55 protein-coding genes and 2 pseudogenes are annotated in these 54749 nt (G+C 37.2%); 10 read left to right on the forward strand and 47 right to left on the reverse strand.

Annotated elements, in window-relative coordinates:
• Positions 1-43 precede the first annotated feature (43 nt).
• From CWS20_RS11555 to CWS20_RS11570, 4 genes are read right to left on the reverse strand one after another with little or no spacing between them, the layout of a single operon-like run.
• The gene (locus CWS20_RS11555; RefSeq protein ID WP_066193271.1) at positions 44-988 is read right to left on the reverse strand and encodes a LiaF transmembrane domain-containing protein; all 945 of its coding nucleotides are present in this window, start codon (positions 986-988) and stop codon (positions 44-46) included.
• Positions 989-1000: 12 nt separating this feature from the next.
• Positions 1001-2071, reverse strand: a complete 1071-nt coding sequence (locus CWS20_RS11560; RefSeq protein WP_066193269.1) for a hypothetical protein — start codon at positions 2069-2071, stop codon at positions 1001-1003.
• Positions 2068-2547, reverse strand: coding sequence for an anti-sigma factor (locus CWS20_RS11565; protein ID WP_066193266.1), 480 nt, complete (start codon positions 2545-2547; stop codon positions 2068-2070). The genes CWS20_RS11560 and CWS20_RS11565 overlap by 4 nt, the downstream gene beginning before the upstream one ends.
• On the reverse strand, positions 2544-3119 hold the full coding sequence (locus CWS20_RS11570; RefSeq protein WP_066193264.1) for an RNA polymerase sigma factor: 576 nt from the start codon (positions 3117-3119) through the stop codon (positions 2544-2546). Before CWS20_RS11570 ends, CWS20_RS11565 begins: the two co-directional genes overlap by 4 nt.
• Before the next feature lie 378 nt (positions 3120-3497).
• Here CWS20_RS11570 and plsY point away from each other — a divergent pair, with 378 nt between their 5' ends.
• A complete protein-coding gene (plsY, locus tag CWS20_RS11575; protein ID WP_066193262.1) occupies positions 3498-4121 on the forward strand; it encodes a glycerol-3-phosphate 1-O-acyltransferase PlsY in 624 nt (207 codons plus the stop codon).
• A 12-nt stretch (positions 4122-4133) separates the two neighbouring features.
• Entirely contained in the window at positions 4134-4952 is an 819-nt protein-coding gene (locus CWS20_RS11580) for a GNAT family N-acetyltransferase (protein WP_066193258.1), read from the forward strand.
• Here the strand turns inward: CWS20_RS11580 and CWS20_RS11585 are convergent.
• From CWS20_RS11585 to CWS20_RS11595, 3 genes are read right to left on the reverse strand one after another with little or no spacing between them, the layout of a single operon-like run.
• A complete protein-coding gene (locus tag CWS20_RS11585; protein ID WP_066193257.1) occupies positions 4932-6038 on the reverse strand; it encodes an alpha-hydroxy-acid oxidizing protein in 1107 nt (368 codons plus the stop codon). The genes CWS20_RS11580 and CWS20_RS11585 overlap by 21 nt on opposite strands.
• 4 nt (positions 6039-6042) lie before the next feature.
• Positions 6043-6798 carry a class I SAM-dependent DNA methyltransferase gene (locus CWS20_RS11590; RefSeq protein ID WP_066193256.1) on the reverse strand — a complete coding sequence of 252 codons (756 nt, stop codon included), beginning with the start codon at positions 6796-6798 and terminating at the stop codon, positions 6043-6045.
• A 12-nt stretch (positions 6799-6810) separates the two neighbouring features.
• Positions 6811-7560, reverse strand: coding sequence for a metallophosphoesterase family protein (locus CWS20_RS11595; protein ID WP_066193252.1), 750 nt, complete (start codon positions 7558-7560; stop codon positions 6811-6813).
• A gap of 147 nt (positions 7561-7707) precedes the next feature.
• On the opposite strand from CWS20_RS11595, the gene CWS20_RS11600 reads away from it, so the two are divergent.
• Positions 7708-8634: a manganese-dependent inorganic pyrophosphatase gene (locus CWS20_RS11600; protein WP_066193250.1), complete on the forward strand. Its 927-nt coding sequence runs from the start codon at positions 7708-7710 to the stop codon at positions 8632-8634.
• A gap of 84 nt (positions 8635-8718) precedes the next feature.
• On the opposite strand, the gene CWS20_RS11605 is transcribed toward CWS20_RS11600, so the two are convergent.
• Both CWS20_RS11605 and CWS20_RS11610 read right to left on the reverse strand, forming a co-directional pair.
• On the reverse strand, positions 8719-9783 hold the full coding sequence (locus CWS20_RS11605; RefSeq protein ID WP_066193249.1) for an NAD(P)H-dependent flavin oxidoreductase: 1065 nt from the start codon (positions 9781-9783) through the stop codon (positions 8719-8721).
• Positions 9784-9801: 18 nt separating this feature from the next.
• Positions 9802-10359, reverse strand: a complete 558-nt coding sequence (locus CWS20_RS11610; RefSeq protein WP_066193248.1) for a thioredoxin family protein — start codon at positions 10357-10359, stop codon at positions 9802-9804.
• 296 nt (positions 10360-10655) lie between these two features.
• Here CWS20_RS11610 and CWS20_RS11615 point away from each other — a divergent pair, with 296 nt between their 5' ends.
• Together CWS20_RS11615 and CWS20_RS11620 are read left to right on the forward strand one after the other, a co-directional pair.
• Positions 10656-11132, forward strand: a complete 477-nt coding sequence (locus CWS20_RS11615) for a GNAT family N-acetyltransferase (protein WP_066193246.1) — start codon at positions 10656-10658, stop codon at positions 11130-11132.
• Between the two features lie 540 nt (positions 11133-11672).
• Complete coding sequence (locus tag CWS20_RS11620) at positions 11673-11903, forward strand: hypothetical protein (protein WP_066193243.1); 231 nt, start codon at positions 11673-11675, stop codon at positions 11901-11903.
• Positions 11904-11924: 21 nt separating this feature from the next.
• On the opposite strand, the gene CWS20_RS11625 is transcribed toward CWS20_RS11620, so the two are convergent.
• Complete coding sequence (locus CWS20_RS11625; protein WP_066193240.1) at positions 11925-12167, reverse strand: hypothetical protein; 243 nt, start codon at positions 12165-12167, stop codon at positions 11925-11927.
• A 461-nt stretch (positions 12168-12628) separates the two neighbouring features.
• On the opposite strand from CWS20_RS11625, the gene CWS20_RS11630 reads away from it, so the two are divergent.
• Complete coding sequence (locus CWS20_RS11630) at positions 12629-12808, forward strand: hypothetical protein (RefSeq protein WP_066193238.1); 180 nt, start codon at positions 12629-12631, stop codon at positions 12806-12808.
• A 348-nt stretch (positions 12809-13156) separates the two neighbouring features.
• Here CWS20_RS11630 and CWS20_RS11635 read toward each other — a convergent pair whose 3' ends face one another.
• The 3 genes and pseudogenes from CWS20_RS11635 to CWS20_RS11640 form a co-directional block, all read right to left on the reverse strand.
• Positions 13157-14473 carry a metal-dependent hydrolase family protein gene (locus tag CWS20_RS11635; protein WP_066193234.1) on the reverse strand — a complete coding sequence of 439 codons (1317 nt, stop codon included), beginning with the start codon at positions 14471-14473 and terminating at the stop codon, positions 13157-13159.
• Between the two features lie 296 nt (positions 14474-14769).
• On the reverse strand, positions 14770-15009 hold the full coding sequence (locus CWS20_RS29300; RefSeq protein ID WP_350339528.1) for a YitT family protein: 240 nt from the start codon (positions 15007-15009) through the stop codon (positions 14770-14772).
• Positions 15010-15027: 18 nt separating this feature from the next.
• Positions 15028-15578 (reverse strand): annotated as a pseudogene (locus CWS20_RS11640) (YitT family protein); the annotation flags it as partial.
• 240 nt (positions 15579-15818) lie between these two features.
• On the opposite strand from CWS20_RS11640, the gene CWS20_RS11645 reads away from it, so the two are divergent.
• Positions 15819-16694 carry a LysR substrate-binding domain-containing protein gene (locus CWS20_RS11645; protein ID WP_066193228.1) on the forward strand — a complete coding sequence of 292 codons (876 nt, stop codon included), beginning with the start codon at positions 15819-15821 and terminating at the stop codon, positions 16692-16694.
• 171 nt (positions 16695-16865) lie between these two features.
• Here the strand turns inward: CWS20_RS11645 and CWS20_RS11650 are convergent, their stop codons facing one another.
• Both CWS20_RS11650 and CWS20_RS11655 read right to left on the reverse strand, forming a co-directional pair.
• Complete coding sequence (locus CWS20_RS11650; RefSeq protein ID WP_066193226.1) at positions 16866-17087, reverse strand: polysaccharide deacetylase family protein; 222 nt, start codon at positions 17085-17087, stop codon at positions 16866-16868.
• Positions 17088-17090: 3 nt separating this feature from the next.
• On the reverse strand, positions 17091-17480 hold the full coding sequence (locus tag CWS20_RS11655; RefSeq protein WP_083957248.1) for a polysaccharide deacetylase family protein: 390 nt from the start codon (positions 17478-17480) through the stop codon (positions 17091-17093).
• 766 nt (positions 17481-18246) lie between these two features.
• Between CWS20_RS11655 and CWS20_RS11660 the strand changes: the two genes are divergently transcribed.
• Positions 18247-18573, forward strand: a complete 327-nt coding sequence (locus tag CWS20_RS11660) for an HD domain-containing protein (RefSeq protein ID WP_276328306.1) — start codon at positions 18247-18249, stop codon at positions 18571-18573.
• A 720-nt stretch (positions 18574-19293) separates the two neighbouring features.
• On the opposite strand, the gene CWS20_RS11665 is transcribed toward CWS20_RS11660, so the two are convergent.
• From CWS20_RS11665 to CWS20_RS11700, 8 genes are all read right to left on the reverse strand, one after another.
• Positions 19294-20190: a DMT family transporter gene (locus CWS20_RS11665; protein WP_066193219.1), complete on the reverse strand. Its 897-nt coding sequence runs from the start codon at positions 20188-20190 to the stop codon at positions 19294-19296.
• Positions 20191-20252: 62 nt separating this feature from the next.
• Positions 20253-21065, reverse strand: coding sequence for a TrmB family transcriptional regulator (locus CWS20_RS11670; RefSeq protein ID WP_066193217.1), 813 nt, complete (start codon positions 21063-21065; stop codon positions 20253-20255).
• 632 nt (positions 21066-21697) lie between these two features.
• Positions 21698-21913 carry a hypothetical protein gene (locus tag CWS20_RS11675; protein WP_066193214.1) on the reverse strand — a complete coding sequence of 72 codons (216 nt, stop codon included), beginning with the start codon at positions 21911-21913 and terminating at the stop codon, positions 21698-21700.
• A 150-nt stretch (positions 21914-22063) separates the two neighbouring features.
• Positions 22064-22414 (reverse strand): VOC family protein, encoded by a 351-nt coding sequence (locus CWS20_RS11680; protein WP_066193213.1) that lies wholly within the window; start codon positions 22412-22414, stop codon positions 22064-22066.
• 116 nt (positions 22415-22530) lie between these two features.
• Positions 22531-22977 (reverse strand): GyrI-like domain-containing protein, encoded by a 447-nt coding sequence (locus tag CWS20_RS11685; protein WP_066193211.1) that lies wholly within the window; start codon positions 22975-22977, stop codon positions 22531-22533.
• Between the two features lie 276 nt (positions 22978-23253).
• Positions 23254-24129, reverse strand: coding sequence for a MerR family transcriptional regulator (locus CWS20_RS11690; RefSeq protein ID WP_066193210.1), 876 nt, complete (start codon positions 24127-24129; stop codon positions 23254-23256).
• Between the two features lie 125 nt (positions 24130-24254).
• Positions 24255-24983: an urease accessory protein UreH domain-containing protein gene (locus CWS20_RS11695; protein WP_066193209.1), complete on the reverse strand. Its 729-nt coding sequence runs from the start codon at positions 24981-24983 to the stop codon at positions 24255-24257.
• Between the two features lie 376 nt (positions 24984-25359).
• Positions 25360-25686: a four-helix bundle copper-binding protein gene (locus CWS20_RS11700; protein WP_066193207.1), complete on the reverse strand. Its 327-nt coding sequence runs from the start codon at positions 25684-25686 to the stop codon at positions 25360-25362.
• A 603-nt stretch (positions 25687-26289) separates the two neighbouring features.
• Between CWS20_RS11700 and CWS20_RS11705 the strand changes: the two genes are divergently transcribed.
• Positions 26290-26814: a CueP family metal-binding protein gene (locus CWS20_RS11705; protein WP_066193205.1), complete on the forward strand. Its 525-nt coding sequence runs from the start codon at positions 26290-26292 to the stop codon at positions 26812-26814.
• A 388-nt stretch (positions 26815-27202) separates the two neighbouring features.
• Here the strand turns inward: CWS20_RS11705 and CWS20_RS29415 are convergent.
• The 24 genes and pseudogenes from CWS20_RS29415 to aceA form a co-directional block, all read right to left on the reverse strand.
• Positions 27203-27564: pseudogene (locus tag CWS20_RS29415) on the reverse strand (hypothetical protein).
• 235 nt (positions 27565-27799) lie between these two features.
• Positions 27800-28231 carry a GNAT family N-acetyltransferase gene (locus CWS20_RS11715; protein ID WP_066193204.1) on the reverse strand — a complete coding sequence of 144 codons (432 nt, stop codon included), beginning with the start codon at positions 28229-28231 and terminating at the stop codon, positions 27800-27802.
• A gap of 416 nt (positions 28232-28647) precedes the next feature.
• Complete coding sequence (locus CWS20_RS11720) at positions 28648-28929, reverse strand: hypothetical protein (RefSeq protein WP_066193201.1); 282 nt, start codon at positions 28927-28929, stop codon at positions 28648-28650.
• Between the two features lie 130 nt (positions 28930-29059).
• The gene (locus CWS20_RS27995; RefSeq protein WP_158237003.1) at positions 29060-29230 is read right to left on the reverse strand and encodes a hypothetical protein; all 171 of its coding nucleotides are present in this window, start codon (positions 29228-29230) and stop codon (positions 29060-29062) included.
• Positions 29231-29602: 372 nt separating this feature from the next.
• On the reverse strand, positions 29603-31264 hold the full coding sequence (locus CWS20_RS11725; RefSeq protein WP_241504173.1) for a catalase: 1662 nt from the start codon (positions 31262-31264) through the stop codon (positions 29603-29605).
• Positions 31265-31475: 211 nt separating this feature from the next.
• Positions 31476-31931 (reverse strand): DinB family protein, encoded by a 456-nt coding sequence (locus CWS20_RS11730; RefSeq protein WP_066193200.1) that lies wholly within the window; start codon positions 31929-31931, stop codon positions 31476-31478.
• 10 nt (positions 31932-31941) lie between these two features.
• A complete protein-coding gene (locus CWS20_RS11735) occupies positions 31942-32670 on the reverse strand; it encodes an MOSC domain-containing protein (protein WP_066193198.1) in 729 nt (242 codons plus the stop codon).
• Positions 32671-32684: 14 nt separating this feature from the next.
• Positions 32685-33605 carry an aminoglycoside phosphotransferase family protein gene (locus tag CWS20_RS11740; protein ID WP_066193196.1) on the reverse strand — a complete coding sequence of 307 codons (921 nt, stop codon included), beginning with the start codon at positions 33603-33605 and terminating at the stop codon, positions 32685-32687.
• 54 nt (positions 33606-33659) lie between these two features.
• Entirely contained in the window at positions 33660-34583 is a 924-nt protein-coding gene (locus CWS20_RS11745) for a ketopantoate reductase family protein (protein WP_066193195.1), read from the reverse strand.
• Between the two features lie 279 nt (positions 34584-34862).
• A complete protein-coding gene (locus tag CWS20_RS11750; RefSeq protein WP_066193193.1) occupies positions 34863-35570 on the reverse strand; it encodes an ABC transporter permease in 708 nt (235 codons plus the stop codon).
• Positions 35567-36415 (reverse strand): ABC transporter ATP-binding protein, encoded by an 849-nt coding sequence (locus CWS20_RS11755; protein ID WP_066193192.1) that lies wholly within the window; start codon positions 36413-36415, stop codon positions 35567-35569. The genes CWS20_RS11750 and CWS20_RS11755 overlap by 4 nt, the downstream gene beginning before the upstream one ends.
• A gap of 134 nt (positions 36416-36549) precedes the next feature.
• Entirely contained in the window at positions 36550-37587 is a 1038-nt protein-coding gene (locus tag CWS20_RS11760; protein WP_066194269.1) for a LytTR family transcriptional regulator DNA-binding domain-containing protein, read from the reverse strand.
• A 381-nt stretch (positions 37588-37968) separates the two neighbouring features.
• A complete protein-coding gene (locus CWS20_RS11765; RefSeq protein WP_066193190.1) occupies positions 37969-38475 on the reverse strand; it encodes a VOC family protein in 507 nt (168 codons plus the stop codon).
• A gap of 184 nt (positions 38476-38659) precedes the next feature.
• Positions 38660-39085: a VOC family protein gene (locus CWS20_RS11770; protein ID WP_066194266.1), complete on the reverse strand. Its 426-nt coding sequence runs from the start codon at positions 39083-39085 to the stop codon at positions 38660-38662.
• 169 nt (positions 39086-39254) lie between these two features.
• Entirely contained in the window at positions 39255-39605 is a 351-nt protein-coding gene (locus tag CWS20_RS11775) for a VOC family protein (RefSeq protein ID WP_066193188.1), read from the reverse strand.
• Positions 39606-39836: 231 nt separating this feature from the next.
• The gene (locus CWS20_RS11780) at positions 39837-40481 is read right to left on the reverse strand and encodes a glycosyltransferase (RefSeq protein WP_066193186.1); all 645 of its coding nucleotides are present in this window, start codon (positions 40479-40481) and stop codon (positions 39837-39839) included.
• A 265-nt stretch (positions 40482-40746) separates the two neighbouring features.
• Positions 40747-42447 carry a methyl-accepting chemotaxis protein gene (locus CWS20_RS11785; RefSeq protein ID WP_066193185.1) on the reverse strand — a complete coding sequence of 567 codons (1701 nt, stop codon included), beginning with the start codon at positions 42445-42447 and terminating at the stop codon, positions 40747-40749.
• Between the two features lie 91 nt (positions 42448-42538).
• Positions 42539-43672 (reverse strand): N-methyl-L-tryptophan oxidase, encoded by a 1134-nt coding sequence (solA, locus tag CWS20_RS11790; protein WP_066193183.1) that lies wholly within the window; start codon positions 43670-43672, stop codon positions 42539-42541.
• Between the two features lie 551 nt (positions 43673-44223).
• Complete coding sequence (locus CWS20_RS11795) at positions 44224-47958, reverse strand: S8 family peptidase (protein WP_083957246.1); 3735 nt, start codon at positions 47956-47958, stop codon at positions 44224-44226.
• A 1025-nt stretch (positions 47959-48983) separates the two neighbouring features.
• Positions 48984-50411, reverse strand: coding sequence for an Asp-tRNA(Asn)/Glu-tRNA(Gln) amidotransferase subunit GatB (gene gatB / locus CWS20_RS11800; protein ID WP_066193180.1), 1428 nt, complete (start codon positions 50409-50411; stop codon positions 48984-48986).
• 12 nt (positions 50412-50423) lie between these two features.
• Positions 50424-51881 carry an Asp-tRNA(Asn)/Glu-tRNA(Gln) amidotransferase subunit GatA gene (gene gatA / locus CWS20_RS11805; protein ID WP_066193178.1) on the reverse strand — a complete coding sequence of 486 codons (1458 nt, stop codon included), beginning with the start codon at positions 51879-51881 and terminating at the stop codon, positions 50424-50426.
• Positions 51882-51896: 15 nt separating this feature from the next.
• Complete coding sequence (gene gatC / locus CWS20_RS11810; RefSeq protein WP_066193177.1) at positions 51897-52187, reverse strand: Asp-tRNA(Asn)/Glu-tRNA(Gln) amidotransferase subunit GatC; 291 nt, start codon at positions 52185-52187, stop codon at positions 51897-51899.
• A gap of 198 nt (positions 52188-52385) precedes the next feature.
• The gene (locus CWS20_RS11815) at positions 52386-52826 is read right to left on the reverse strand and encodes a YueI family protein (RefSeq protein WP_066193175.1); all 441 of its coding nucleotides are present in this window, start codon (positions 52824-52826) and stop codon (positions 52386-52388) included.
• Between the two features lie 212 nt (positions 52827-53038).
• Positions 53039-54334, reverse strand: coding sequence for an isocitrate lyase (gene aceA, locus CWS20_RS11820; protein ID WP_066193173.1), 1296 nt, complete (start codon positions 54332-54334; stop codon positions 53039-53041).
• 185 nt (positions 54335-54519) lie between these two features.
• Between aceA and CWS20_RS11825 the strand changes: the two genes are divergently transcribed.
• A complete protein-coding gene (locus CWS20_RS11825) occupies positions 54520-54747 on the forward strand; it encodes a hypothetical protein (protein WP_101226312.1) in 228 nt (75 codons plus the stop codon).
• Positions 54748-54749 lie beyond the last annotated feature (2 nt).

Consider the following 54749-nt stretch of genomic DNA (forward strand, 5'->3'; position numbering starts at 1 on the left):
AACAATTGGGGTGCAGTTCACAAATGGAATCAGCTTCTTCCTGTTAATGGACAATTTTCAATTGAACTTGTGACGTATCATTGATTTGTATTTCTTGGCTACCCTTTCCTAATTGGAAAGTCGCTTCTTCAATCAAGCCAGAATCATCGTAATCATATTCTTCGTCCGCTTCATTTATGCTCTCCTTTTTGATTTTCCAGCCCTTCAGTTCACCGACAATATCATTTATTTTTGAGGCAACGAGCTTAACATCGCTATTTTCTTCAAGCTGGATATCCAGGTGTGAGCTTTTGTCGATGGACCAGTCGCTCATCAATTTACGTGGCTTTATCGTAATTTCGTTATGATTGCCGACAACTTCAAGCTTGACGTTTTGCGGAACAAGAATGGTTGGTGACATCATGCCGTATTGATCGAACATGCCAACGGCTTCATTAGGAATATCCTTAATGGCTAAGTACAATGTATCCCCTTTTACAGTTGAACTCACATAGTCTTCTGATGTCTCAATCAGCTTTTCATTTTTTCCGCTGGACGCAGTATAGGTACCGAACATCGAAACATCCTTCGCATTCGATCCTTCAATTGTTACTGCATTGTTGCCTGTTTCTATTACGACACGTTTTACCTCTTTTGATACTGCCTGTTCATAAGCAGGAAGCTCATGCGTACGATGCTCCCGGTCCATGCTTGCACTCACCTTGTCAACAATTCCAGTGGAACTGATTAATGCAACACCTATTCCGACCGTTCCGAGGATGCCTACAAAAAAGATGCTTAAGATATCATATTTTAAATAAGGCTTTTCCTGTTTTGAAAAAAGCAGGTAAAGCAGAATTTCTATGCCTAGTACGACTAATATTACAGGCCACCATGAGATTAACATATTCGTTATATCCAATCCCATCAATTGGGATAATATTAAATATATACCGAGAAGGAGCAACGATGCTCCCATCGAAAATGTACCTACTCTCCAAGTCTTCATCTTTTCACTCTCCTATTCTGCTTTCTTTAATTTCTTTTCTTTATTTCCAGCCAATAGCTTCAAACCGCCGCCAATTAAGAGAATGGATACGATCGCCGTTTGGAAGTAGCGGTCAAACCAGAACCATAGATCGATGTTGAGCATTTGATTTAGCATTGGCGAAAGCGCTGGAAGCAGAATATTCGTTGTTAAATAATATAATCCGACTAAGACTAAGCCGATGCCAACCCACTTTTGATAATTGTTAAAGTACGAGATAATCGGAACATCTTCAAGCTCTTCATCACCGTATCTGGAGGCCTTTTGTAAACCGTCGAAAAAGCTGTAGAACCAAATAATCGGTATGAGGAAAAGAAAGATGCCGAGCCTTAATACATCCAAGATATAGATTGAGAACAGGAAACCAGCCATAAGCTGAATGCCGCGGCGCTGCATGCCAAGATACAAATGGCCGGCACCAGGGAACATGGATAAGAATGTGGCAATCGCTTTGCTCTTCTTTCCTTCTTCTCTCCTTGTTTCAAAATCCTCTAAAATTGTGCGGTCAACTAGCTCTTCACCACGCTGCTTCATGTTCAATTGCTGGATAGAATCAAAGAAGCTATACACCCAAATGACAGGGAATAAAAGAAGAAAAACTAGAAATTCACCCCGATTAGTCAGGAATGCGATAAAAGTGACCATAATTCCTAACCCGAGCGATGCCGCCAGAAAGGTAAGTCCGCGATTCATTAACCCAAGATGAAAATGGCCGACACCCGGGATAAACGAAAGCAGAATCGTGCGGAATCTTTCATAGTCAAGCTCTTCTGGTTTATTTTCTTCAGTTAAAGGCTGCTTCGCTTTTAAAAGCTTTGATGCCTGAATGCCTGTATCTACGAGGTTGACAATGTAGAGAAACACGCCTGTTAATACGATAAACATCACTTCTCCGCCGACACCTGAAGCCAATAGGAAAAAGGTTAAGGCAATTAGGAAAAACTCTCCCAGCATATAAGCTAAACCTCTAAAGCCTTTTCCTAAATACATTAATCCTCCGCCTGGAAAAAAGCCTAATAAAAATGCGATCAACGGATTTTTCATTCTTTGTTATCCTCCTTATTACTTCTCTCAAGTGAATCCATCCAGGCAAAGGTTTTATCCACAATGCCTTCGGTCATTGATGTATCCTTTTCCTTAAATCCTTGACTTTCAACACCACCTGCATATTGAGTCAGCGACTGGAACACACCAGTCGACATTAAAATCAATGTCATCGCGGCTGCAACGCCGTAATGGAAAATAGATTTCTGATAGAATGCCACTCTTTTCTTCGGATGCTTTGGTTCTTTTTCTTCTACTGCTGTCAGCTGCTTTTGATTGGTGATTTGCGCCATGACCAAATCAGTAAAGTCCGGTTCATTTTCGATGATTGGTAGATCGTCCTCTTCAACTGCGGTCAAGTAGAGCTCTAAGCATTGGTCACAGCTATATAGATGATCCTCATAAGCCTCGCGGACATCATCTTCCAATTCATTCTTCACGTATTTTAGCCATTCGTCATAAGCGTAATGTTTCATGAAAAATCGTCCTCCTTCCAATGCTTCCTCATCCATTGACGCGCCCTGTATAATTTTGTCTCAATCGTTTTCACCTGTACATTTTGCTCTTCAGCCATCTGCTGATAGCTTTTTTCTTTAATATAGAAATCATATATTACATTTCGATAATTGTCAGGCATTTCATGAAGACGCTGCCTGACGAGCTCTCTTGTTTCATTTCTAATAACTTTTACTTCAATGCTATTATTTTGCGGTGCGGCAGAATCATAGTCAACCACTTCCATCATTTCTTCACGCCTTCGTTCTCTCTTTCTCTTCATATCGATGGCGTGATTTACTGCTATTCTGGTCATCCATGTTTTAAAGCCTTGATTCTCATATTGGGGGAGAGAGGTATAGATCTTTAAAAACACTTCTTGTGCGGCATCTTCCGCTTCCTTTTGATCTCGCAAGACCGCAAAAATCGTTTTAAACAAATCATTGCGGTACTTCTCAACCAATAAGCGAAACGCATGATCATTGCCGCTTAATACTTTTTGGATAAGAACTTGGTCGCTAATCTCTCTCTCCCCCTTTCTACCAGCTTCCACCCTAATAGACGAAACTAGTTAGAACTATCCCTACAGGATTTTTGAAATTATTTTAATTTATTTTTTTGCACGACTTATAAAGTAACAACTTGCTCTTTTTGAGCGTTTTTGACGCACTATTTCCTATTTATATAGTCAGGGTTTCTCTTACAGTATGCATTTGTCGGGCTATTAAAATGCGGGAACTTATTTTGAAGAGATGGCGTCACTTTATTTGCGTTTTATAATGGCGATTGGTTCTTTCCCTTGTGCGTTCGTGCTTTTCTTCACTGCCATATAAAAATCAGCCTATATATCAATTTTTTTATGCATATATTCTGCTAGTACACTATATGGTAAAATAAGTCTTATTAGAAAATTGTTAACAAGGAGTCAATTATGGACTTATTTATTTATTTTGCCGCTTATTTGCTTGGCTCTATTCCTACTGCTTTAATTATTGGGAGGATTTTCTTCAAGGTTGATATTCGCCAGCATGGGAGCAACAATCCTGGGGCGACGAATACGCTGCGTGTATTGGGGAAGCGGGCAGCGATTGTTGTGCTGCTTATTGATAGCGGTAAGGGGGCGCTGGCTGCGGCTTTGCCTATCCTGCTTGGAACGGAGCATGATCCGCTGGCAGTCGGATTAATTGCGGTTGTTGGGCATTGCTTTCCGATTTTTGCTGGTTTTCGCGGCGGGAAAGCGATTGCAACGACAGCTGGTGTGTTGATTGTTGCGAATATTTGGCTGTTTCTGATTGCTTATTTTGCCTTTGTTGCCGTTATTTATGTCACAAAATATGTTTACTTCGGTTCACTTTCCGTTGGCGTTACGCTGCTTATATATGCGCTTTTTAAACCGGCGAATGAGCATGATTTTATCTTTTTACTATTCCTTATCCTGTTGATTTTTCTTCACCGCTCTAATATTAAAAACCACCTTAGTCAGAACGAGCCGAAAATTAACGATAAGCGGATAAAGGATGACCGTCTTCCCCCTAAGAATACAAAGCAAGCATAGGAGGAAAGCATAATGCATAAGGAACTGGCCCACTTTCTAGCGAGCATGAATCAGCAAAAGCAGCATCATATCGGTTATTGCGGTGATAACGTGGCAGAGATTCTGCAAACACTCGAAAAAGATTTTTCGCCGCTTGCGGATGTTTTTTTCGTAAGCAAAGATATGGAGATCAACGGCGCCATCGGACTAGATATTGATGATGAGGAAAAAACAGCAGAAGTATGGGGACCTTTTTCTACAAGTGAAGAAGTGGCCCTTCAGCTTTGGAAAAAGCTTAAAGAAACCTATGAATCTACCTTAAACACTCTTTATTTTTTCATAAATAAAGAAAATCAGCAGGGAATCCGTTTTGCACAAAATATTGGTGCACACCATCAAGGCAATCACTTCATCTTGGAAGCATCCAAAAATCATTACGAGCAAAAAGCGATAGACTTCAAGCCGCAATATACCGATTCTTTTAGCGAACTGCATGAAGCCGCTTTTCCAAATACTTATCATTCTGCAAAAGAGATCATTAGTAAATTAGATGATCTTAATAGACTGCTTATCCTAACCGATCAACATAATATTAAAGGCTATGTATACATTGAAGCCCTGCCTGAGTATGGAGAAGGAAACATTGAATTCATTACCGTTTCTCCTCAATACCGCAGGCAGGGCATTGGTACGCAGCTCACTCAGTCTGCTTTAGCCTCGCTGTTTCAATTTGAGGAAATCGCAAGTGTCACTCTTTGTGTAAGTGCGACAAATGATTCAGCCCTTTCTCTTTATCAGGCTGCAGGCTTTTCACTTAAACATGAGTTAATGCTATTCACGTATCAATTTTAAACTTAAAAGGTCGCTCGCTTTTGAAATGCCAGCGAGTGACATCGTGATTTTTGTTTCTTCGATATAGTTTTCCAGCACTTTTTCCACACCTGCTTGCCCGCCCACTGATAAGCCATAAATAAATGGACGGCCGATGAACACAGCCTTCGCACCTAATGCGAGGGCTTTTACGACATCTGTTCCACGGCGGATACCGCTGTCAAACAGGACTGGAATCGTTCCATCAACTGCTTGTACAATGGTTGGCAGGGCATCGATTGCACTGATGATGCCGTCAAGCTGTCTTCCGCCATGATTGGATACAATGATGCCATCCACTCCGTTTTCAATTGCAAGTATTGCATCCTCAGGATGAAGAATGCCTTTAATATAGATAGGCAGGCTCGTCCGTTTTTTTAACTCTGCCACATGCGACCAGTTCAATTCAGGATAATGAATATTTTCCAGTACTGATTGAATGATAGATTCCTCATCCTTGGCTTGCAATGCAGCCATAAATACAGAATCATATTCATAATTTGCTTTCCCAAATCCAAGTTTTAATGGTGAAAAGTTGGTGGATAAATCTGTCTCTCTCCAGCCTGTCATGACCGTATCTACTGTTAAAACAACCGCTTCATAGCCCGCTTTCTCGGCACGGTCCACCATGCTGTAGGATACTTCTGCATTGCGTGACCAATAAAGCTGGAACCACTTTGGACTATCCCCAGTAGCCTGCTTCACCTCTTCAAGCGCATAGCTTGAAACTGTGCTTTGGGTAAACGGCACACCGATTGCTGCAGCCGCCCGGGCAGAAGCAAGCTCTCCTTCTTCATGTGTTAACCTCTGCATTCCAACTGGTGCGAGAAAAATCGGATATGGATATGTCCGTCCCCCGATTGTTACACTCATATCGACAGCTGCTACATTGCGCAGCATCCTTGGGACAATGGCTAATTTCTCAAAGCCTTTTGCATTTTTCCTTAACGTTTCTTCATTACTGGCGGCAGAACGAACATAGCCGTATGCGCCTGTTGACATTTTTTCCTTCGCTTCCTGCTCAAGTGCATCAAATGATACCGGAAAACTCTTCGCCTCTACACTCATCTGTCTATCCCCTTATGCTCATGTTATACTCACAAACCGGCTTCTCACATGAAAATAGGAGAAATAGCGGAATTCTATTTCTTCTTTCATATTCTTCCTCTGAAGAAAAATTCCTTCTATCAGGGGTCGCTTCACAAAGCTCGTTAATATGAAAGCCACTGTTTCGTAAAATCATAAAATATTCCTCTACTGTACGATGATATTTTACGACTTTTTCGCCAATCCAAGGCTCTGCTCGTACGCCGATTTGAAAATAATCATCAACAATCCAATCGGGTCGCTTCGTCCCGCTACTTTTAAAAGCGCTTGTGATGACCGGATGCTGTACACTAAAAACAAATTTGCCTCCAAATCGCAAACTGTTGTAAATATTCTCGCAAATTTGACGAAAATCTTCAAGATAGTGAAGCGCTAATTGAGAAAAGATTAGATGGTAATTTTCCACTGGAAAGGGAAAGGACTCTAGCGAGGAATGAATGACCTCGCTATTTTCCAAGTCTGATAGATTTTGTTCCGCCCTCATAATCATATTTTTCGAACCATCTACCCCAAGATAAGAGGCTGCTTGAAGCAGCTCCCTTCTCATTGAAGCATCGCCGCAGCCCAAATCTAAAACATCTTTGCCAGATACATCACCTATCATTTTTAACAAGGCAGGTTTTTCGATGATTTCATTCGGACTATCCTTGCGATGCCGTCGCTTCATATAGTTTTGAAAAAACAGCTCATCCTCATAAGCTGCAGACCCCTTAAATTCCATTGGCTTAGCCCCCTAGGATTTAGTCGGTATTCCTCTATACTTTGCTTCTCTCAGTTCTAATGCATAGGCCTCAACATTTGGCAGTCCCATCTCACGGGCAATTGCTATCTCCTTCTCCACATCGTAAGGAACTCTGACGATTTCAATTGAAAAAGGCGCAGGCTCCTTCGATAAGTACGCTCCATGGAGAATCGCATAGGTTGCCTGCGGAATGTCTAGAGAATTGCCGACACTGCCGCAATTAAATAATGTTTTTTGCGGAAAAATCGGCTCAACAAGTGCAGCATGAATATCACCGAACCCTACCACATCCGGAGTGATGTTGCTCTTCAGAGGGGTGATATGCTCTGTGTTTTCGAACATTGCAAGTTTCTCGTCATGGGGTGCTCTCATAGGAAACACGCGGTGGTAGACACTTTTGGCAGACGCATGGAATAACCTCACATATTTTCCGCTCATATAAAAATCATAATGAAACGGCAATGACCTTAAATATGACATCGGCTCTCCTGCTAACTGGCTTTGGTGCCAATTTATTTCATCACTTTCGATTTTCTTTGTAATAAAATCATCCCAATTGCCGAGAAGCACCACTTCACAGGTTTCACGAATCCTCTCTACAGATTTGATTGCGTTCGGCCCTTTGCCGATTAAATCTCCTAAACAAAAAATGCGTTCAATTCCTCGTTCATGCGCATTTTCCAAAACTGCCTCTAAAGCCGTTAAGTTACCGTGAATATCTGAAATGACGGCGATGGTCATGATGAAAGTCCCCCTTATAATCTATATTACATTTTCTACTCTGCTATTTTTTTGAAAAGGCAAGTTGATTTTTTGCTCATTCATGATTACAGTAAGTATATATGTTAAAATAACAATTAATAATCTATTTAATCAAGGAGATATACGATGTCTAAAGTATTTATTTTCGGTCATAAAAATCCAGATACTGATACAATTTGCTCTGCTATCGCTTATGCAGATTTAAAAAAAGAACTAGGTGTTGACGCTGAGCCGGTACGCCTAGGTGAAGTGAATTCAGAAACCAGCTATGCGCTTGACTATTTCAAAGCAGAAGCACCCCGTTTAGTGGAGGCTGTAGCAAAAGAAGTAAATGAAGTCATCCTTGTGGACCATAACGAATTCCAACAAAGTGCAGATGATATTAAAGAAGTTAGAATTCTTGAAGTCATCGACCACCACCGCATCGCTAACTTTGAAACAAGCGATCCATTATACTACCGTGCTGAGCCGGTTGGCTGTACAGCAACCATCCTAAACAAAATGTATAAAGAAAATGGCGTAGAGATTAAGAAAGAAATCGCTGGTCTGATGCTTTCAGCAATTATTTCTGACTCTTTACTATTCAAATCCCCTACTTGCACGGAGCAAGATGTACAAGCTGCCAAAGAACTAGCAGCCATTGCTGGTGTAAATCCTGAGGAATATGGCTTAGAAATGTTAAAAGCCGGTGCTGACTTAAGTGATAAAACAATTGATCAGCTGATTTCACTCGATGCAAAGGAATTCCAAATGGGCAGCCATAAAGCTTATATTGCCCAAGTAAACGCGGTTGATTTAAACGAAGTATTAAGCCGCCAGGATGAACTGGAAGCAGTCATTTCAAAAACAATTGATGAAAAAGGCTTAGACCTTTTCCTATTCGTCTTAACAGATATATTAAACAATGATTCTGTCGGTATTGCTCTAGGTTCACAAGCTGCAGCAGTTGAAAAAGCATTCAACGTCAAGCTTGAAAACAAGCAGGCGCTGCTGAAAGGTGTCGTTTCCCGCAAAAAACAAATTGTGCCGCCACTTACAAACGTGTTGGCTTAAGTGTTGAAAATGCCAGAAAGTCAGCTTCGACTTTCTGGCATTTTTTTATTTACTGGGTCAGTTCTGACTACCGATTTTCACTTTTCAATCAAGCAGCCTCCCTGTCCCTTCAATCCACTCATTCATCAATTGCTGCACATTTTTCTGTTCTGCCAGCTTTACGGCCTGCCCGGCCCATAATGACATAAAATCTGGATTTTCCTTACTTGCCGCTCTTTTTCTAATAGCGTTTGTGAGGTCATTTTGATAAGGGAAAGGAAGGATCTCCTTATCTGCCATTTCCCGCATATATCGATTGGTTATTCCGCGTGCCATTTTGCCTGAAAACGCCTTTGTGATGGAGGTTTCGCCATTTGTATTCAGCAACGCATCTTTGTACGTCAGGTGAATGCCGCTTTCTTCTGCTGTTAAGAAGGCAGTCCCCAGCTGAACACCTTCTGCACCAAGCATGAACGCGGCTGCAATACCGCGTGCATCCATTATGCCTCCTGCTGCGATAACTGGAATTTGTACAGCATCAACGACTTGAGGAATGAGTGCCAACCCGCCGACTAAGCCTGTCGTATCATCATTCAAAAATGTACCGCGATGACCGCCAGCTTCACTGCCTTGAGCAACAACAATATCCGCACCGCTTTTTTCCCATAGTAGCGCTTCCTCTACATTCGTTGCTGTACCAATCACTACCGTGCCTTCTTGCTTAAGCTTTTCAATCACTGAATGATGAGGAATGCCAAATGTAAAACTGCATACGGGCACCATCGCTTTCATCACTGCTTCGAGCTGCTCTTCATAAAACAGCAAATGGTCCTTTTGAGGAAGGATGATGTCTTCAGCTATCTCAAGCTCGTTTTTGTAAGGCGATAGTGCTGCTATAGCTGATTTCACCTTCTCCTCAGTAAAAGCGTCTGGTTCTTCAGGTACAAATAAATTAATCCCAAATGTCCGATTCGTTGCTTTCCGGATTTCCTGAATGCTATTGGCTATATCCATCGGATTCATATACCCTGCTCCAATATTTCCAAGCCCGCCGCATTCGGAGGTTTGACTAACTAGTTCTACTGTGGTTGCTCCTCCAGCCATCGGTGCCTGGAAGATTGGGTAATCTATCTTTAACAGTTCGGTAACTCGATTCTGATTCCAGCCCAATCTTCTCCACGCCCTTCTCTATTTTTTTACGAGTGTCTCGATAATGCTGCCAGCTACGCTATGCCATAAGCTTGAATCTGTTTCATATGCTTTTCCTAGCTCTTTATATAATGCCTTTTGTTTTTCTTCAAATGAAGGGTCTTCTTTATCCGGCAAAGCGGCTCTTCTTTCTGTAACAAGCTCCTGCAATCTCGACGCTCTCGGTCCCCAAACACCATATTCCTCGCCATCCTTATTCAGAAAAACAAAAATAGGAATGGCACGGGAGGTACCGTTTGTTAAATATTGATCCATTAGCTCCAGGTTGGAATCCCTTAAAACAAAGCGAACCTCCATATCAATTTCCTCTGCAATTTTCAATAATACAGGGTTATTTAATTTCGCATCCCCGCACCAGTCCTCAGTCAGCACAATTGCCTTTAGCCCTTTACCTTTATTAGGCTGAAGTTCATTCTTTTCTTCCTCTGACAATGTAAATCCTTCATAAATTGAAAGCATTGATTCTTTGTTGACGTTCATCCCATCTATGTACTGCTCTGCTGTTAAGCCTTTTTCAAACCACTGTTTTAATTCCATCTCATTACACTTCCTTTTTTTCATTAGGTTTCATCTTCTATTATCATACCATTCAATTTTCGAAAAAATAAAATAATCTAGCTTGCGGGCTATTTAGTTTTTAAGCCATTCTGAACAAGTTTGTATAGAACAAAATAATAATTATGCAAGTTAAATTGCCGATAACGGTTCCTAAAGACTATGATGCTTTCCTGCTTCGAACAGCAATTTACTATATTAAGTATTTTTTACTTGAATTTACATATAAACATCGTTACCATTCATTTAATGAGATTACTAACAAAGGAGAAAAATCAATGAACATTAGAGAAATTGAGCCAAAAGATAATCCAGTCATCGAAGCCATCATTAAAAATTCACTTGAGTCCGTTGGATTAAATATTGAAGGGACAGCTTACTTTGATCCTCATCTAGGTAAACTTTCTGAATTCTACAATCAGCTTAGCCATTCTAAATATTGGGTTGCTGAGATTGACAATAAAGTTGTTGGTGGCATTGGGATTGCCGTTTTTGATGAAGGGAAAGAAATTTGCGAATTGCAAAAGCTTTACTTAAGTCCGGAAGCACAAGGTAAAGGGTGTGCAATTAAATTAATGGAAACTGCAATTAATTTTGCCGAAAAACATTATCAATACTGCTATCTTGAGACACGTCATGATTTAAAAGCGGCAAGCAGCTTGTATAAAAAATTTGAATTTGACCTTTTGCAGGAACCACTTAATGGTTCAGAACACTCTGCAATGGACGCTTGGTATTTGAAAAAATTGAAATAAAATATTTTTATCCCTTCAGCTTGTAGAAAAACCAAGGTTTCTCTACAAGCTGTAGCTAATTAAATTAGCCTCTCTTCTTTCCGCATCATACACATTTGCCTGTATAATAGCTATATTTATGGTTTCGCCGGATGAAACAAATGATGGCTTTTAGGAACATAGAACACCTACTTTATAAAAATTAATTTTTCCAGGATAGAATAGGTATATTATTGAATTATCTGTAGTAATCGCTTTTACCTCTACAAAAGAAAAAATAAGCTAAAAAATTCTTTTCTGGAATGAATTTGTACTTTTAATAAGTTTAATTCTAGTAAACCTTGTATGTATTAATAATATATAATCGTTTATAAATGAAATCTAAGACATATATAAACGGAAATTTTATACGTTACTTTATGGGCCTAAAAGCATACTTTTACAAACATTATTAAGTGAATATCTAATATGCAATTTAAATTTCAGATTATAAAAGTATTGCCGAAAAAAAGAGTGGGATGGATTTTTTGTAATGAAGAATAAAGAAAGTGAGGAATTAAGATGTTAAAAAATAATAAAGAAGCTTCAATGCTTCCTTTACCTAACGAAGGATTATATAGGTTTTCTCTTCCATATTTTTTTATACCATCAGTGGAGATTAGTAGTGAAGAAGGACATAAAGTTTATTCGTTTCCTGTAGAAGCATATTTAAAAAAGAAAAAGGATTTAGCTAAAGGGGTTTTTGCACGTTTTGTAAATTTGACTTATAAAATAAGGGAAATAGGTTTGTAATTGATTCAATTGAGTGTATTTTTATAGTGAATTTCTTATAGTTCCAGTTGATTTTAGCGCAGTACCTGAGATTACCTCGATCCTATACAGCTTACCTTTTTCCATCCAATAATCTTGCGTAACTTCGCCACCCTCTTCGAACAAGGTTAAACCAGCAGATCCACCCATAGTTACCCAGTCATTTCCGATCTTTTCTTGCACCGATAAACCTGCAATCCCAGTAGAATAAAGCTTTATTTTACCATACTGACCTTTACCAACCACAGCTCCTGACACTGCTTTCCATTCAGGCGGACTTAAATAAAAAAAATGCTAAGGTATATTTTTACAATCTAAAAAAGAAAACAATAAATCAAATTTGGTATAAGGAAAATGAGCAACCAATCAATTTATATCTCATAAAATGAATGTAAGAAAAGTACTCTAAAGCTTTCGCCAACAAAAAACATAAAAGTGTCGATTTCTTAACGTATAGGAAGTCGACATTTTTTTATGGTTAAATTTGCTTAGCGTACAAAATTTCCGATTATCTTAACCATTCAAAACGGATGACTTTACAGTATTCAATGTAAAGTTATCCGTTTTTTTATTTCTTTAAAGACTATTTAACCACACTAATTTTTATAGTATTTATAGTAAATAAAGAAAGGGGGAAGATTATCTAAAATTAAGAGATTGAGAGCTTTCTAAAATGAATAAAAGAACAATTTCAACAGGAGGAATTTATGAGAGTAATTACCCTTTCTACAAAAGAAGGAAAAACTCGGTACATGTTACTAGATCATAACAATGAGCCGGTCCAACCAGTTTTACAATATTTAAAGTTTAAGGATAACCGTGGAGCTTCACGTAATACCTTACGGTCATTCTCATATCATTTAAAGCTTTTCTTTGAATTGGCCTAATACCAGCGAAGCTGCTATAGACCGCAATAAACAATTTAATGAACGCTAAATACTTAATTCACAAGGTAATTAGCTGTAACGAAAACGATCCTTTTTATTACGCTAGAACTCTTGATATAAAGGGATTTATATTTCTTAGCGTGGGTGTTATGTCATTTGGTTGGCTGTACCCTGGCTGTACCCCTAAAATAGGGTATAATAAAAAAACGCCCAATCTCATATATACCAAGGGTTTTGGGCGTTTTTTAAAACTGATTTGTGAATACGTTAATTCGTATTGATCATACAGCTATTTTCTTGCTTCTTGGGATAAACGAGCGTACAGTAAAAGTGGTGAGGACCGATTTCTTAAATTAAATCCAATGCAAAATCCAACCTTTCGTTCTTTTTAATGATTAAATCTTCAAATAAAACGCCATTTTTAATTACCATACTAAGCTTTGAAAGATTTTTGATATTTTCTATAGGATTATTAGGTAATATCAATAAATTCGCTCTCTTCCCTTCATCGATTGTACCTATTTGTTTATCAACCCCTAAAATTTCCGCATTACTTTTTGTCACCAAATGAATGGCTTTCTTTTCAGTAATACCACCAAAACGAATCATATGATCTAACTCACGCCATAAATCATAGTGTGATACGTAAGCCATTGCCGCATCGTTTCCAACTCCAACACTAATATTATTCTTGATTGCTTGCTGGAAACTAATCAACATATCTTCATAGACAATTTTAGCATTTTCAAACAGGACATCATTAATATTTGTTTGGCTTCTATCTAGTAATGCATAGGGATAAGCAGCTTGAAATGTCGGAATTAGTGATGTATATCCTCGTAAGGCATTAGGGTTTTGTTTATAAAGAGAAATAATATCTTCATCCATTGGAGCTCCATGTTCGATTGAATCTACCCCACCTTTTAAAGCAATCCTAACACCTTCACTACTCTCTACATGTGCTGCAACCATCATCCCAATTTTATGAGCTTCTTTACAAATGGCGAATACTTCTTCTTCGGTTAATTGAATACGTCCGGCTTCACCAATTGTTTTTGCATCAGTTACGCCACCTGTTACACAAATTTTAATCCAATCTACACCTTGACGCACATTTTTACGTACATTTTTCACACCGTCCCACGGACCGTCAGTCTCTAGTGCTAAATACGGGGCTCCATGACCCCCAGTAGCGCTAATAAAGAAACCTGAGACGGATAAGTCTGGACCAATAACTTTTTCGTTTTGTATATCGTCTCGCAGTTTTACATCTTGATAAAAGAATTCACCAACAGAGCGCATTGTAGTTATGCCGGATTGAAATGCGACTAAAGCATTTTTCTTCATTCTATTGTAAATAAATTTCTTGCCCAATTTAGTATTCAATAACTTAATTCCAAAATTTAGCGTTTCTTCACTAAAAGATAGTTCAGTAGGGTTTCCATCAGAAAATAAATGTGCATGTGCATTTATGAGTCCTGGCATAACATATTGATGATTAATATCAATTTGTTCATACTCTTTAGAAATCATTATATTTTGACGGCTTTCAATTTTTTCAATAATGCCTTGATTATTTATGAGAATAATCATATCTTTTTCAATTTCCCGATCCATATCACCGTTTATAACTGTGCAATTAATTAATGCTTTTTTCATTTTCATATCATTATCATCCTCGATTTAAATAGTAAATTTATCATTCAATTAAATAAAAAACCGTAAAATTATTTGGTATTAAGTCCTCTATTGATGCAAAAATCGGTTAATATAAGTGGCTCTTTAGTGATCTATATTTGATAGATTAAATAACCTAGTACATAATCGTTTTACAGTGAGCGAACAGAAATCCCGAATGATGTCACATCTATACCTTAAAAAGATAGTACAGTTATCGACGAAAATCTAAATCATACCTTTTTGCTCTTTAAACTTTCCCATTAATATATTCCCTCTCAATTTTAGCCTTTTCTAAATAGACCTAATACTTCAGTTGACTCTGTAATGTTTACAAAAGCTTGTGGATCAACTTCAGAAATTAATGTTTTTATTCTAGTTAGTTCTTCCCGAGAAATTACAGTCATTAAAACATGTTTTTTCTCATTGGTATATGCACCTTCTCCATCCAATAATGTAATCCCGCGTATAAGGCTTGATAATAGCTTTTCTTTCATTTTTCCTGCCTGGCTAGTTACAATCATTAGTGTTATTTTTCGATGTTTTTTATGAATCGTATCAATCACTTTTCCTGTAATAAAAATGGATAATAAGCTGTATAAGGCAGTGTCCCAATCGAAGAATAATCCTGAAACAATGACAACAACTGAATTAAGTACGATTAAGAATCTCCCAATCTGAATGTCTTTTTTTCGTGAAAGCAACATCCCGATAATATCGAATCCACCTGTTGAACCCTTGCAGTTGAATACCAATCCAATACCGACACCGGCAACTACACCACCAAATATTGAAGAAAGTAGAAAATCGCTTGTCACTGCATTTATGGGAATAGCATATAACGCTGCCGAAAATGTGAAAACTGATACAATTGTATAACCAATGAATCGTTTTCCAAGCTTAACATATCCAAAATAAGAATAGGTAAATTTAGTAAAAGGTTTACTAATCCAGTATTAAAGGGTGTTAAGATACCAATGATAATTGCAACTCCACCAATCCCGCTACTTAAAATATTATTGGGGATTAGGAAAAGATTAAAAGAAAGTGCTGTAATTAAAGAGCCAAAAATCACTCCAAGTAATTGATACATATCTTTACCGTCCTTCAAAAAAAAATATTATTTACGGATTCATCTATATTAATTCGAAAAAATCCTATAGAATCAACAATTGTTAACTTGGCAATCAGAAGAAATTCTCCAGTCTTTCAGGTTAAAACCATAACTTAACCTTGACTTAATATTAAACAATAATAATAATTAAGAGAAATACTTAAAAAGCATCTTATTAATATCTTTTAGGTATAATTGTTCGAAAGGAAGAAAAAAGAAATGGAATTGAGGCACATCAGATATTTTTTGACTTTGGCAGAAGAACTAAACTTTAGTAGAGCTGCAGAAAAACTCCACATCGCACAACCACCTCTAAGTAAGCAAATCAGAGAATTAGAAGAGGAAATGGGGGTACGATTATTTAATAGGACGAAGCGACATGTTGAATTAACAAATGCCGGGAAGGTGTTTCTGAATAAAGCTTATCAAATCATTGATCAAGTTGAACAAGCGTGTATTAGTACAAGATTAACCTCTACAGGATCTGAAGGTGAACTTATAATTGGGTTTAGTGGCTCAGTGCAAGACCTTATTCCAACAATTCGAAATTATCGTGAGCGATACCCTAAAGTTGGAATAGTATTACAACAACTCAGTACACCTCTTCAAGTTAAAGCTTTAAATGAAAAAAGAATTGACATTGGTATAGTAGCTGCCCCAGTGAATTGTAAAAAAATTCATGTAAAACCAGTCCGAAAGGTGAGTTTAAAGGCAATTATTCCAGAAAAACACCCCCTTGCTTTCAAACAATCAATATATATTCGTGATTTGGAAAATGAATCATTTATAATGGCAACTAAATCAGCTGCTCCATTCTATTATGAAACGTTTATGGACCTGTTCCAAAATGTAGGGTTCGCACCGAAAATTACAATTCAGGCAAATGACCTTCAAACAGTTTCGGCATTGGTCGCGAATGGTATGGGAGTTGCATTGTTACCTTCATCAATTAATCCATTAAGTGGTTTAATACAAAGGAAAGTTGAGGATATAAATACTACAATTGAAGCATCGCTTGCATGGCGAAAGGATAATAACTCGGAAATACTAGAAAATTTTTTAAAGTTATATTTTGAATTTAATAATAATGATTAAGTAGTTAAAAAATGCAAAAACTACGAGATTTCACATCACGTAGTTTTTCTTTAAAAAGTTATTTTTTTAGACAGCCCTTTCTTTTGTTTTATAACTTTGCTAGTTAACAAATGGCTGGTTTTCCTGATAGTTCTTTATACGGAAGTTCGAAAGTGCTTTTTGTTCAGTTGTTTACTTAGTTTTTGGAATGTTAAGCAATTCTGAAACGGTTACAAATTCATAACCTTGCCTTTGTAGTTCTGGAATAAGATCAGCTAAGGCTTCAGGTGAATTAATATCTTGAGTATAATGAACACCATCATGAAATAGAATAATACTTCCCGGTCCATCATTACTTAGTACAATGTTATTGATTTCCTCTGCATTATTCCCTGTCCAGTCTAAAGTATCCACATTCTAACCAATAATTAAATTATTTGACTCTTCTAGTTTAATCACCTGGTCTAATGTTATATTTCCATATGGTGGACGAAAGAATCGAGGACGATATCCAATCGTTTTTTCAATTAATTCTTCAGATTGCTCCATATCAGCTTCAAATGTCTCCATATCAGCTACAGCAAAATTCACATGAGTAAATGAATGGCTACCGATGTCATGTCCCTCTTTATTCATACGTTTAACAAGTTCTGGATACATCGCAACTCTTTCACCTAAAACAAAAAATGTAGCTGGAACATTATATGTGGTAAGGATGTTCAAGATATTTTCGGTATATCTTGGATCAGGACCGTCATCGAATGTTAAAGCAATTTGATTAGAGTTTGAAGCGCCTTGGTTAAATATTAGGTGAGGATATACATTTTGTAATTACCATAGAGGAAAAGCATCTGATTGTCTGACTTCGCTTCCTCTTTGTTTATGTGAAGAGTCAACTTCATTTGCCTGGATTGGTTCCGTAATAAAAATGCATATGAATAAGAACATGTAAATAGAAAACTTGGCTTTAGCCCCCAAATAAAATTATCCCTCTTTCTAAAAAGAATTTTCCGTTATATATTTTGCACATATATAAATATTAAATACAGAGACATTAGAGAAACGTGTGTCATAAAATATCTTAAGCTCAATTAGAAGGGATTGTTGCAGCACTATAAGATAAACATACTAGGATGACAGTGAATAAAGCAAAAAAATAGAAAATAAATAATATTAATATATCTGAATTTAATTTTCCTCGGGCAATAAAATGATAAAACAGCGTACTGTAAAGTGACAATAAAGTTATTTACTTTTTATATAAAAATATAAGAGCTTGCTACATTTTATTGTAGTAAGGCTCTTATATTTGTTTAATTTTTATTCATTTAATTGTAATTACACTTACAAATCAATAAAATAAGGGGAAATTTGTGAAGTAGGGCTTTTTAATAAAGGAACATAACAAAACAAGGAAGTCTGAGCGACTTCCCTTTTTTATCTTAACAGTTAATAGAAGAAATATCACTCTTTGCGTTATTAGAAAGAGTGAACATATCTAAGCTACTATTTTCGATTTCCATAACCACATTAAAAAGATCTTCTACTTCATTAACCTGTTCTTGAAGTTGGTATCATGGCCGAAAAGTTAGCCGAGCAATTCGATTCAGATAAAGTAGCAGCATTTAATGCGGGATTATTGCATGATATAAGTGGAATAATACCAAATAGTAAACGCATTTCATTTGCAGAAGATTTAGGAATTACCATCCTTCCAGAAGAAAGAATGTTTCCAATGATAATACATCAAAAAATATCTAGGGTAATTGCGAATGAAGTTTTTAATATAGATAATCAACAGATTTTAAGTGCTATAGAATGCCATACTACCTTAAAGGGGATGGGGAGCAATACTATACCATTGACCTACAATCCAACTTCGGATTATTCTATAAATTAAATATAAAACTTAGAAATAGTAGATAAGAAAGTACTGTTAAATTTATCTATCTTAAACTATATAATATAACCCCTTATACACTTCGTTTTAAATCAGTTATGTAATATTTCGCTAACAATCCAGCACCTAATATACCCGCATCATTGCCCAACTAAGCAATCTCCTTGAGTGCTAATCCACGCAAATTTAATATTGGTTCCTCCTATATCAACACCAACTAACAATTTATCTTCCATTTTATCTCCCTTCATCATTCTGTCCGCATACTATTAATAATTATATATAAATTATAAAACAATAATTAAAATTATTATATATATTCAGGACTTTCTCCCCCTCTAAATTCTAATGAGATACTCATGTATCTACTTATATATTATTCATTTTATACCAAATAAAATAGTATAGGCAGCGAAAATAATATATAAAAAAATAGTGGATAATCTACGTTATATTAAACATAGTATCCACTATTCATCATAGTCTAGTTAATTTAATTGTGTCCTAGACTTATTTAGAGTCTTTTTCTTGGTTAGAAGAAGAAAAAAACCGTTTTAGGGGTTTGCGTCAATCCCTCTTAAACAAGTTGAGATTTTTTTGTCTATCTCTTTCACATAATCAATATTATAGAAACACACAAAAAATGAAATCCCTTGCAATCACAAGGAATTTCACCACCTCAAAATTTATCATTATTATTTGATATCTTAAATAACATTATTAGTTTGAGCGAATAAATTTAGGCTTTTCTAAATTTCTTTCTTTTTTCGGAGAATAACTGATTCCCACAAACACTAGAAATATTCCGAGAAGCTGGTAGACATCAGGGCGGTAGTTCAAAATAGTTACATCCAATAAGATTGCAATAACCGGATCAACAAAAACTAAAATAGCAATTGTTTGTGCTCTTAACTCACGCAAACTACTGAAAAATAAATAAAACACAAATCCTGTATGAATAAATCCTGTAACAAGGATATAGAACCAGTTTTCAATGGTAAGATGCATAAAGTTTGACCAATCCACTAATGGTATCAATAATAAAATACCCAGACTTGTTTGGATAACGGTTGTTAACAAAGGACTAAGCATTTGAATTCCTTTTCCCATAATAGAAGTTAGAGCGTAGAAGAATGCTGCTGCAAACGCCCATAAAACACCCGTGGATAAAAATCCGGTCATCGTTGTATGTTGATGAATTCCTCCAACTAATAATGTTCCTACAAAGCAAATAAAGAAAAAGACTAATCCCATTTTTGTTATTTTTTCTTTAAAAATAACAGAGCCTAAGAGAAGTACAATAACGGGTGCTAAATGATAAATGGATACCGCCACAGTGATAGGCATTACTTCTAAAGAACGGAAGAAAAACACCCAATTTACGATAAGGAATACACCACATAATAAGGCAAGTAAATACTCCTTACGAGGAATAGAGACTTTCTTCGGTTGTTGTGTTTTTAATGTGATAACGCCCCATATTGTACCTAAAAGAATACTAGCACAGAGACAACGCACAAAAACTAGTTCAATCGAGTGTAGACCTGTTTTTTCTGAAAATAGACCGACTGAACCAAATATGGCCATCGAGATGGCAAACTTTAATTTGGCATACATTTAATCCCCCCCTGAGTCGTTATTGTTATAACTACTAATAATTTGGTGGTAAAAAAACAGCTTTATGTTAAGCTGTTTTTTCCTGTCATTACTTGAATTAAATCTTCTCGCGATTTCCATAGCTCATCTAGCTTTTCAGGACCGAATGCATTTGTAATTTCTTCTACCATAATATCGTGCCTAATGTATTCAGTAGCAATAAGAACGAGAGCAGGATCTGTTGACTTCACTGCCCACTCAGAACCTCTATCACTAAACTTAGCAATAAGGGCCTCTTCTTCATCTCGAACAAGAATAGTCAAATATCCGTCCATTCGTTTACTCACAATGTCTGGAGCCATATAATTGTGATGATAGGTATGTCCCAATGTCTTATTTTCAGCTCCAAATAAAACGGTGAAAATCGGTATAGAACCTTCTTTCTCCCGCACAGCCTTTTCAATATCTTTCACCGCAGGAGCCCAGATTGATAACCAAATCTCTTTTTCTGCGGATCGAATCATCGAAAGCATTTCTTGAACAATATGCTGGTACTGGACAATTCTCGTCACGACATCAACTTTTTGATCACTTTCTAAAACGGTAAGAGATGACTCTAACAATTCAAATGACGTATTCATCTCTTCTTTAAGACGAGAAAGTAACTGTTTTGGATCGACAGGTTTATAGACAATAGGATCAGAGGGAACCGTTTGAATGGCTCCTTTATCAAGTAATTTGCCCAATACCTCATAAATCATTGACCTTGGGACGCCAGAACGCTTACTTAATTCATAGCCAGTAATCGCAGGTGATTTCAATAAACCTATATAGGCCTTACACTCGTATTTTGAAAATCCATGTTTTTGCAATTCAATAATGGCCTTGTCTTCCATAAACTCACCTTCTTAGTAGTTAATGTACCAACTACTATAAATCATTCGTACTAAAAAGTCTACAATCTCAGACAAATACTTAATGTTTTCCAAAACGGTACAACTTCTTTATAGATATTTCCACTTTATTTCAAAGTAATAATAATTTATCTCTAACAAATATTGTATGCTATATACAATATTTGTTAAATAATGTCTCCTTTCGGAACCTAGCCTAAATGAAACCCCTTGAGCACACAAGGGGTTTCATTTTATCACCATTTATCGTTTATGCTTGATTTAATCAACGATTACCTGCTCTCAAGTACGTCTGATGCTGCATAAAAAAGTGGGGTTTTACTCAATTAAATGGCCCTTTAACGGAACAATTCTATCCTTAACAGCTCCTAATTCATTAAAAATCAAACTTTATTTCAAACCCACGCCTGGTATAACTTTTGATTGGGTCAATTCCTGAATAATTTCGCTCATGTCGATCGATTCTTGTTTTTTATTAAACTCGTCGACCATAAAGATTGATATGCTGCCACGCAACTGGGGAAACCAATTTCAACATATCTGAGTCAGGTCCCGTTGTTTCCCTTCTTCCACTAAACTGCCCCTATAATCAAAGATAAATTAGCTAGAATCAACTATTTCTTACCTACTCTAATTTGTGTTACTTCAGGTATCCTTGTAAAAACATTTGAAATATCTTTAATTAATTTTTCAGCTAGATAATTCCCATTTCCTTTTTCGTAAATATTTATTCTTGTATATATTAATTTCAAAAAGGCTTTCGCTTCTTCTTCATTTAATTGATCAATATTTTGTAACATACTATCTAATACCGTAGTTTCTTGATTCATTTTATCGTTAACCTCCTTTAAAATATGATTTCAACTCCTATTTTTAGCATTTATATTATCATAACCTTATTCAACAAAACCGCCCCCTATAGCATCATAGTAAAGAGGCTCGCCTTTATTATAAGGAAAGCACACGATAGTGAAATAAGATTAACTCTTGCATACCATCAAATGGTTCCTATAAGGGTCTTTGAAATTAAACCAATGGTTATGCTCAATTTCTGTTGTTAATTCGACATTCTTACTTCTCAAATACTCATATGCTCGCTCAATATTGTTAGTGTTAAAATGAAAAAGTGGAGTTTTTATAATATTATCTTCTGAATAAATCTTGCTATCTAATACAATTCCTGTCCCATTCATTGGTACAATATATAAATGACCATATAGTATCTCACCTTCTGCTATTAACCCTAATATGTCACAATACCAATCACGAGCTTCTTCAACATTACTTACAGGAATAAAAATTGTTCCGATTTTATTTAATATAGGGTTCATTAAACTACCTCCAAAATACACTTCGAGTATACAAGATTAATTCTCTACAGGTTATATATTCCCCTCTTGTTAAGCTAAACTGCCCGTTTGTTTAAGAAGATTTTTGATTTGTACTTTTAATCTTGAATTGGTAAATAAATCTGTACTTCTTCATCTCCTTCCCCCATAGGGTGATATGTCTCGATAATATAAGAATCGAGATCTCTTTGAAAACCTTGTTCTTCTGCCCAATTCAATAAATTCAAATGAAGTTCTCCCAAATTAGATATATCCCCTCTTGTAGTTATGTAACTTTTATATGTTTCAATATAATCCATTCCAGTTGGTACCTCATTTAATTTCTCACTCACAATTAACCCTACATAATAATGACCTACCCTATGCTCCTCATCCTTTTTAGGTTCTAATAATGCAATTTCGGTCTCTACTAGATTTAGGATTTCGTTGGAGCGACTTAATAGTTGCTTTGCAAGCAAGGGCACTTCATTACCAAAGTTAACAAACTCCCCACTACCTTTTAATCCAACAAGCTTAAATTCTTTTTTAACCATCATAAATGACATATTAACCTCTCCTAACCACTCGATAATTTCATAATATTCCAGTTTATTCAACAAAAAATCCTTACTTCCTGCAACGAAGTAAGGATTTCAACTTTTTATGCAACTGTTATTCAACTAACCTGCCCTTTTGTTCCATAAGAAAAAAGCTTTCTTATTTTGAGGAAATAACCCTTTACTTCTACACTTTAAATGTTTTTATGAAAATATGACTGAGTTACTCTATTTCATATCATTAGAATGAAAAGCTCTAACTGTTAGTAAAATCACCCTATTCGCTTAGTTGTTCAATTTGTTTATTTCTGGATATTGTAAAGATAATTTTTCGTTTACTACTTCCATCTGCTTACAATACTCTGAATAAGAAACACTTAATTTTTTCATTGCAGGAATGAATATATCATAATAACAACTTGTATGATTAAACTCTTTAAGAATTGTTTGGATCTTATAGATTGGTGAATTTTTGTATTCTTCGGACTGCTTGTGGGCCAAGTATAGCTCTATAAATTCCTTGTTTTCTGACAAGAACTTATCTGGATTTTCAATAGAATACTCTGTATTCTCTATCACGTCACGAATATTTTGTATGTTAATATAATTTGTGCTTTCCATTAAGAACAATTGTAAGTCTTCAGTTAACTGCAATGAGGGTGCATTATCCAAAAATGCTATAATTTCTTCATACGCAGATTGCTGATCTGAGCTTGTAATAGGCTCATTCAAAAATCGTGCAAAATGCAGGCAAATAAATCGACCGTAGTATCCTGGAAACGCCTCTAATAGCTTTTCGGTTACAGTTGAACTCTGTTCAATAGCTCTCAGATCCTTAATTAATTCAGAATAATTTTTACCAAAAATTAGTTGGTGGAGAATGGATTTTTTTTCCTGTTCCCTCTGCATAATTAATTCCCTTTGTACCGATATCTTTTGCAATATGTTGTTTGTCTTATCGGCAAGCACTGCCTTGATTTCCTCTGTGCTAAGCCCAAGTTTACGAAAAACATAAATTTTCTTTAAACACTCTACATCATTTTCTCTGAAATCACGGTACCCGTTGTCTAAAATATTGGGAAATACCAATTTTTGTTCTATGTAATACTCTATAGCTTTTTTAGTCAAATTTGTTAATCTACTTGCTTCATTAATTAACATAACTATCACCTCACAAAAGAAGCATAAGCTAACACCTAGGGTAGTAGTCAATAGGCTTTTTTAGGAAAAATAAATTATCATTGTTTCGCTAAAAAGACAGTTTATTAAGCATATTTGAGACCTCTTTAAAACAAATAGGTTAATGAATCAAAAATACCAATAATAAGGAGTAATCCACCAGCAAGTTTTTGAGTGATAGCCCCTACTTTTCTGCTTTTCTTCATGATTGCCCCACTTGCACCAAAATACCAAATCAGAAAGATTACCAGCAGAAGAGGAAAAGAGGTTCCAATTCCAAATATAGACGGTAGTAGGACGCCATATGATGTTGTCAATACAACTGGCATTAATGTCACAAAAAAGAGGATAAACATTGTCGGACAAAATGCCAATGTAAAGCTTACTCCTAATAAGAAGCTTCCAATATAGCTATCTTTTAACTTATCTGGCAATCTGATTAAGCCTATAGATTTATTAAATTTAAATACCCCTATCATTATTAGCCCAATAATAATAAGTAATGGACCAATTGTTTTTCTTAAGACCGGAAAGAATTGTACTAAAGTATTGTTCACTTCATTCCCCAGTAACCAGATAATGATTCCCAGTAAAAAGAAAACGACAATCTTTCCTAATATAAATAAGGTTATATGTAGCCAGGGAACGCGATCGACCAACGATCTATTCCCATAAATAGTAATTGCACTAACGTTACTTGTCAGCTGGCATGGTGCAACCGCTCCCACTAATCCCAAAAAAAAAGAAAATAATAGTGGTATATGCATAAAGCCATAGGCAAGCCCATGTATTGGACCACTCAACATTTGGCTTATTTGATTAAACAAATCAAACATATTTATACCTCCCTGACTACTCTATCTTCCTAACATATAAATTTATTGTTTCAAAATTAATTTAAGTTGTTCATACTCTGAACATAAAGCAAGATGAGAGAAGAACCAATAACTATTAATCCTACCCAAAAAAGTATCATAATGAACATTGTTCTTATATAGTTATTTTTTATAAGTATACATTTAAAATATCAAGAAAATATGGATTTGTTAGGTTTCCAGATAAACTAGGAGAATATACGATTTACTGTAATATACCTTGTAGATCGGGTCATTAGGAAATGAAAGAGATGTTAATCGTACAATAAATGGTCAATAAAATAGAAATTCTCGGAAATGAACAGTTCATTTCCGAGAATTTTTTTGTTTACTACCGCTATGCTACACTTTTACAAGCTTCTGCACATTTAAAGCAAGCATCAGCACATTTTTGGCAATGATCATGATTATGTTTTTTACATTCATTTCCACATAATTCGCAAATTTTTGCACAAACGGCGGCCAATTCAGAAACAAATGGGGTATTTCTTGAAAGGGCTTGTTCAAGATAATTACAAATATCCGCACACTCCCTGTCCAGACGAATACATTCAGCCATCATTTGGATATCCTCTTCCTTTAAACAAGCATCGTAACAGTGATTACATGCAGTCATACACTCATGTAAAGCCTGAATTAGTTCTAAATGTTGTTCATGTGCCATCGTTTTATTCCTCCTGTTAAAATTATTGAATACATTCATACTTTTACCTAATAGTTTTTAAATAAACGGAAAGTAACAAACTCCATAAAAACTGCACAAAATCTTAATAAATAATGGAATTATAGAGCAAAATTTGTTTATTTTTTCAAATTTAACACAGATATTCAAGAAGTGGATGATGCTCATGATTTCACGATTAAAACAGATTAATAAGAATAATGATAGAATTTAGTAATTTAAAGGGCAACTTTTGTTAAATTTCTGGGCTACTTGGTGTTGGTATATACCAGACGAGCCTTACATGTAAGAACTTTATCCAGAATATACAGAAAAAAGGAATTAATATTATTGCAGTTAGGCTGGGTAGCACAGAATTGTTTGTCAATTTTTTGTAGTTAAATATGATTTATCCTTTTTAGCTTGATTTGTTTGGTTTTTATGGTTTTAAATGCGTTTACCATAAATTTGTCTTTTATATTTGCAAAAATAATGCATATTTTGATTTTATAATTTGCCTTATAAGTAATGGTAAAAGATATTTAGGATATACTTTACTTCCCCAGAAATTTAACCAATTATATGAATAAGGAGTAGAAGCAACTTATGAAAAAAAGTTTATTGGCAGTAATCGGATTAATACTTATCTTAGTAGTGGCTGCTTGTAGTGAGGATACAGCAAATGAAGTAGAGACTCAAGATATCAAGAAAATGGTTCAAGATTTCAGTGGTAAAGATTCAAATGAGGAAGTTACCGCTTCCATCACCTCAGAAGAACTTATTGTAACTAATAGTGATAATAAAGAGATTTCTTACAGCCTTCCCGAAGATGAATTTTTTGTTTCAATTGCACCATTTGTTGAAGTAACCCATCCTTGTACCAATCATAGCTTAACTGGCTGCCAAGGAGAATTGGTAGAAAAAAAATTCGATGTATACATTGAAGACGAAGACGGCAATGTAATTGTTGATGAGCCTATGACTTCACTAAAAAATGGATTTATAGATTTTTGGTTACCCCGTGACAAAAATTATTATGTAAAGATTCAATATGATGGAAAAACAGCAGAATCTGAGATTTCTACTTTTGAAGGCGATAACACTTGTATAACAACAATACAGTTAATCTAGTGTTTTTCGAAGATTCTTCTTCATAAAATTTTCTCTTTTGAAAACAAAATAAACTAAATTAAGTGATGGTTTTTATAAGTAATACTTTTATCAGAATCGATTCTTATCAGAGATAAGCAACTCGATTCTTTTTTTATTTTAAAATTTTTGCGGAGTTTTTTGGCATTTTCTTGTTAATATTTATTAAAAACATTGAGGTGTTTTTTTATTTACAAAATAATTACTTCCCTAATTAAGACTGGTATTCTAAATATATCTATATGTATAACACTTCCAATTGCAGTTTCACTGTCATTAACAGTAGGAGATGAATTCACAATTAGTTTAACTACACATTCAAAAGGCTTTGTCATTCCATCAGTGACCGTCAAGGTATATTGTTTAGATATTATTCATAACAAACACATTCATAAATTCGTTGGTTAGTTGTTTTAAATTGCTCAATCTCTTTTCCTAAGTAATGTGTATATGTATTGACTAAGTATAACTTAGGTATGATACTTTCAATTCGATTTTTCATTTCATTTCATTTCCTTTAAAGTAAATATGATAGTATGAATCCTTTTCATACTCAACATCAATAAGACCAACAATTTGTCCATTTATTTCTGTAACCAGTTCAATCGAGGGATTATCATAAATTTCTTTTTTATTCAAGACAATATCGAAATAAGCTGTATTTAAAAATGATAGTGTTCTACATCTAACCCATCCTAATTCATCAGTCTCTTTATATTCACGAATAAGCATTTTATATTTCCTCCACCTAATATTTAACCTATTGATTACGTTAATACTATAATTTCATAAATAATTCGACGTAGAAAAGAACCAAACCTCTATTTGTAACTTTTTCTTATTTCACTAACCTGTCCCTTTTGTTCCATAAGAAAAGAGCTTTCTTATTAGAGGAAAGCCCTCGTTTTTTAAAGAAAAGTACAATTCTTCAATATCTTTTATATAATATTAATCATTATTGTGCAATTTAGATAACTCTTTTTGCAAATCCAATACTCCTTTCTACATAGCCATTATTTTTATAAAACTTATGAGCCCTAATTCTCTCTGGTCGGTTCCCACTATTTAGTCCTATTCCCGTTGCTCCAATTTTCTTTGCCCAATTTTCTGCTTCTTCTAATAGCTGTTTACCTATCCCTTTATTACGATAATTTGAGTCTACCACAAGGACTACAATACGAACATATAAGCCATCCAATTCATAGTAATACCCTTTAACAAGTCCCATCATTCCAACTATTTTGTCATCATATAATGCTAACAAAGTATGATAATCTGGACTTGATTTAATATTGCTAAATCGTGTTTTCATTTTTTCGATTGTGGTAGGATATCCAAGATGTTCCATCAATTTAGTTATCCCCTCAATATCATTAACTGTTGCTTTTCTAATTTCCACTTTCACTCACACCTCACATATTTTATTTCTATAAGAGTTCTGTAATTACCAAGAATCAACCTTCTTTAACTGAACTGCGCCTTTAGTTATAATACAAAGAGGCTCCCTTTTTTAAGAAGTCCCTTTATAGTTTCACAAACTTTATATTTTTCACAGGTATCCTACCTGTTTGTTACCTAGGCAAAAACAAAAAGCGATTCTTCCTTTTGAAACAACGTATCCAGGTATTATTTCTTTATTCTTGATAGATTTTTTTAGAAAGGTATTCTTCATCTCGATGTACTCCACATACAAGAGCTGATCCACGCTGATATTGCCAAGGTAAACCAATTAAATATAATCCTTCTATACAGCTTACTCCTCGTTTATGAATTGGTTGTCCCTTCTTCGATAATGCTCCATCTATATCAATCCATTTAAAAAGAAGGAGTAAATCCTGTAGCCCAAATTATATTATTCACGTTTTCTATACTCTTATCTTCAAACATAACTCCATTTCCATTTTCCTGAGTAACCCGGTTCTTCTTGATAATAGTTCTGTTGGATATATGGAGTCTTATTTCTTTTCCAAAGATTGGATCGTTCTGTTTTTGAAACCATTTACCTCGCTTTGTATCACTCCCAACGTAAAGTAATTTAAATACATCTAACCAGAAAAATAGACTTTTCCCCATTATTCTTAGGGGTAGTATTTTCATTTTATGTGAAACCGCAAATAATACATGCCCCTCTTTCGCTAACTCAACAGCTATTTGGGCACCAGAATTTCCTCCACCAATTACTAGAACCTTCCCATTTTGTAACTGGCTTAGTTCCTTATTAATTCAATTACTTTTTTGATTCAAGTTCAGCCATACATATATGGACACCAACATCCTTAACAGGTGTATTGGTTATATAGGAAAGGCGATTTATACATTCATGCAATTTAATATTAATTGTAGGCTTGATATCTTTTTTCTTGTCTGAGCGTGTCTTCCTTTTCTTCTCCTCTATCATAATTTATCCCCTTTTTTGCAATTTAAATTTAGGACACATTCCCAGTGCCTAGACTTACAGGCTGTCGAGAACTTTCTCGACACCCTGAGGGATTTTTATTCCTTTTTTCTTGGAAGCTTGAGACTATATACAAACTCATTCCTAAATAAAAAGTTCGAGTTTGGGATTTTCCGAGACTTACCGCTCGCTTTTCGGGGGTGAGCGTTGAAAATGGGCGGAGTTGAATCTGAAACCAAAATTAGGTGTGGGCAGGCTGAAAATGATCTTAGTTTGTGAATCTTAAAATAAATTGAACCGCTCCCAACTGAAATTTAATTATTTCCACTGTCTACAATTTAAAGCTCCCATATTTAATTATATGGGAGCTTTAAATTATCTTTTTGCCTGCATGTCTATTTGCCGTTTAACCCGCTCTCCTAGTTCAGATGATGCTTGATACATATAATTCAAGACAATGCCTCGTGTCTCGTTGGAGATACCGGCTAAATCTGCAGCAAGGTTATTGACTAGATGTTCTTGCCCTACAGGTGATAATGACCGATAATACTGACCTGCCTGGGTAAAGTCGTCCTGCTTTGTCAGGTCAGACCGGACGAGTTGCCCCTCTACATATCTGCCTTCTCCGCTTGTTTGAAGGTCAGCGGGCGACCAATCTTGCTGATGATTAATAGGAATATTGCGGAAGTCTGGCCCGATTCGACGTCGCTGTGAATCCCAGTAAATATTGGCACGCCCCTGCAGCATTTTATCGTCTGATAATTCTACGCCTTCTAACAGATTGGATGGTGAAAAAGCGATTTTCTCCACCTGTTCCATATAATTATCAGGGTTGCGGTTCAATACCATCCGCCCAACCGGCATTAAAGGATACTGCTGTTCATCCCAAACCTTCGTATCATCCAGCGGATCAAATGGCAGTTTGGCTTCATCTTCAGGATTCATTAGCTGCACATACAGCCCATATTCGACTGTCTCTCCTGATGCGATCGTATCGAATAAATCTTTGCCGGCAATATCAGGATTCTCACCGGCAAGCTTAGCAGCTTCTTGACTATCAATATACTCCTCACCTGCAAAAGGAATCCAGCGATATTTCAGGTAGCGGCGAACGCCCTGCGCGTTTCTCCAGACATAAGTGTTCACACTATGCCCGGGAATGTGGCGAAGACTTTTTACTGTACCTGCATCAGAATAGATTCTGACTACGAAATGAGTAGCTTCTGGAGCTCGGGCAACAAAGCTCCAAAAACGTTCAGGATCAATCAAATTATTTTTCGGCGATGGCAAAAAGGCCTTTATAGACTCTGGAAAGCGAATAGCATCCCTTACGGAAAACACAGGGATATGGTTGCATATTAAATCAAAAATGCCTTCATCTGTGTAAAATTTAGTGGAAAATCCACGTACATTGCGAGATGTATCCGGTGTGCCCTTCGTACTTACAGCAAGTGAAAACCTTACTGTGACTGGTACTGTCTGACCAGGATTTTGCAAGAAGCTTAGCTTTGTATATTCCGTCATGGCATTCATCGTTTCAAAGTAGCCAAATGCGCCAAAGCCTTTAACATGCACCGGTCTTTCGATGATTTTTTCATGGACAAATGTCTCTAGCGTTTCATGTAAAATATTGTCCTGCTCCAGTACAGGACCTCTTTTGCCTACAGTCTGCGAATGAAAAGCCGCTGGTATATCCTCTTCCCACTTGTTGCTCTGTCCTTTAACATGCTTATCCTTCAGAGAGCTTTGTACTGACGGCCTTTGATGAGCCGTTTCTTCTTGTGTTACCGATTCTGTTAGCTGCTCGTGGCTATTTCTTCTTTTTGGCTTCTCGTCTACCGCTGGCCTGTGAAAAATCTCTTCCTCTTTTTGTAACTTTGATTCCGTTATATGTTCTTTGTTATTTCTTCTATTTTCCTTAGCTTGCTCTTTCATCGGCGATTTCTTGGATATATTTGTACTTTTTAGGGGCGTTGTGTTTTTTAGGGGGGATTTCGCTTCTAATTGGAACCAGCCATTTCCATTATTTTCTTCCATCCTCCTACCTCCCATGTCACAAGTTACTGATACAATATTATTTACGTGAGCTTCATTGGATTTATGACTTGCCATTTGTTTTGCATAGAAAGAAAGCAGCCTTTAAACGTATCATTACGAGCAATTTAGAAGGTTAACGAGAAAAAACATTCAGTCATTTGAATGTTTTAAAGGAGGATATAATTTTCCGAGGTTTCACGCCTGTCTTCTGCTACTCTCTTTCATACAGTGCTTTGATTTGGCTAAAGTGATGCTCATCATGCTCCTTCAGTCCTTGTAAATAGTCAGCTAACGTTAATGTGGATGATCCTATTGTTAAGGATTCCTGCCATCGATGAAGAGGGATGTTTCTAATTGCTTCATATAATTGTGTTCTAATGTCCACAAATTGCGCGGTTGTTTCTCGTTGTGATTGCTCTCTGGCAAGCTTGGCAGATGCTTCATTCAGCTTTCCAGCTTCTGGGCCCTTCGGTAAAGGCACATGGAAAAATAGCAAAGGGATTCGCTTCTTTAGAACAAATTCATCCCATGCCGGCAAATGGCCAATTACTTCAGCCACTGTCCATTTTCCTTCTTCTATCCTCGTTCGCCACTGATTCTTACTAATATTTTTAACGAATTCGATTGCTTTTCGATGATGGGCCAATATCGCTTCTCTTTCATTCATATGCTTCACCTCACTCCAGCCATACTTCATCACCGGCTGAAATTGTGCCAGTTTTTACTATACTTGCATAGACGCCAAAATGATTATTTCGCTGTGTAATAACTTGCTTATGCACATTTGCATCTCTTTCACCTGTTTCAGGATCGACCGTTATAATCATGCAGCGCTCACAATGGCGTTTGATTTCTATCTCTACCTCTTTTCCAATCTGGAGCCGCTTGGAAAACCACTCTTCTTCAATAAAAGGCATCTGATTCAATAGCTCCAGCTGTAAATTCGGCCGGAAACGCTGCTCGTTGATCGCATCTCTCCCTGTTAACTCGCTTATTTTTTTCAAGGAAGCATCGGTTACAATCAACAAATTCTCTTCCTCTATCGCTCCAATTGGTACGTGCAACGGATCGTATTTCTTAAACGAAAGCGGCTTTTTGCTCTGCTTGCTCAGTTCTTCTCTCCATTCTTCGTCCTCCCAATCATAGCTGCGGTTGTCCGGCCCAATTATTTTTACAGGTGGATAATGATCATCAGGACATTCCCCGCCTGTAAAAGCTGCTTTATACTTTACCATTCCTTGAAAATGCGTGATCGTTAAATATCGATGGCGGATTTTCTCTGTAATCACATGGCTGCGGTCTCCATATATTCCGTAATCCATTACTCTCGTACTTTGGACGGCCTCACCGCTAAATGATTTGACAGGGTATCTCATAATTTTGCCGACATGTCCAATCCGTTCCATTCTGCACCTCTTTTTTATAGATTTTTTAGTTCTGTTAACAAGTATTGAATGGTCTGCTCCTTTTTCTCTACAGTAGGTTGATCACACTGCAATTCCTGCAGAAATTCCCAAATATCTTCAAGCTTTCTTCTTTTTTGATAAAAAGCTAATGCCGTCTCATTTATTTCATAGTCATGATGCGATTTTCTATAGTGTGATAGAAGTTGGCGGAAATATGGTTTATCAATAAAGAACATCATATCGGCTTCCACCGGACAAAGCTTTAAACCTTCCCAATCTACCAAAATCAACCTCCCGCCCGACTGCATCATATTCCATTCATGCAAGTCTGTATGACATAATCTTAAAGAAATCTCTCCGTGCTTCAGCTTTGCTGCTAGCTCCATTACTTCTTTAATGGCGTTCAAAATCGAGTGGCGATAGGGGAGAACGATCCCTTCGACAGACTCTTTCGCTATCATACTGACTAACGGGTCTATAAATGGAACATGAAAATCCTCGATCATTTTTTCAGCAAGAATAGGAAGCTGTTTATCATAGGAATGCAGCTTTGCTAATAGATCGGCTAATTGTTCAACTTGCCCATGTGACAGATCCCTGTTTCCAATTGTTTCTCCGACAATATATGGGTAGAGTAAATAAATTCCTGTCTCATCTTCACACTTATGATCCCCAGTGACAGTTCTAATCGGAACTGAGATCCTTTCTGACAAGCCCCCTGCTTCATGAAGCCAAATCGTAAGTGGCACATAATCATCGATACCAGCTGCCAGCGTTTTAGTGGAAACCCTGCTTTTTTCATATACTTTTAAAAAAAATGTCCCGTCCTCTGTATTCACTTTATACGCTAAAGTTGCCCATCCGCCCTGCTGTTCAGTTATACTAGCTGGCTGAAGGCGGTAATACTTATTTAAAATTTCCTTTAAATGATTCATTTTTCACCTCCATAAGGAAGACAGCAGAGGACCATTCTTCTGCCTTTTACTATTTCATCGTTCATTTTTCAATAATTCATAGACAGACAGGTTTTGATAAATTGCATGTAAATACGGAACATTTATTCCTTTTTTCTCAGCAAGACGCACTAATTCCCCTTGCAGGTGGGCGCCTTCCGTTTCCTGACCGTTTTCAATATCGCGAAGCATGGACGACTTCATGCCGCTTGCCTGCGCTTCAACTGTTGCCATATGCTTTTCGATGATTCCTTCAGACAATTGTGCACCGCCTGCAAGCATAACACTTTCAACTTCTTTAAATAATGTACGGATAAAATCAAGCCCTCCGCTGCTTTCCCTAATGGCTCCAATTGGACTTCTAAAAAGCGTTGTGACACCAGACAGCACCGTGATAAACAAGTATTTGTTCCACATATCTTCCATTACTTTATCGCTGTAAATAATCGGCGCTTTCGTACCTTCAAAACAGTGAATAACTTTGTTTATCCGTTCGCTCTTACTGCCATCCATTTCGCCAAAAACGAGCTTATGCATTGCACTCGTTTGGACAATATCACCTTCACTGCTGACTGCCGTTTCAATGAAGCATAGGCCGCCAAGCACTTGTCCAGGAAACTCACTAACTAATCGATCCATATGTGCCATGCCATTTAATAATGGAAGCACCATTGTCCCCTCTGATACAAACGGCTTTACATCATTGATTGCCTGCTTTAAGTGATACGACTTAGTTGACACCAGGACAATATCGAATGTAGATGCTGTTTTGCTGTCTGCTGTAATGAGCTGCGGCGAAAAAGAGTAATCTCCATGAATGCTCTTCAAGCGAAGACCATTTTCCTTTAATAGATTATAGCGATTTGGCCGCACAAGAAATGTGACATCCTCTCCTTTTTCCACAAGCCTTGCACCAAAATATCCGCCAATTCCTCCAGCCCCAACGACAAGAATACGCATAATAAACTCTCCTTTTCATATCAATCATTTCATTTCTATTATTATAGTAATCTTTCTTTTTCAGAATAGTCAATAACCTAGGTGTTTTAATCTCTCTCTCATATAATAAAAAGAAGCTGCATAGTTTGCAGCTTTTTTCAGTGTGTTGAGCAAGTGATAATAAAGGAATTTAGAGAGGTGATGGCTCGACTCCTGCGGCAGTAGTGAGACAGTCAAGACACTAAAGGCGCGTAGCGACAGAGCGGGCCGTAAGCCTCGGAAATTCCCAAGTTTTAGATGTTAGTCCACCATTCTCTTCCGATAAATCGCAACAGTGATTGCTGTCATCACAACTACCCATATAGCGATAATACCTAGATTGCTCCATACATCTGCAAATCCTGCGCCTAGCTCTACTTCCTTCGCTAAAAGCAATAACTGTGCATTAGGCAGATAGTCAGCAGCATGTAGAAAAGGATATTTATCTGCAAAGAAAGACAAGGATGTTCCGAATGAAAATACGAATACAAATGGCATGATGATGACAGAGGCTTCCATTGCCGATTTTGTCATCAGTCCAAGTGCTGTTCCTAGACCAATGTAGAAGATTGCTGAAAGAACCATCGCAGCAGTGACAACAATCAAATCTTTAGGCATATAATCTAAGAAGAATGCAGATAAACCAAGAACTAAAAGAGTTGTAGCAAAGCTTAGCAGTCCTTTTCCAGCTAAAATCTCCATCGTGCTAGCAGGCGAAAGCATTAGATTGCGCAACGTATTCTTTTCTTTCTCTTCTGCAATTAATGCACATTGAATATATGCAGTTACTAAGCATAGTGTTAGATTGTACACCATATATTGCTGTTCTAGTGCGATATTTCCTTGTCTGCCCATAAATGCTGCTAAGAAAAGCGGCACAACCACTGTAAAGGATACATACAAATTCCGTGATAAATCTTTATAATCCTTATTAAAAATAGCCATTAAACGCTTAATTGACATATTCATGATAATTTCCTCCCTGTAACCTCAACGAAAATATCTCCTAGTGTTGGTTCATTCGAATTAATAGAAATGACTTTATTTTCGGACATATAATTATATAATTTGCTTGCGCCATTTGCACCAATATCAATGATTTCCTTGTTACCATCCACGAGCTCCACCGTTATCGTATGATCAGTGAATTGGCGTCGCAGTGACTTTGGCGAATCGAGCAATTGAATCGTTCCTTTATTCAGGAAAGCGACACGGTCACACAACTCCTCAGCTTCATTCATATCATGTGTCGTCAGAAAGATGGTCGTTCCTTCTTCTTTTAACGTCTGAAGACCTTTGTATATATGCTTTGTATTGACTGGATCGAGCGCCGAAGTTGGTTCATCGAGAAATAGCAGTGCCGGCTTGTGCAAAAATGCTCTTGCCAAGTTCACACGCTGCAGCATCCCTTTCGAAAGCTTTGCTACTTTCTTTTTCTTCGTATCCTCCAAGTTTACCATTTGCAATACTTCTTCGATTCTTGTATAAGAAACATCATAAAGGTCGCAATATAACTTCAAGTTATCATAAACAGATAATCTTTCATATAAACCGCTATTATCTGTTAAAATACCAATTTTGCTTCTTTTATCCGGCTTCCGCAAGTCTGCTGCCGGTGATCCGAATACAAATGCCTCGCCATCTGTTTGCGACATCTGCGCGGTTAAGATTTTAATTGTCGTTGTTTTTCCCGATCCGCTTGGGCCTAGGAAACCAAATGTTTCTCCCTTTCCTACATTAAATGAAACATCAGCCAATGCTGTCTGATTTCCAAATATTTTCGCCAGCGACCTCACTTCAATTATGTTTTCCATGTTCATCCTCCTGATTGGTTGGTTCGTTTGTTTTCCATGTCTTAATCCTAACCGGCAAACGAAAACCATTCATTATAATAGGGATGAAAGGAGCATAATTCAGGGTAAATGGAGTCATCGAATCGCGAATGGAGCTATTTCAAGCCGAGCATTTCCTTTAATTCCGCCATTTTTGACTTAGAAAGGGGGATTGAAGACTTAGATTCATCATTGAGCACTAAAGTAAAGCTATTGCGGGTCCACGTAATCACTTCACGCACTTTCTGCAAATTCACAATATATGAACGGTGGCATCTAAAAAATCCATAAGGAATCAATCTACTCTCTAATTCTGTCATGGTAAACATGCATGGATATGATTCCCCTTTAATATTTAAATGTGACTGACCATCACTGCTTTCAATATAATCGATTTCGGGAGGATCAAATAATACAATTTTATCATTGACCTTTGTCGGAATTTTTTCAAACCTGGCTGGCTGGATAATGATCTCTTCCGGCTCACCTTCCTGCATCTCTTCTTCATTTTCCTCGGATTGAATCTCAATAGGATGCAAACCTTTATCATCCAGGCGGTAAACCGTATCTGTAACAGCTAATGCGCTTTCCATATTCCCTGTCAGTACAAGAATCGCTTTTCCTCTCGCTTTTAATTCTCTCGCAGCCTTGATAAATACACGCTTTGTTTCCAAATCCACATTTTGATCAGGCTCTTCAAATATAATGAGTTCAGCGTTTTGAAAGAAAATCCGGCTTAAATGCAGCCTTCTCTGTTCAGAAAAAGTGAGCTTGCCTACTCTAACCTTACTCTTATCTTCCAATTGCACTAAGCGGGCTACTTCTTCGATTGGAAAATTTGAGGAAAAGATCGCTTGATAAAAACTAAGATGATCTTTTACAGTTAAACGTTCATATAAACCATCATCCAAAAACAACACGCTAATATTTTTCAAGTATGAACGCTTCGATTCATTAATATCCTTTTCATTTATGTATATACTTCCACTAGAGGCTGGCAGCTCACCCATTAATATTTTTAGTAAAGCACTTCTTACATTCATACTGCTATGAACAGAAACGATTTCATTTGCCGAAATCGTTAATTGAAATGCAGAAAATAACACCGTATCTTTATTGTGTTTTTCTAAATCAGTAATTTTTAAGATTTCCATTGAATCATCACCTAACCTGGGCATAATATGTTTATTATAAAGATTATTAATGGAAATAACTACCGATATTTGTTGTCCATCCTTGTACATTTATATCTTTTCCTGGGAAATATAATAAAAGAATGTCGGAAATTGAGCGGGACACTCCATGCTCACTAAAGTAGTAAAACTGTAAAATGAATCCATTTTAGATGCAAAAATAACCCCAATCCCATTAAGATAGAGGTTGAATAAGTGGTTTGATTCCCGATTGTAAAAATTATACATTTATTTTATTGCTCCATTCAGGGCACTCTAAGCTTTTTCGAGAATGTTGAAACTATTAAATTCCTCAAGTGATGGATAATCAGCTACTGATTTATTGCTGTTTTTAACATAAGCCTATCCCTCAAAAGCTTGCTTTAATATCTTAATATCAAGTTTTTTCTTCATTTGCAGCATTGCTTTCATTACTCTCTCTGATTTTTCTGGGTCGGGGTCACTTATCATCCGAGTTAGATCAGCAGGAATGATTTGCCATGATACACCAAACTTATCTTTTAGCCAACCGCATACTTGAGCATCCTCGTCCCCGCCCTCCGAGAGCTTCTCCCAATAATAGTCCAATTCTTCTTGTGAATCACAATTGACGATGAACGAAATTGCTTCTGTAAATTTGAATTGCGGCCCGCCGTTTAATGCGACAAATTCATTGCCCTCTAGTGTAAATTCTACAGTCATTACATGCCCTTCAGCTCTTTCATGCTTTTCATACTTCTCTTTTCCATAGCGAGTAATTCTTCCAATCTTTGCATTGTCAAAGACAGACACATAAAACCTCGCTGCCTCTTCAGCTTGTGTATCAAACCATAGATTGGTTGTGATTTTCTGGACCTTATTTTTCTCCATTTTATCTCTCCTTTTATATATGATTGTTACAGATTTTTTATCATTGCACCGTAAACTTAGTTTCTTCATCCCTAAATAATTTAAGATGGTTATATTAACTGTTCATCTTGTCTAAAACAAAAAGCCGATTTTTCTTCACAAAGAAAATCTCGGCTTTCTGATTTATTACAAAAAAGAGTATAATTTATTGCTGACCCTCTGTACTGATTTGAAAAGTTACACCGAACTTGTCTGTTACAATCCCATAAGCAGGGCTAAAAAAAGTTTCCTGTAAAGGCATTTTCACTTGTCCGTCTTGCTGCAAAGAGTCAAAAACCTTTTTTGACTTTTCAATATCATCAGATGAAATACAAATTGTAACTTGATTGCCAATATCACTTGCTTGACCTGGGAAATTATCTGAAAACATAAGCTCCGTGTCACCAATCTTTATCATCGCGTGCGACACAAGTTCCTTTGCCTCTTCTGGCAATGGATATTCTGGATTTTCAGGCATTTCTCCAAAAGTTTGTTTAAAAAGAACCGTACCATTCAGTGCTTCTTCGTAAAATTGAATCGCTTCATTTGCATTTCCGTTCAGCATTAAATAAGGGGACAATCGCAATGTCATCATTAAACAGCTCCTTCATTTTTTAATATATCTTCAAAAAACTTGAATAGAAAACAACAACATTATTACCTATAAATACATTTTATAACACAGAACATATGTTCGTCAACGTATAAATAATATAATTTAAATTTTTCATAGCATCGATTTATATACTAATTAAACTGTCCTATTTTTCCCAGAGCTCTATCCTTCTTCCTTCCGGGTCTTCAATCCAAATGAACTTGCCAAATTCACTGTCCTCTCGTTCCTTAACAATAGGTACATTTATGTGTTCGAGATGCATTATACTTTCCTCTAAATTTTCTACTTGAAAGTTCAACATCACCTGCTGGTTGATTGGAAAATAATCGTCATTTTCCTTAAAGAATGAAAAAATTGTACTAGTTTCTGAATGAGGTGTAATAACAGTTCCATTCCAGTCTTCCATTTCTATATTTAGTACTTTTTTATACCATTTTTTTAATATATCAATGTCCCTAGTTCTCCAGAAAACGCCTCCACCCCCTTTAATATTCATCCATTTCACCTCAATATTTTTTCACTTTAAAGAACATTCTTCTATGAAGTAGAGAGTACTTAGCACCTTCTTGAGTGTTTATTACATGCTATTTAATCAAAGTAACCTATTCGCCAAGAGATTAAAAAATCCCTGCTTATACTAATATTGTGACCCTTTATAAAAACTAAGAGCACAATCTTATTTCAGAATTGTGCTCAATGGTTAAAGATAATTGGTATTGAATATTGTTTAAAATTTCTCAGGGAATTGCTTCATTAACCCATTCGATAATACATCAGCAAACTCGATAATATGATCAATCCCTTTGTCTAAAGCAACAACACTTGCTTCCCAATCTTTACTCAGTCTTGCTACAACATCCTCTGTAATTAAGTTTAAATGCATATCCAATAGATTCTTTAATTCTGCCTTTGGCCAATTTGGATTGGCTTTACTAAGGAAGTCGGCGATATCGTCAGCATTTTTATACCATTCTTTATTGTATTTCTCCAAATTAGCCTTGTTTCCGGTTTTTGCAGCATCGACCACTTTTCCAGCGATGAGGATATGGTCCTTTAACAACTCAGTCAGCTTATTGCCTGCTGCTTCTCCATAATACGGCTTGAAGGCATTTCCAATGTCCTCCTGATTTTCTAATAATCTAGCCAGTATCTCTTCTTGGTCCTCCAAATTTTCCAGTGCGCTTACAATATAAAGCCGTGTCCACATAACATGATCAATCCAAAGCTTCCTTACGTCATTTTTTAGCTGACATGCCTCTTCGCTTAATGACCTTTCTTGGTGGTCATTTCTTTGTGCCTCTGTTGTTAATGGCAAAAATAATAACGTAAAAGACATCAGCAATAACATGATCTTTAATAACTGTTTATTCATAATATCTGCTCCTTTTGTGTAGTAATGTCTCTCTTATTTTGCTTTCTTTCTCTAAATTCATTCTTTACTACATAAAAAAAACACTTAAGCTTATTTCTTAAGTACTTTGAACTCTAATGGAGTCATGTTTGTTCCTTTTCGGAATTTACCAATGAACTAACTAGTACGGTTAAAGCCTACTAGAGAGGCAACTTCAGTAACATTAGAATCTACTTGCTTTAAAGGAGCTAGGCTTTGGCCCTCATCTAAAAAAAATGAGTTTTTATCAGACCTTATATTGATTATTCAGCTTTTTCAAAGTGTCAGACAGGGTATGTAGTTTTTCACCTGCTTCGTGGCTCATGATCATTTTTTCCATTAATACTTTTGAAGCATCTACCATTTGTTCTGAACTTGCCAGTGTTTCTTGGGACACAGATACATAGTTTTCTGCATTTACTTCCATCAGCGGCAGGATGCTGCTTAATCCTGACAATTCATGTTGCGATTGATTGATCATTTGACCGACAGCAGTGATCTCACTCATTAATACATCAATGGAATTTCTACTTTCAGATGCAGTCTGAAGATGTTCTTGGAAATTCTTGCTCATTTGTTCAAATTCATTTGACGCTTTTAGTGAGATTGATTTCATTTGTTCAATTGTCACTTTAATTTGATTCGCAGCTTCACTTGATTTTTCTGCTAAAACACCTACTTCGTTTGCAACAATCGCAAACCCTTTTCCCGATTCACCTGCCCTTGCCGCCTCAATAGCAGCATTTAAAGCAAGCAGCTTTGTCTGACTGGAAAGTTCTTGGATTAATATGACTACTTGTTCAATAGATGATGAGTGATTTCTCACCTCTCCTACCGTTTCGGATACTTCAGAGAATTCTATTGCAAAGGAATCAATGCCATTAATTAATTTACCTAACCCTGCTTCTCCATCAATTGCAGCTACTTCCATTTTACTTGCTTTCTTCATCATACTTTCCATACTATTGAAAATTTGAAATAACGACTCTTTCATTTCATGGAATTGCATGATACTTTCTTCAGAACTAGCAGCCGTTTGTTCTGCTCCCAGCTTCACTATATTAATACCTGCGTTTAGTTCATCATTGTCCTCCATAACTTTCCCTGACATTTCTCTTAGCTCTGCGCCTGTCGCTGATAAATCTTTTATCACTTCACTTATATTAAATAATAGTGATCTCATATGTACTATTAACGCATTATAGCTTTTTACTAATGATGCAATTTCAGGAGTAGTCGTCTTCGCCATTGCTTCACCTCGAAGATTTCCACTTCCTGCTTCTTTCATCACCTCACTTAACTTGGAAAGCGGTTTTGTTAAATTTCGCACTAACAAAATAACAATACATATAGTAACGATCAAACTAAGCAATACAGTGATTATGATGTACTGACTCATTTCATTCATACTGCTTAAATATTGAGCCTGAGGAATGGCGAGCGCATATATCCCCCTAAGTTCCTGAATATTCCGAAATGAAATCGTATAGATTTCTCCATCTATTTCCCGATGAATGAGCCCGTTTTGTTTTTCCTGTATTTCTTTTAAAACCGAGTCAGGAAAATCCATTTTTCGATGTTGACTCACATGAAAAGGAGCTGCCCCGCTGTCATTAATTAGAAAGAAGTCACCATTAAAACCATCTTGAGAAAGCTTCGCATCTTGCCTTTTAATCACTTGATTCATTTTATTTATAAAATCAGCATCGTTTCCCACGTAAATCAACATTAAATTTTGCGCCATCTCATAAATGAATTCAGTTTCTTTTTCCAGCCTTTGTTCCATTAACTCAGTAACCGTTTCTTTTGTTTTCCAAAAGGAAATAATCGATACAAAGGAAACAGTTACAAGTAAAATACTAATAACAATAACTAATAGCCGTGTTTGCAAAGAAAATCTGCCAATTAATCGTTTAAACCATTTAGAGTAAAAAAGCAATCTGTTCATCCCCCTTAAAGAAATTATGAGGGACTAATGTGAAGAGAGTGTAAAGAATTAGTAAGGATTATTTTAATTCTTTATACCTATAACTAAATGCTCATATGCTTTTAAATCGATTCATAGAGAATGGAGAAATATCTAGCTCCGTCTTCCCAGAAATAATTAAATCACTTAGTACATTTCCTACTGCACTGCTGAATTTAAAACCATGACCAGAAAATCCCGCTGCAATCGCAATGTTTGCATATTTAGGATGCAAATCAATGATAAATTTTTCATCCGGTGTAAGTGTGTACATACATGTTTTTCCGTACTTCAATTGGTTGCCTGCTGGCATATAATGTGATAAAAATTGCTCTATATCTGCTTCATCTTCCGTTAATTCGCCAAAGCCGTCTAAAGGCTTATCAGGGTTAATCTCCTCTCCTCCATCATAGCGGCCGATTTTTAAACCGGAACGATCAATGCTCGGAAACCCATAATAAAGACCATTGGATGTGTCAAACGCAAAGGCTGGAAAATCATAATGATTATACATTTTTTCATTGCAGTCATACCAGGCAAATGTTTTTCTGACAGGATGAAGCGGCAGGTCTAAATCGAGCATAGATAGGAGTTTCCCTGACCATGCTCCTGCTGCAACAACTAACGAGTCAGCTGTTAAAGTCCTGCTACTTGTCTTGATTGTTATATGTTTATCCTTTACGGATATTTCTTTTACTTCACTGTTTGTTAAAATCGTAGCACCATATGTAACGGCAAGTTCACGATAAGCTTCAATACATTCCTCACATTTCAACACCCCGGATGTGGGCTCAAAACACCCAATAGTATCGTTAGATAGCGAGATTCCACGCCAGCGTCTATTCACTTCACTTGCTTCCATCACCTCTAGTGGGAGCGAGTAGTTGTTTGAACTAGCAATGATGTTCTGTATAAACGGTGATTTTTCATAGCCAACATTTAGCACCCCTGTTTGAAGGAACAATTGTTTACCGGTCTCTTTCTCTAAGTCACTCCATAATTCCCTAGCCTTTAAAATAAACGGAACATATTCTTCTCCTTCCGCATAGGCATATCGAATAATTCTTGTCTCCCCATGGTGACTTCCTTTGTTATGCGGTGGCTGAAAGGAATCTAGCAATAAAGTTTTTTTTCCTTTTCTTGATAAATAATAGCCTGCCGCCATCCCCATCGAACCTGCGCCAATTACAATTACATCATAATGCATGTCATTTCCCCCTTACTTGCTCATCTATTTTTTTATATTTTTAACAGGCTGGTTTCGCATACTTTCTTGTTATTACTAAGTCGTGCGGTGTCGTTGATTTCTGCTCTTTTATCAACTAACATATGCAAAAATGTCGATTGAATAGCCTTTTATGACTTTAATATTCTTCTATCAATTTTTTTATACAAAAAACTCCTTTATTTAAGACACAAATGTGGCCATTGAAACGATTCTACTAAATAATTTTTCGGTTATCTTTTAAGTATATCCACTTACTGATAATCGGGTTTTTACAGGCAGTTAATCCCTCACTTATCCTTTATAATTTAAAGCCTTGAAGTGGAGGTCTTACTGCCATTGAACTACTGTTTGATTATCACCTAGTGGTAACCATGGGATCACTCCTACGGAATAACTTACTCTTATCACTATAGAAAAAAACACCTCCAAGTTATTATTAGGTAAAACAATACCCTAATTTAACTTAAAAGTGTTTTTATTTGTCTTACTGTTTGAAATCAGCTCCACCTTATACTCAGGAAGGTTTGAGTTTATCTTAGACCGTAAGCTTTGATAATTTCTTGAGAAATCTTGTTTCCTTGATCATCCCAAGCTGATGCTCGTAAAGAGACATACTTTTTATTTTTTGGATTTTTTATAGTTGCTATCCAGCGATCACCGGCTTTACGCTCAACCTTCACGGTTTTCCATGACTTCCCGTCATTGAATGACACATCTAACTTTGCTCCTTCTAATTTACCGTAACCCGATACGCCATCAAGTTTTGCAACAGATAGCTCAAGTGTAGTGGATGAAGAGGCAAGAGCATCGCCATTCATGTCTGTTTCAACCTTATAATCAAGAGAATAGAACGGAAGCAATGTAAGGAAATCCTCACCTTTTCCTGACCAGAATGTCCATTCTGTATGAGTGCTTACAGAAGTTGACCAGCGATTCGGATCACGCTTTGCATCAGTCACTAAACGATATTGTTTTCGCTCTTCAGAAATGCCGCTGGATACATTTAGCGCTTGGCTTTTTCCTTCTTTAATTAGTGTATCTCCCTGGTACAGCTTATGTGTTTGATTTTTAATCGATTCATCATAACCGGTACCGCCTGTAGAACCATTTCCTGAATCTGCCCAAGCCGGAATATTAAATTGTAAATTGTTCCCTTGGCGGTTAGGTGTCCAATACCCATCTCCTAGACGAGGACGTACGACAGGTGAGAACCAGTCTTCCTGAAGTCTCTCTCCTTTTTCATACGTAACGGCAGGCTGACGTACTTCCCAAGGACTGTCTAATACTTGGGCTTGGTGATACCAACGAGTATCTTTCCCTGCTGATACCCACTCTGTTCGAACAGAAGGCAACTGCAATTTGTATAAAAACCCAACGGCTCCTCTTGTGTGCGGACGCAAATCATAACGGAACTCTCCACCAGGTGCTTCACGGTCTGATTTGTACCTTGTATCAATCTTAACGAGTTCTTTGTTAGATGGTGAATATTTTAAATTCTTCGGAATCTGATCTTGATGCACATCCATTAGATCATAGACATATGGCGTGTTTACCTCGCCTTCAACATGTAGCTTTAGGTTACCGGAACGTGCTGCTTTGATTACTTTATCGCCTTCACTTTTACTGACTCCCGCAACGGCTAAAGGAATATCCGTATAATCTGGATTTCCAGCATACTCACTGAATTCCTTGTCTTCATTGTTTACAATGATCAATAGCTTTGCACCAGCCGCATGTGCCGCAACTGCCTGTTCAGATGGCGTAACTTCGCTGTTGCGATCGACGACAACCGCTTTGCCTTTTGCTTTTAGACGATCATAATCGGCCGGTGTTCCTTTTCCTGCATAAACCGTTGATAAGTTATATTTTCCATCGAGCGGCGTGCTTCCATTCAACGGAATATCATCCAATACTTTCCCTTTAAAGTTGATTTCAAGGTAAGGTTTTATTAAGCGCCAGCGAGTCAAAAATTCGAAGTCTCCTGTCTTAACTTTCTTTGTAGGGACAGCATACATTTTATCAATCCATACTGGCATTAAATAAATAGCATTCATTGTTTTGCCATCAAGGGAACGGTAGTATTCCATGCGCTGATAGCTAGGTTCCGTTTTCTTTGGGACATCAACTGAAATTTCTTTTGCTTTTCGAGCATCAAGTTCCACGGTTTTAGGACCATCTAACTTGATCTCAGGTGTACCGACCAATGCCACACCACGATGATCTGTTTCCGTATCCACATCCATCATTGCCATAGCTGAATACGTACCAGGTTGTAAACGAATTTCTGTTGTTCCGTTAACAGCAACAAACTCAGGATCCATGTTTTTGTTAACGAGTCCAACATACGTAAGGGTAGGGTTTCCATTACGGTCTGTAGCATTAAACGTTAGCGGATACTTTTCCTCTTCTTTTACCATGCCCATTGAAGTATGAGCCACTTGTTTCCCATCGGCATCTGTTGCTGTTAGATGTCCTTCATAACGAGTGCCTAAGTCTCCGAGTTGTGGATTCAAAGTGACTGTTATGTCTTTTGTGCCGTTGGCTGGAATGGTGATCTGGCTCTCAGAAACCGTTAACAAACCATTTGGTGCAGCATCACCTTTTGTATTCTTAAAATCAGGATGCAGATCTAAGACTACAGCGGAGTCGCTGCTGTTTGTGTACGTGACCGTTTTCTGTACAGGCTGTGCATGATCATGTGGCCATTTGAAGAAGCCAAACGAAAGTGAACCAGTTGCTCTCACTGTACTGAATGCGGCTGCTGCTACATCCAATCGGCCAGATCCGATATGAGAAGGCAAGTAATCTAATTTTTTAGAAGTACTCATCAACGCTTCTTTTAGTTGAGCTCCATTCCACTCCGGATTTTTCTGCAGAAGAATCGCAGCAGCACCCGCTACATGAGGCGTTGCCATGGATGTTCCGTTCATGCTCGTGTAAAAGCCGCTTCCAGGCGAAAGAGCAGACCGAGCTGCAACAATACCCACCCCTGGTGCAGACAGGTCAGGCTTCAATCCCATATTTCCGTACCGAGGTCCTTTTGATGTGAAATAAGCAATTTTGTCTTCCTTATCTACAGCACCAATTGTTAAAGCAGCATCGGCAGCTCCTGGTGACCCGATGGCTCCTTCATAGCCTGCATTTCCAGCAGCAATAACAAATAATGCACCTGTTTCTTCACTTAGATTATTTACTGCTTGAGCCATCGGGTCTGTTCCATCACTTGGTTCATTGGTTCCCAAGCTCATGCTTACAATCTTGGCGTTATCTGCAGCCCACTCCATACCATCAATAATCCAAGAATCCAAACCGCTTCCTTGGTTATTTAACACTTTCCCAACAAGCAATCGAGCCTCAGGGGCAACACCTTTGTTCTTGCCTTCAGAAGCAGCGCCTATTCCAAGTACGGTTGAAGCAACATGTGTACCATGCCCATGAGCATCATCCACCGTTTCTCCCGATACAAAGCTTTTCACTTCATCTATTTGGCTAGCAAGATCTGGATGGTTCGGATCAATACCCGTATCAAGTACGGCTACTTTAACACCTTTACCCGTAAAACCAGACTCCCAAAGAGTTGGTGCACCAATCTGTGGTACGCTTTGGTCTAAAGTTGCTTCAACACGACCATCTAGCCAGATCTTTTCAATGTCTTGGTCGAATACGACTGAATTAGCTTTAGCTTTTGTAGGAGCCTCTGGTGTAATATCTTCCCAGAACGTATCTGCTTCTTTTTTAGTAGCAGAGAGGGCAACAGCATTAATACTCTCTAACACGCGAGCCCTTTTAGCTCCTTTGGGCTCAGCTTTAGGTTGAAAAGACTTTCCTTTTGTATCTGTATATTCCACGATAATGGGTAGAGAAGAAAGACTTTTGTCATCATAGCCATTGTCAATCAATTTTGTTACATTAAATAAATCCTTATCTAACTTATCTGCCGCGAGATAAGGCATAGCCGAACCTGGAATAACATACGTATCTTCACCAATATTGAGTATTTGAGCACCTGAACCGTTCCGATCAACAGGTTCCACGTTAATAACGTTTTTACCACCTTCAATTTCCTGTATGGACACAACATCACCTGTAATAAGCGTAATCTTTTTTTCATTTGCACCATTGATACTGTTTACAACCGATGAGATCTCAATTGTATTTTCGAGCGGTTTTTTATCATAAGCATTAACGGGATAAAAAGTTGAGGCAAGCATAACTGTAGATAGCGAGGTTGCTATCAATAGTTTCATGTTCATTTTTTTCATCATACACCCTCCTAATAGCTATAAATGACGAAATAACAATAGAAATGTCTTGATTTAATGTTTTAATAAGAGATTACAGTAAGGAAATAAAGGAAAAATTATTTTTTCATGGAATTAGAATCACCACCTAACGTCAATCTAGTTTCACAAAATAGAATTCGAAGTTAACTGAATTGTATATCAATTTAATTTTCACTTACAATGGGGGTTTTTTTTAACGGCTTAAGCCCTAAAAAATTTGGAGTATTCTTGTTTTTGTGCGTAAAAGAGGAAAAAAATCCATCAAAGGCACTAATTAAGAAGGATTCAATTGGGGTTATTGCGTTTTAAAACAAATTTCATTCAATAAATTACAAGATGTATAGAGGGATTGGATTGTCAACACCAAAACTTTTTTAAGATGTTCAAGTTGGTACTGGATAAGACTCATGTGCTCCAATGTCCCATGAAGCCGAATATGGTTATACCAATCACGTAACCAGTTAATTCTCACTGTAAATCTTTTAAACTTCTAAATTGGCGGTCTAATGGAAATTTGAAGAATGTCCTTTCTTTCTTCAATAACTAGTGACTACTTTTTTTGCCAATTGCTTATTACTCCAGTAAGAATTTGATATTCTGTTTCTAACCATCCCTTTAACTCGTTTAATGATAAAACTTGGCTTGCATTTTTCTCTGAAAATATAAGTTGTTTAAAAAACGTAGAATGAGGATTAGCTCGGTCATTTTTCAACAGCTATATTATTATTAAACGACTTTATTGTAATTCAACATTTCATACACCCACATTCCTAATGGTCCTATTATTACAAGTATTAGGAAATGGTAAATTTGACTATAATTTTAATGCAAAAAGACAAAAAAACCACATGATGTATTGCGCTTAGTTCCTACCGTTTCGTTCCATTAAATTGCCTTTATTTCCTCACTTGAATTATATAAGTGATTTCGACTATTTTCACCGCTCCCTTTTCAAGAGTATGATTTATATATAAAAAAGCTAGCGGAGTTTCCGCTAGCCATCTATCTTATCGCTTTTGAATTTCCTGCATGAGCAGTTTGTTTACTAGTTGCGGATTTGCCTGGCCTTTTGTTGCTTTCATCATTTGGCCAACTAGGAATCCGACTGCTTTTTTCTTGCCGTTTTTGAAATCTTCAATAGATTGCGGGTTCGCATCTAAAATTTCAGTTACGATTTTAAGAAGGGCACCTTCATCAGAAATTTGCACCAATCCTTTTTCTTCAACAATTTTCTTTGCGTCTCCACCGTTTTCAATTAATTCTTTAAAGACGGTTTTCGCAATTTTGGATGAAATCGTTCCATCCTCAATTAATTGAATCATTCCCGCCAAGCCTTCTGGCGTCAGCTCTGTTTCATGAAGCTCTAATCCTTCTGCATTTAAGTATGCAGATACTTCACCCATCACCCAGTTAGATGCTTGTTTTGGATCTGCACCAGCAGCAACTGTCGCTTCAAAGAAGTCTGCACTTTCTATTGTTACAGTCAGAACGCCAGCATCATATGCCGGCAGGCCAAAGTCTTCTGTATAGCGTTTTTTACGGGCATCTGGTAGCTCAGGTATCTCTGCACGAATACGAGCTTTCCAATCCTCATCAATATGGATATCAAGCAAGTCCGGTTCCGGGAAATAGCGGTAATCATCAGAGCCCTCTTTTACACGCATAAGCAATGTTTTACCAGTGGCTTCATCAAACCTACGTGTTTCCTGCTCAATCTCTCCGCCTGCACGCAATACTTCCGCTTGACGTTTTTCTTCGTATTCAAGTCCTTTGCGAACGAAGTTAAATGAATTCAAGTTTTTAAGCTCCGTCTTTGTTCCGAATTCCTCTTGTCCTACAGGACGAAGCGAAATATTTGCGTCACATCTTAAAGAGCCTTCCTCCATTTTACAATCTGACACGCCAGTATATTGAATAATTGATTTCAATTTTTCTAGATAAGCATAGGCTTCATTCGGCGTGCGGATATCCGGCTCTGATACAATCTCGATTAATGGCGTTCCCTGGCGGTTGTAATCTACTAAAGAATAGCCATTGCCATGCGTTAATTTTCCTGCATCTTCTTCTAAGTGAATGCGTGTAATGCCGATTTTTTTCTTATAGCCGTCCACTTCAATTTCAATCCAGCCATGCTCTCCAACCGGCTTATCAAATTGAGAGATTTGAAATGCCTTCGGATTATCAGGATAAAAATAGTTTTTACGATCAAACTTCGTCACTGGTGCTATTTCACAATTCAAGGCCATGGAAGCCTTCATGCCGAATTCAACCGCCTTTTTGTTAACGACAGGCAATACGCCTGGGTATCCAAGATCGACCACGGTTGTATTCGTGTTAGGCTCAGCACCGAAATGATTCGGGCTTGCTGAAAATATTTTTGAATCTGTCTTTAATTCAACGTGCACTTCTAATCCTATTACTGTTTCAAAGTCCATGACTTTCCCCCCTTACAGTTCCGGTTTTTGTTTATGAAAGTCTGTTGCTTGCTCGAAAGCATGTGCGACACGATACACCGTACTCTCATCAAAATGTTTACCGATAATTTGCAAGCCAAGCGGAAGGCCGCCTGTGAATCCACAAGGAACAGAAATCCCCGGAACACCAGCAAGATTGACTGGAATGGTTAAAATATCATTTGCATACATTGTCAGCGGATCGTCTAGCTTTTCGCCAAGTTTGAATGCTGGTGTTGGCGTTGTCGGACCAACAATGACATCATACTTTGCAAATACGTCTTCAAAATCCTTCTTGATTAATGTACGCACTTTTTGCGCTTTCTTATAGTAGGCATCATAGTAGCCTGAGCTAAGAGCAAACGTACCAAGCATAATTCTGCGCTTCACTTCTTCGCCGAATCCTTCAGCACGGGTTTTTTTATACAGCTCAATTAAGCTCTCCGGCTGTTCCGTGCGATATCCGTAACGAACACCGTCAAATCTTGCTAAGTTAGCAGAGGCTTCTGAAGAAGAAAGCAAATAATAAGTAGCTAGCGCATATTTAGAATGAGGAAGCGAAACCTCTTCCCATGTTGCGCCTAGCTTTTCTAATACTTTTAATGAATCAAGCACAGATTGGCGCACTTCCTCTTGCACGCCTTCACCAAGATATTCCTTAGGCACAGCGATTTTTAAGCCTTTCACATCGCCTGTCAAACCTTCAGCAAAATTTGGTACGCTTACATTGGCTGAAGTAGAATCCATTGGATCGATGCCTGCAATCGCCTGTAGAAGATAAGCATTATCTTCAACTGTACGCGTAATTGGCCCGATTTGATCCAAAGAAGAAGCAAAGGCAACGAGACCAAAGCGAGAAACTCGTCCATATGTAGGCTTCAATCCAACGACGCCGCAAAATGAAGCTGGCTGACGAATAGAGCCACCTGTATCAGACCCTAATGAGAACAGAACTTCTCCTGCTGCAACAGCAGCCGCCGATCCGCCAGATGAACCGCCAGGAACCGTATCTAAGTTCCATGGGTTGCGCGTTGCCTGGAAGCCGGAGTTTTCATTAGAAGATCCCATAGCAAACTCGTCCATGTTTAACTTCCCGATTGTAATCGTTTCCGCATCTTTCAATTTATTGACGACTGTCGCATCATAAATCGGATCAAAGTTCTCAAGGATTTTACTCGCACATGTTGTACGAAGTCCTTTTGTGACTAAATTGTCCTTTAAACCGATCGGCATACCAAACAGCATCCCATTGCTATTATCCGTTCCTAGCTTCTCGTCAATTTCTTTAGCGGCCGCTCGAGCATTTTCTTCATCCAAAGTTAAAAATGCCTGCACCTTATCATCTACTTCACTAATACGCTTGAAAGATTCACTAACAAGGTCAGAAGAAGTAATTTCTTTTTTATGTAAAAGCTCATGAAGCTCTGACACTTTATGATCGAATAAACTCACCGTTTTCCCCTCCACCTACTCAATAATAGACGGTACTTTCACATATCCGTCCCTGTGCTCAGGAGCATTCTTCAATACTTCCTCCTGCGGAAGCCCTTCAATTGCTTTATCTTCTCGTAATACGTTCTTCATATTTAATACATGGGAAGTTGGTTCCACATGGTCCGTATCCAGTTCATTTAATTCTTCAGCAAATGAAATAATCGCATCCAGCTGGTTTTTAAAATCTTTTGCTTCCTCTTCTGTAATTGCCAATCTCGCCAAGTTTGCCACATGCTTTACTTGATCAGTTGTAATTCTTGACATCGCAGCCACCTCCAAATCCAAATAAAAATACGCAATTATATAGATCATATCAAACTTTCACGCGTTAAAGCAATATGAAGCATTGATTGATATATCCCTCTGACTATTTTACCATGAGTTGAGCGAGATCGCATGGGCATGTGAAAAGAAGTACAAATTGGAATTATGCACTAAAAAGGCTAACCATGCAAGAATCGGTCAGCCTCTTTTCAACACCTTTTTTATAAAAGATAGCACGCCTTTTTTCTGCTCTGCTTCTTCTATTTTCGGCTTTTCATCCTTCACATATACTTCCTCTTTATCAATAGCATGATCGTAAGCTAGAACAAGTCCTAGCTCAGAGTTATAGTCTTTATTCGTGACAATTGTATATTCTACATGATGTATTGTAGCGATTTTGGAGTATTTCGAGATATCCTCGTAGCCCATATGGCCATTGAGGTATAGTCTGGCTTTCTGGTTTTGCTTAATTGCTGCTTCAACTTCACTCATGACGCCTTGCTTTCTCACTTGCGGCTGGGTAAGGACGATCACTGTCCGCTCCCTCAAGGTTCCTAAATAACGCCGGCGTTCATCCGGCTTCGTCTGCTTTTGGCCGTATATCCCTTGTTTTAAATACTCATCTATCTTTTCTGTCATCAGATGCACCTCCACCCATTCAATCAAATGTTTGATTAATGGATATGTTCGTCTTAGTATAGCTGGTTCTGCTTATTACAATCAAACGATTTACTAAAAAGGTATGTTATTTTTCATGAAAGGTGACAGTGCATAAAAAAAGGCCTCTCTAAAATGAGAGGCAAGAAAATTGGAGTTTAATAAGTTTGAGAAAAAATCACGTAAGACTTAAATTACACTTTAAGTTTTTCATCAGAAGTAAATTGCTCTTCCTCCGTTGACCCTTTTAAAGCTGTTGTGGAGGATGTTCCGCCTGTGATTGTCATTGATACTTGGTCAAAGTAACCAGTACCGACTTCCCGCTGGTGTCTTGTAGCAGTATAGCCTGACACTTCGCTTGCAAATTCAGCTTGCTGAAGCTCAGAGTATGCAGCCATGCCTCTGTCCTTATAGCCAAGGGCAAGTTCGAACATGCCATGATTTAAGGAATGGAAGCCTGCAAGCGTAACGAATTGGAATTTGTAGCCCATTTTCCCAAGCTCAACTTGGAATTTCGCAATTGTCTCTTCATCTAGCTTTTTCTTCCAGTTAAAAGATGGAGAGCAGTTGTAGGCAAGCAATTTGCCCGGGAATTTGGCATGAATAGCGTCAGCAAATGCTTGCGCTTCCTCTAAGCTTGGCTCAGAAGTCTCACACCAGATTAAGTCTGCATATGGCGCATACGCCAATCCTCTTGCAATCGCTTGATCCAAGCCGGCTTTTGTACGGAAGAATCCTTCCGGCGTTCTATCACCCGTAATGAATTCTTCATCATAAGGATCAACATCGCTTGTAATCAGGTCAGCCGCATTTGCGTCAGTTCTAGCGATAACAAGTGTTGGTACACCCATTACATCTGCAGCAAGTCTGGCAGAGATTAAATTTTTTACTGCTGTTTGTGTTGGAAGAAGCACTTTTCCTCCTAAGTGACCACATTTCTTTTCAGAGGAAAGCTGATCTTCAAAGTGAACACCGGCAGCTCCTGCTTCAACCATGCCTTTCATTAATTCAAATACATTAAGCTGTCCGCCAAAGCCAGCTTCTGCATCTGCTACGATTGGCGCGAACCAGTCAATCGATTGGTCACCCTCTAAATGGTGAATCTGGTCAGCACGCTGTAAAGCCTGATTAATACGCTTTACTACATTCGGCACACTGTTTGCAGGATATAAGCTTTGGTCAGGATACATATTACCAGAAAGGTTTGCATCAGCTGCTACTTGCCAGCCGCTTAAGTATATAGCTTTCAAGCCAGCTTTTACTTGCTGCACTGCTTGATTGCCTGTTAATGCACCAAGTGCATTAATAAAGTCTTCTTCATTAACTAGCTTCCATAGTTTTTCTGAGCCTTTGCGAGCCAATGTATGTTCAATGTCAATAGACCCTCTTAGTTTAATTACCTCTTCCGCCGTATATGGTCTCTCAATCCCTACCCAGCGTGAATCCGTTGCCCAGCTCTCTTCTAATTGACGTACTCTTTCGTTTGTCATTTGTAAAAATCCTCCCTTTATTGTTGAGTAAGCGTTTTTGTTCCTGTCTTAGTTGTTGTATTACAATAACTTATTTATATCTTGTATTATATAACAGATAATTTAGAAATGGAACTGTTTAATTCTAAATTATCTGAAATTATTTTCGACAGAATGTGACATTAATCTTTGAGTGAGGATTTCATTTGGGAGATTATATTTGTGTTTATTGTGGTTATTTCAAGGTGATTTGGCTGTTTCTTTTTCCTTATCGTCCTATTATTTTCGGTATTTCTCTGTTTCGATTCTTTATCCGCCATCTCTTAGTAGCTGAGAAGAATCCGGCTAAAAAAAAAGCCACCCCCAAAGGGATGGCTCACAACTGTAAAATTAGTACATTTCAGAAGTTGTTTTTGCTTGCATGTGAAGCATGATG

The organism is Cytobacillus horneckiae, assembly GCF_002835735.1.
Classification (GTDB): domain Bacteria; phylum Bacillota; class Bacilli; order Bacillales; family Cytobacillaceae; genus Cytobacillus; species Cytobacillus horneckiae.

Excerpts from the sequence above, each read along its gene's own strand:
- CWS20_RS11725 (WP_241504173.1), bottom strand. The coding sequence starts at position 31,264 with ATGGAAGAAAATAATGGAAATGGCTGGTTCCAATTAGAAGCGAAATCC.
- CWS20_RS11665 (WP_066193219.1), bottom strand. The coding sequence starts at position 20,190 with ATGTATGCCAAATTAAAGTTTGCCATCTCGATGGCCATATTTGGTTCA.
- CWS20_RS11585 (WP_066193257.1), bottom strand. The coding sequence starts at position 6,038 with ATGAGTGTAGAGGCGAAGAGTTTTCCGGTATCATTTGATGCACTTGAG.
- gatC (WP_066193177.1), bottom strand. The coding sequence starts at position 52,187 with ATGTCAAGAATTACAACTGATCAAGTAAAGCATGTGGCAAACTTGGCG.
- CWS20_RS11560 (WP_066193269.1), bottom strand. The coding sequence starts at position 2,071 with ATGAAAAATCCGTTGATCGCATTTTTATTAGGCTTTTTTCCAGGCGGA.
- CWS20_RS11760 (WP_066194269.1), bottom strand. The coding sequence starts at position 37,587 with ATGGAAATCTTAAAAATTACTGATTTAGAAAAACACAATAAAGATACG.
- CWS20_RS11815 (WP_066193175.1), bottom strand. The coding sequence starts at position 52,826 with ATGACAGAAAAGATAGATGAGTATTTAAAACAAGGGATATACGGCCAA.
- CWS20_RS11735 (WP_066193198.1), bottom strand. The coding sequence starts at position 32,670 with ATGGAACGGATTGGACATGTCGGCAAAATTATGAGATACCCTGTCAAA.
- CWS20_RS11755 (WP_066193192.1), bottom strand. The coding sequence starts at position 36,415 with ATGGAAAACATAATTGAAGTGAGGTCGCTGGCGAAAATATTTGGAAAT.
- CWS20_RS11740 (WP_066193196.1), bottom strand. The coding sequence starts at position 33,605 with ATGAATCATTTAAAGGAAATTTTAAATAAGTATTACCGCCTTCAGCCA.
- CWS20_RS11700 (WP_066193207.1), bottom strand. The coding sequence starts at position 25,686 with ATGGCACATGAACAACATTTAGAACTAATTCAGGCTTTACATGAGTGT.
- gatB (WP_066193180.1), bottom strand. The coding sequence starts at position 50,411 with ATGGACTTTGAAACAGTAATAGGATTAGAAGTGCACGTTGAATTAAAG.
- CWS20_RS11615 (WP_066193246.1), top strand. The coding sequence starts at position 10,656 with ATGAACATTAGAGAAATTGAGCCAAAAGATAATCCAGTCATCGAAGCC.
- CWS20_RS11590 (WP_066193256.1), bottom strand. The coding sequence starts at position 6,798 with ATGGAATTTAAGGGGTCTGCAGCTTATGAGGATGAGCTGTTTTTTCAA.
- aceA (WP_066193173.1), bottom strand. The coding sequence starts at position 54,334 with ATGACAAACGAAAGAGTACGTCAATTAGAAGAGAGCTGGGCAACGGAT.
- plsY (WP_066193262.1), top strand. The coding sequence starts at position 3,498 with ATGGACTTATTTATTTATTTTGCCGCTTATTTGCTTGGCTCTATTCCT.
- CWS20_RS11690 (WP_066193210.1), bottom strand. The coding sequence starts at position 24,129 with ATGTTAATTAATGAAGCAAGTAGATTAACAAATTTGACTAAAAAAGCT.
- CWS20_RS11630 (WP_066193238.1), top strand. The coding sequence starts at position 12,629 with ATGAGAGTAATTACCCTTTCTACAAAAGAAGGAAAAACTCGGTACATG.
- solA (WP_066193183.1), bottom strand. The coding sequence starts at position 43,672 with ATGCATTATGATGTAATTGTAATTGGCGCAGGTTCGATGGGGATGGCG.
- CWS20_RS11780 (WP_066193186.1), bottom strand. The coding sequence starts at position 40,481 with ATGAATAAACAGTTATTAAAGATCATGTTATTGCTGATGTCTTTTACG.
- CWS20_RS11745 (WP_066193195.1), bottom strand. The coding sequence starts at position 34,583 with ATGCGTATTCTTGTCGTTGGGGCTGGAGGAATTGGCGGATATTTTGGT.
- CWS20_RS11770 (WP_066194266.1), bottom strand. The coding sequence starts at position 39,085 with ATGACATTGCGATTGTCCCCTTATTTAATGCTGAACGGAAATGCAAAT.
- CWS20_RS11750 (WP_066193193.1), bottom strand. The coding sequence starts at position 35,570 with ATGAATATGTCAATTAAGCGTTTAATGGCTATTTTTAATAAGGATTAT.
- CWS20_RS11705 (WP_066193205.1), top strand. The coding sequence starts at position 26,290 with ATGAAAAAAAGTTTATTGGCAGTAATCGGATTAATACTTATCTTAGTA.
- CWS20_RS11670 (WP_066193217.1), bottom strand. The coding sequence starts at position 21,065 with ATGGAAGACAAGGCCATTATTGAATTGCAAAAACATGGATTTTCAAAA.
- CWS20_RS11775 (WP_066193188.1), bottom strand. The coding sequence starts at position 39,605 with ATGAATATTAAAGGGGGTGGAGGCGTTTTCTGGAGAACTAGGGACATT.
- CWS20_RS11645 (WP_066193228.1), top strand. The coding sequence starts at position 15,819 with ATGGAATTGAGGCACATCAGATATTTTTTGACTTTGGCAGAAGAACTA.
- CWS20_RS11675 (WP_066193214.1), bottom strand. The coding sequence starts at position 21,913 with ATGAATCAAGAAACTACGGTATTAGATAGTATGTTACAAAATATTGAT.
- CWS20_RS11730 (WP_066193200.1), bottom strand. The coding sequence starts at position 31,931 with ATGAATGAAAGAGAAGCGATATTGGCCCATCATCGAAAAGCAATCGAA.
- CWS20_RS11765 (WP_066193190.1), bottom strand. The coding sequence starts at position 38,475 with ATGGAGAAAAATAAGGTCCAGAAAATCACAACCAATCTATGGTTTGAT.
- CWS20_RS29300 (WP_350339528.1), bottom strand. The coding sequence starts at position 15,009 with ATGATTGTAACTAGCCAGGCAGGAAAAATGAAAGAAAAGCTATTATCA.
- CWS20_RS11680 (WP_066193213.1), bottom strand. The coding sequence starts at position 22,414 with ATGAACCCTATATTAAATAAAATCGGAACAATTTTTATTCCTGTAAGT.
- CWS20_RS11595 (WP_066193252.1), bottom strand. The coding sequence starts at position 7,560 with ATGACCATCGCCGTCATTTCAGATATTCACGGTAACTTAACGGCTTTA.
- CWS20_RS11620 (WP_066193243.1), top strand. The coding sequence starts at position 11,673 with ATGTTAAAAAATAATAAAGAAGCTTCAATGCTTCCTTTACCTAACGAA.
- CWS20_RS11565 (WP_066193266.1), bottom strand. The coding sequence starts at position 2,547 with ATGAAACATTACGCTTATGACGAATGGCTAAAATACGTGAAGAATGAA.
- CWS20_RS11685 (WP_066193211.1), bottom strand. The coding sequence starts at position 22,977 with ATGTCATTTATGATGGTTAAAAAAGAATTTAAGCTTGTTGGATTAAAA.
- CWS20_RS11580 (WP_066193258.1), top strand. The coding sequence starts at position 4,134 with ATGCATAAGGAACTGGCCCACTTTCTAGCGAGCATGAATCAGCAAAAG.
- CWS20_RS27995 (WP_158237003.1), bottom strand. The coding sequence starts at position 29,230 with ATGATAGAGGAGAAGAAAAGGAAGACACGCTCAGACAAGAAAAAAGAT.
- CWS20_RS11555 (WP_066193271.1), bottom strand. The coding sequence starts at position 988 with ATGAAGACTTGGAGAGTAGGTACATTTTCGATGGGAGCATCGTTGCTC.
- CWS20_RS11695 (WP_066193209.1), bottom strand. The coding sequence starts at position 24,983 with ATGTTTGATTTGTTTAATCAAATAAGCCAAATGTTGAGTGGTCCAATA.
- CWS20_RS11600 (WP_066193250.1), top strand. The coding sequence starts at position 7,708 with ATGTCTAAAGTATTTATTTTCGGTCATAAAAATCCAGATACTGATACA.
- CWS20_RS11610 (WP_066193248.1), bottom strand. The coding sequence starts at position 10,359 with ATGGAATTAAAACAGTGGTTTGAAAAAGGCTTAACAGCAGAGCAGTAC.
- CWS20_RS11785 (WP_066193185.1), bottom strand. The coding sequence starts at position 42,447 with ATGAACAGATTGCTTTTTTACTCTAAATGGTTTAAACGATTAATTGGC.
- CWS20_RS11795 (WP_083957246.1), bottom strand. The coding sequence starts at position 47,958 with ATGATGAAAAAAATGAACATGAAACTATTGATAGCAACCTCGCTATCT.
- CWS20_RS11720 (WP_066193201.1), bottom strand. The coding sequence starts at position 28,929 with ATGAAAATACTACCCCTAAGAATAATGGGGAAAAGTCTATTTTTCTGG.
- CWS20_RS11635 (WP_066193234.1), bottom strand. The coding sequence starts at position 14,473 with ATGAAAATGAAAAAAGCATTAATTAATTGCACAGTTATAAACGGTGAT.